The 53,199-nt window shown below is 39.2% G+C and carries 44 protein-coding genes (1 of these 44 cut by a window edge); 29 read left to right on the forward strand and 15 right to left on the reverse strand.

Translation table 11 applies throughout. The features are described 5' to 3' along the window. Positions 1 to 89, reverse strand: partial view of a hypothetical protein gene (locus H5126_RS16625; protein ID WP_259413466.1) — the 5' end (the start) only. The gene continues 379 nt to the left of window position 1, outside the view; only the first 89 of its 468 coding nucleotides appear in the window; it begins with the start codon at positions 87 to 89; its stop codon lies off the left edge, out of view. A gap of 181 nt (positions 90 to 270) precedes the next feature. Beyond that, positions 271 to 663 (reverse strand): hypothetical protein, encoded by a 393-nt coding sequence (locus H5126_RS16630; protein ID WP_182720721.1) that lies wholly within the window; start codon positions 661 to 663, stop codon positions 271 to 273. Between the two features lie 557 nt (positions 664 to 1,220). Here H5126_RS16630 and H5126_RS16635 point away from each other — a divergent pair. From H5126_RS16635 to H5126_RS16655, 5 genes are all read left to right on the forward strand, one after another. After that, positions 1,221 to 1,511, forward strand: a complete 291-nt coding sequence (locus H5126_RS16635) for a helix-turn-helix transcriptional regulator (protein WP_090493474.1) — start codon at positions 1,221 to 1,223, stop codon at positions 1,509 to 1,511. Further along, on the forward strand, positions 1,501 to 2,793 hold the full coding sequence (locus tag H5126_RS16640; protein WP_182720720.1) for a type II toxin-antitoxin system HipA family toxin: 1,293 nt from the start codon (positions 1,501 to 1,503) through the stop codon (positions 2,791 to 2,793). The genes H5126_RS16635 and H5126_RS16640 overlap by 11 nt, the downstream gene beginning before the upstream one ends. A gap of 1,018 nt (positions 2,794 to 3,811) precedes the next feature. Further along, positions 3,812 to 4,339 carry an RNA polymerase sigma factor gene (locus H5126_RS16645; protein ID WP_182720719.1) on the forward strand — a complete coding sequence of 176 codons (528 nt, stop codon included), beginning with the start codon at positions 3,812 to 3,814 and terminating at the stop codon, positions 4,337 to 4,339. A 63-nt stretch (positions 4,340 to 4,402) separates the two neighbouring features. Continuing rightward, complete coding sequence (locus H5126_RS16650; protein WP_182720718.1) at positions 4,403 to 5,380, forward strand: FecR family protein; 978 nt, start codon at positions 4,403 to 4,405, stop codon at positions 5,378 to 5,380. 24 nt (positions 5,381 to 5,404) lie between these two features. Beyond that, a complete protein-coding gene (locus H5126_RS16655) occupies positions 5,405 to 8,260 on the forward strand; it encodes a TonB-dependent receptor (protein WP_182720717.1) in 2,856 nt (951 codons plus the stop codon). Here the strand turns inward: H5126_RS16655 and H5126_RS16660 are convergent. After that, entirely contained in the window at positions 8,257 to 10,044 is a 1,788-nt protein-coding gene (locus H5126_RS16660; RefSeq protein WP_182720716.1) for a metallophosphoesterase, read from the reverse strand. The two genes, H5126_RS16655 and H5126_RS16660, sit on opposite strands and share 4 nt — an antisense overlap. 180 nt (positions 10,045 to 10,224) lie before the next feature. Between H5126_RS16660 and H5126_RS16665 the strand changes: the two genes are divergently transcribed. The 3 genes from H5126_RS16665 (at position 10,225) to H5126_RS16675 (ending at position 15,299) form a co-directional block, all read left to right on the forward strand. Beyond that, entirely contained in the window at positions 10,225 to 11,286 is a 1,062-nt protein-coding gene (locus H5126_RS16665; protein WP_182692789.1) for a Ca2+-dependent phosphoinositide-specific phospholipase C, read from the forward strand. Between the two features lie 21 nt (positions 11,287 to 11,307). Beyond that, positions 11,308 to 14,031, forward strand: coding sequence for a TonB-dependent receptor (locus H5126_RS16670; protein WP_182720715.1), 2,724 nt, complete (start codon positions 11,308 to 11,310; stop codon positions 14,029 to 14,031). A gap of 374 nt (positions 14,032 to 14,405) precedes the next feature. After that, positions 14,406 to 15,299, forward strand: a complete 894-nt coding sequence (locus H5126_RS16675; RefSeq protein WP_182720714.1) for a LysR family transcriptional regulator — start codon at positions 14,406 to 14,408, stop codon at positions 15,297 to 15,299. A gap of 34 nt (positions 15,300 to 15,333) precedes the next feature. Here the strand turns inward: H5126_RS16675 and H5126_RS16680 are convergent, their stop codons facing one another. Further along, a complete protein-coding gene (locus tag H5126_RS16680; RefSeq protein WP_182720713.1) occupies positions 15,334 to 16,206 on the reverse strand; it encodes an EamA family transporter in 873 nt (290 codons plus the stop codon). Between the two features lie 224 nt (positions 16,207 to 16,430). Then, the gene (gene yegQ / locus H5126_RS16685; protein ID WP_182695233.1) at positions 16,431 to 17,816 is read right to left on the reverse strand and encodes a tRNA 5-hydroxyuridine modification protein YegQ; all 1,386 of its coding nucleotides are present in this window, start codon (positions 17,814 to 17,816) and stop codon (positions 16,431 to 16,433) included. A gap of 400 nt (positions 17,817 to 18,216) precedes the next feature. On the opposite strand from yegQ, the gene H5126_RS16690 reads away from it, so the two are divergent. The 10 genes from H5126_RS16690 to der all read left to right on the forward strand — a co-directional run bounded on the left by H5126_RS16690 (position 18,217) and on the right by der (position 29,571). Continuing rightward, positions 18,217 to 18,891 (forward strand): DUF4760 domain-containing protein, encoded by a 675-nt coding sequence (locus H5126_RS16690; protein ID WP_101216260.1) that lies wholly within the window; start codon positions 18,217 to 18,219, stop codon positions 18,889 to 18,891. A 189-nt stretch (positions 18,892 to 19,080) separates the two neighbouring features. Then, positions 19,081 to 19,512 carry a nucleoside-diphosphate kinase gene (gene ndk / locus H5126_RS16695; RefSeq protein WP_007377442.1) on the forward strand — a complete coding sequence of 144 codons (432 nt, stop codon included), beginning with the start codon at positions 19,081 to 19,083 and terminating at the stop codon, positions 19,510 to 19,512. Positions 19,513 to 19,682: 170 nt separating this feature from the next. Next, a complete protein-coding gene (locus tag H5126_RS16700) occupies positions 19,683 to 20,813 on the forward strand; it encodes a bifunctional tRNA (adenosine(37)-C2)-methyltransferase TrmG/ribosomal RNA large subunit methyltransferase RlmN (protein ID WP_002961289.1) in 1,131 nt (376 codons plus the stop codon). Between the two features lie 126 nt (positions 20,814 to 20,939). Beyond that, on the forward strand, positions 20,940 to 22,778 hold the full coding sequence (pilW, locus tag H5126_RS16705; RefSeq protein ID WP_182720712.1) for a type IV pilus biogenesis/stability protein PilW: 1,839 nt from the start codon (positions 20,940 to 20,942) through the stop codon (positions 22,776 to 22,778). Further along, a complete protein-coding gene (locus H5126_RS16710) occupies positions 22,775 to 23,641 on the forward strand; it encodes a RodZ domain-containing protein (RefSeq protein WP_002961292.1) in 867 nt (288 codons plus the stop codon). The genes pilW and H5126_RS16710 overlap by 4 nt, the downstream gene beginning before the upstream one ends. A 5-nt stretch (positions 23,642 to 23,646) precedes the next feature. Continuing rightward, positions 23,647 to 24,765, forward strand: a complete 1,119-nt coding sequence (gene ispG / locus H5126_RS16715) for a flavodoxin-dependent (E)-4-hydroxy-3-methylbut-2-enyl-diphosphate synthase (protein WP_002961295.1) — start codon at positions 23,647 to 23,649, stop codon at positions 24,763 to 24,765. A 136-nt stretch (positions 24,766 to 24,901) separates the two neighbouring features. Beyond that, complete coding sequence (hisS, locus tag H5126_RS16720) at positions 24,902 to 26,182, forward strand: histidine--tRNA ligase (RefSeq protein WP_008168943.1); 1,281 nt, start codon at positions 24,902 to 24,904, stop codon at positions 26,180 to 26,182. A 19-nt stretch (positions 26,183 to 26,201) separates the two neighbouring features. Next, positions 26,202 to 26,822 carry a tetratricopeptide repeat protein gene (locus H5126_RS16725; RefSeq protein WP_002961300.1) on the forward strand — a complete coding sequence of 207 codons (621 nt, stop codon included), beginning with the start codon at positions 26,202 to 26,204 and terminating at the stop codon, positions 26,820 to 26,822. Between the two features lie 10 nt (positions 26,823 to 26,832). Continuing rightward, positions 26,833 to 28,011 carry an outer membrane protein assembly factor BamB gene (bamB, locus tag H5126_RS16730; RefSeq protein WP_002961301.1) on the forward strand — a complete coding sequence of 393 codons (1,179 nt, stop codon included), beginning with the start codon at positions 26,833 to 26,835 and terminating at the stop codon, positions 28,009 to 28,011. 93 nt (positions 28,012 to 28,104) lie between these two features. Beyond that, positions 28,105 to 29,571, forward strand: coding sequence for a ribosome biogenesis GTPase Der (gene der / locus H5126_RS16735; RefSeq protein WP_024597862.1), 1,467 nt, complete (start codon positions 28,105 to 28,107; stop codon positions 29,569 to 29,571). 230 nt (positions 29,572 to 29,801) lie between these two features. Here der and H5126_RS16740 read toward each other — a convergent pair whose 3' ends face one another. From H5126_RS16740 to H5126_RS16750, 3 genes are all read right to left on the reverse strand, one after another. Further along, positions 29,802 to 30,560 (reverse strand): hypothetical protein, encoded by a 759-nt coding sequence (locus H5126_RS16740; protein ID WP_182720711.1) that lies wholly within the window; start codon positions 30,558 to 30,560, stop codon positions 29,802 to 29,804. Positions 30,561 to 30,659: 99 nt separating this feature from the next. Further along, positions 30,660 to 31,163 carry a zf-TFIIB domain-containing protein gene (locus tag H5126_RS16745; RefSeq protein ID WP_182720710.1) on the reverse strand — a complete coding sequence of 168 codons (504 nt, stop codon included), beginning with the start codon at positions 31,161 to 31,163 and terminating at the stop codon, positions 30,660 to 30,662. 27 nt (positions 31,164 to 31,190) lie between these two features. Further along, complete coding sequence (locus H5126_RS16750; RefSeq protein WP_182720709.1) at positions 31,191 to 31,778, reverse strand: DUF4202 domain-containing protein; 588 nt, start codon at positions 31,776 to 31,778, stop codon at positions 31,191 to 31,193. 228 nt (positions 31,779 to 32,006) lie between these two features. On the opposite strand from H5126_RS16750, the gene H5126_RS16755 reads away from it, so the two are divergent. Next, on the forward strand, positions 32,007 to 33,734 hold the full coding sequence (locus tag H5126_RS16755) for a DUF885 family protein (RefSeq protein ID WP_182720708.1): 1,728 nt from the start codon (positions 32,007 to 32,009) through the stop codon (positions 33,732 to 33,734). Positions 33,735 to 33,853: 119 nt separating this feature from the next. Continuing rightward, entirely contained in the window at positions 33,854 to 35,161 is a 1,308-nt protein-coding gene (locus tag H5126_RS16760) for a DASH family cryptochrome (protein WP_182720707.1), read from the forward strand. Positions 35,162 to 35,190: 29 nt separating this feature from the next. Here the strand turns inward: H5126_RS16760 and H5126_RS16765 are convergent, their stop codons facing one another. Then, entirely contained in the window at positions 35,191 to 36,267 is a 1,077-nt protein-coding gene (locus H5126_RS16765) for a YeiH family protein (protein ID WP_182720706.1), read from the reverse strand. Positions 36,268 to 36,388: 121 nt separating this feature from the next. Here H5126_RS16765 and H5126_RS16770 point away from each other — a divergent pair, with 121 nt between their 5' ends. Beyond that, a complete protein-coding gene (locus H5126_RS16770; protein ID WP_182720705.1) occupies positions 36,389 to 37,267 on the forward strand; it encodes a LysR family transcriptional regulator in 879 nt (292 codons plus the stop codon). Between the two features lie 65 nt (positions 37,268 to 37,332). Here the strand turns inward: H5126_RS16770 and H5126_RS16775 are convergent, their stop codons facing one another. The 4 genes from H5126_RS16775 to H5126_RS16790 all read right to left on the reverse strand — a co-directional run bounded on the left by H5126_RS16775 (position 37,333) and on the right by H5126_RS16790 (position 41,612). Beyond that, a complete protein-coding gene (locus H5126_RS16775; protein ID WP_182720704.1) occupies positions 37,333 to 37,719 on the reverse strand; it encodes a hypothetical protein in 387 nt (128 codons plus the stop codon). 213 nt (positions 37,720 to 37,932) lie between these two features. Next, a complete protein-coding gene (locus H5126_RS16780; RefSeq protein ID WP_182720703.1) occupies positions 37,933 to 38,391 on the reverse strand; it encodes a thioredoxin family protein in 459 nt (152 codons plus the stop codon). Positions 38,392 to 38,474: 83 nt separating this feature from the next. After that, positions 38,475 to 40,442 (reverse strand): hypothetical protein, encoded by a 1,968-nt coding sequence (locus H5126_RS16785; protein ID WP_182720702.1) that lies wholly within the window; start codon positions 40,440 to 40,442, stop codon positions 38,475 to 38,477. Positions 40,443 to 40,700: 258 nt separating this feature from the next. Then, complete coding sequence (locus H5126_RS16790) at positions 40,701 to 41,612, reverse strand: LysR family transcriptional regulator (protein ID WP_182720701.1); 912 nt, start codon at positions 41,610 to 41,612, stop codon at positions 40,701 to 40,703. Positions 41,613 to 41,786: 174 nt separating this feature from the next. On the opposite strand from H5126_RS16790, the gene H5126_RS16795 reads away from it, so the two are divergent. The 8 genes from H5126_RS16795 to H5126_RS16830 all read left to right on the forward strand — a co-directional run bounded on the left by H5126_RS16795 (position 41,787) and on the right by H5126_RS16830 (position 51,325). Continuing rightward, positions 41,787 to 42,464 (forward strand): glutathione S-transferase family protein, encoded by a 678-nt coding sequence (locus H5126_RS16795; RefSeq protein ID WP_182716778.1) that lies wholly within the window; start codon positions 41,787 to 41,789, stop codon positions 42,462 to 42,464. Between the two features lie 105 nt (positions 42,465 to 42,569). Next, positions 42,570 to 43,697 carry a zinc-binding dehydrogenase gene (locus tag H5126_RS16800; RefSeq protein ID WP_182720700.1) on the forward strand — a complete coding sequence of 376 codons (1,128 nt, stop codon included), beginning with the start codon at positions 42,570 to 42,572 and terminating at the stop codon, positions 43,695 to 43,697. A 223-nt stretch (positions 43,698 to 43,920) separates the two neighbouring features. Then, complete coding sequence (locus H5126_RS16805) at positions 43,921 to 46,479, forward strand: CotH kinase family protein (protein WP_182720699.1); 2,559 nt, start codon at positions 43,921 to 43,923, stop codon at positions 46,477 to 46,479. 77 nt (positions 46,480 to 46,556) lie between these two features. Next, a complete protein-coding gene (locus H5126_RS16810) occupies positions 46,557 to 47,471 on the forward strand; it encodes a polyphosphate polymerase domain-containing protein (protein WP_182695248.1) in 915 nt (304 codons plus the stop codon). Position 47,472: 1 nt separating this feature from the next. Beyond that, entirely contained in the window at positions 47,473 to 48,060 is a 588-nt protein-coding gene (locus tag H5126_RS16815; RefSeq protein WP_182695249.1) for a DUF4956 domain-containing protein, read from the forward strand. Between the two features lies 1 nt (position 48,061). Further along, positions 48,062 to 49,156: an OprO/OprP family phosphate-selective porin gene (locus H5126_RS16820; protein ID WP_182720698.1), complete on the forward strand. Its 1,095-nt coding sequence runs from the start codon at positions 48,062 to 48,064 to the stop codon at positions 49,154 to 49,156. A 296-nt stretch (positions 49,157 to 49,452) separates the two neighbouring features. Beyond that, complete coding sequence (locus H5126_RS16825; protein WP_182720697.1) at positions 49,453 to 50,487, forward strand: type IV toxin-antitoxin system AbiEi family antitoxin; 1,035 nt, start codon at positions 49,453 to 49,455, stop codon at positions 50,485 to 50,487. Next, positions 50,468 to 51,325 carry a nucleotidyl transferase AbiEii/AbiGii toxin family protein gene (locus tag H5126_RS16830; RefSeq protein ID WP_182711907.1) on the forward strand — a complete coding sequence of 286 codons (858 nt, stop codon included), beginning with the start codon at positions 50,468 to 50,470 and terminating at the stop codon, positions 51,323 to 51,325. The genes H5126_RS16825 and H5126_RS16830 overlap by 20 nt, the downstream gene beginning before the upstream one ends. A 438-nt stretch (positions 51,326 to 51,763) precedes the next feature. On the opposite strand, the gene H5126_RS16835 is transcribed toward H5126_RS16830, so the two are convergent. Then, on the reverse strand, positions 51,764 to 52,210 hold the full coding sequence (locus H5126_RS16835; RefSeq protein ID WP_138685222.1) for a hypothetical protein: 447 nt from the start codon (positions 52,208 to 52,210) through the stop codon (positions 51,764 to 51,766). Between the two features lie 170 nt (positions 52,211 to 52,380). After that, positions 52,381 to 52,914, reverse strand: coding sequence for a hypothetical protein (locus H5126_RS16840; RefSeq protein ID WP_182692310.1), 534 nt, complete (start codon positions 52,912 to 52,914; stop codon positions 52,381 to 52,383). Positions 52,915 to 53,199: the final 285 nt, after the last annotated feature.

Raw genomic sequence — 53,199 nt, forward strand, 5'->3', positions numbered from 1 at the left:
TTTATTTTATGATCGTTATCCCTAACAACCGTTTTTACATCTTCTAACAGGGTGATAATGTCTAGAGTAGAGGTATATCTGCAAGTCATATAATTTCCTTATTTTAAATTAACTTAATAATTATTTACTTCTCTTATTTTGAGGCTATTTATAAATAGGCACTCTCAGGGAGAAATAATGACTTTTTTTGTGAGTTTAAATTATTTATTTAAAACACAATTGGATCAGAATCTTTAAAACTAAAAAGCGAGCCTAAAGGCTCGCCAGAGTTTATGAGCTTTCTATTAACCGTAACCAACTGTCTTCTGCAGCTGCAAAATATACGTTGGGTTTTAGCATAAATAGCTGCTCAAATTCTGCACTAAACAAGCTGCAAAAGTTTGTTATGTCTTCAATATGTATGAGTAAAAAAGCATACATCTCAATACCTTCCAAATACCTCTCCGAGAACTCAGGATTAGCAGCTAGTAACTGTTGAGAAATACTAATACCCAGCACACACCCCACGCTATCTCGGTGTAAATAAACGTAATTGGTGAAGCCCAGTTCAAGTTCTTGCTTATCAACAACATCAGCTAATAGTAAAATGGTGGAAGCATCCTCCCAGGGGGATTTACTAGCGCGTACATATTGGCGTATAAACGGTGACTTTTGATCTTTCATGATTTTTCCTAATTATTTGTCCTAAAACTAACTAGGCATAAGTGAGGAGAAAAATTGAAAGGTAATATACAAACGACGTAAATTTGCAAAACACCTCAAAAACATTAAGGTTAAGATATTGTTTCAAATATTGAGAATTTAAAATGAGTGATTTTATATGGCTATTACCAGCTGCTGTGTTGACGATAATTCTAATTAAGCTTGTTAAACAAGCTAAGAAAGTAGATTAAGTAAAAAACTTAACTTTTTTGATATAGCCGACGGTAGTTAAAGTGACCAACAAGTCACTTTAAGGCCTTAAATGCGGCTTAATGTTCCCTAAAAGGCACTTTATTGTGAAAAGTGAAAAACACAAAAATGCGTTTTAATTTTTTACGCTTCTAATTTGATTTACACTCTATTGTATAAGGAACCTGAACAAAATTAGCCAGTATCTACTTTGCTTGGCATTAACACGTATCAAACGCTTTACTCGCAACAAAATAGACACTATAGTATCCATTAACCCTATTTAAAATCCACTTTAGATACACACATGTCTTTTTTGAGGTTCTATTATTAATTATTTATTATTAAGCGAAGGTGATGTGCAGCTAGCTTTTGCTGAGCATCTAAAAGAACGCCGCAAAAAAGCAAAGATGTCACGTGAGGCGTTAGCTAAAAAAAGTACGGTACCTGCTTCTACAATAAAAAAGTTTGAGGTTACAGGACTTATTTCATTCAGGCAGCTATTACTTTTGTGGCAATCTCTCGACGATTTGACTCGTTTATATGAATTAACAAAAGCGCCAACTCAAGGTAAGAATGCGCCAACGTCAATTGCTCAGGTATTAAACAATGGCCTTTAAACCCATAGAAAAGCTAGAAGTAAAACGTACACTGTCAGACTCAACAGAGTTAATGGTTGGTGTACTTGCTCAAAATAGACAAGGTGTTTACTTTCAATTCGATCAAGGCTATATAGACACATATGGTAATCTTTCGCCATTTTCACTCGCCTTCAATAGAGATGTTCAGTTAGCACCCAAAAGCCCACATAATGGATTGCATGGGGTCTTTTCTGATTGTTTACCTGATGGGTGGGGGCTATTACTACAGGACCGTGTATTCAGACAAAATAATATAATGCCTAACTTTGTTACAGCAATGGACCGCTTATCTTTTGTTGGCCATTCGGCTATGGGAGCATTATCGTTTACACCTGAAACTCATTATGATGGCACAAATGACGATGAAGCTGGTCTTGCTACATTAGGCCAACAAGCCCAAGCAATATTTGACGGACAAACAGAAGAAGTACTTTCTGCGTTAGTGGCTGCTGGTAGCTCCGGCGGTGCACGCCCAAAAGCCCAAATTTATTTTTCTGACAATAATATACAAGAATGTAGAACAAAACCTAAAACAGGTGATGATGCTTGGTTAATAAAATTCACATCCAAAAACCTCGCTTTAGGACATGAGGAAGGGTTATGTGAAGCTGTGTATTTGGATTTAGCTGAACAAGCGGGATTAAACCCTCCTCAGAGATTACTGGTACCCGCCCCAGAAGGGACCGGTGCAAAGCAATGGCTTGCCCTAAAACGATTCGATAGGTTTAAATTAATGGGTAATAAAATGGGCTGCAAACATATGCATAGTGCATGTGGCTTGCTTGATGCTGATTTTCGCACACCTACATTAGATTATGAAGATTTAATTAAAGCGAGCCGTGTTTTATGCAAATCACCTGCTGCAGGGCAATTACAATTTCGTCGGGCTATGTTTAATTTATTTAGCTGTAACCAAGACGACCACAGTAAAAACTGGGCTTTTTTACAAGAAGATTCTGGTGAGTGGGATTTAGCGCCTTTTTATGATGTCACTTTTAGTCCTCACCCTTTTAATGAGCATGCTACTTCGTTTGCTGGATTTGGAAAAAAACCGCCACTAAAAGCGATTCAAAAGCTAGCTTCTGCTGCTGGTTACGCAAATTGGAAGCAGGTACAAGTTATCATATCTGAAATAGCAGAGATTATTTTAAACTTTAAAAACACAGCAAAAGCGCTCGACGTAAATAAGCAAACGATTAGTTTAATAGAGCAACAGCTTGATAATACGTACGCCATAAATAAGCATTTAATAGGCAGTTAATTGTATTAAGCTAATAGTATTGATTTATTTATAACTCTAAAAAGGCAGCGGCAACTTTATTTCTAATTGACATTTCTAATGCCTATTTCAATGACCCTAGCAAACATGACTTCAAACTACGTTTAATTCATTTAGCTGATCAGATTGAGTTACGTTATCTACCAGTACTCTTACTTACTTGGAATCTTATTTAAGCGTTATTAGATTTAAATAATATCGATTCAAAAATTATGGTAGTTTGTGTTTTTAATTTTTTAGTTAATACAATTTGCCTTTTAAGGCTGTTTTTAAGATACTAACTAAGTGCTAACGAGTTACGTAAAATCGTAGCACAATCCATAGCACGACAAAGTAACAAGTTGTTTTTAAAGACTTTAATTGAAAACCTTATAACTATCGCAGTTAATGCATTTGTTATTTATGAGTAAAGCCATTTCCTAGCCCTTTCAATTAAAATCATTATAAAACAAAAAGATAAGTAAAAATAAAGGTGTATAAAGGCTGATTTTTGTGCAGCTCTAGTTTAATAAAAAACCGCTATTTTTCAATAAATCGTAACTCACCATTTTATTTTTAGGTGTAAATTTCAGCCATAAATTATGCCTATTTTTCTCTGTTGCTTTGTTGATCCTAATCAATAAAAATAGCTGCACTTTTACTAAGTTTGATACTATAATTTTAACTTTTCTATGTCATTTTTTAAGCTAATATAAAACTAGCTGATCTGCCGAAAAGCGCTTAAGCCCTCTAGTCATACGCTAATCTCGCCAAAAGAACATTCAAATAAGTGATAACAAGGGAATATAGTACCTCCAAAAATTTAGTCTTTCTCAAAGCGTTATTTGCTCAAATACTCTATGCCTAAAATTAAACCCTATTTAAAGCGTTAAGATGCTCTAAATGATAATTTATTCTTCGTATCATTACTTTAATTTACTTAATCGCCCAACCGTACCTGTAATCAATTGGTCATATTATTCACTTAGTATTTATTTAAAATAAAATTCTAGACTGAGTAATGAAGACTTTTAAAAGCCCCCTGCCATCGAATTTAAATATTTCTTCTGAACAAAGCGATGTAAAAAACGTTATCAGCCATATTCGTAAGTTTGTTAGTCGTCGAACAAATAATACCGATGACGTAGACGACCTAGTCCAAGAAGCTTTGCTGAGAACTTTAAATAGAAATGACACATTAGAAATTGAAAACTTTCAGGCGTACATAAATCAAGTCGCAAAGTCTGTTATGTATAGTGATTGGCAAAAAAATAAAAGCCAACCAAATAATGCAGAAGATATTGAGCTTTTTACAGATGATAATAGCGATCCAGAGGCGCAGTCTATTACAGAGCAAAAGCTCGAGCTTGTTAAAAGTGCGTTGGAAGAGTTGCCACCTTTAAGAAGAAAAGTATTTAAGCTTCGACGTATTAACGGATTAAGTCGCGAAGAAATTAGTCTGCAGTTAAATATGAGCCAAGAATCTGTAAAAAAACATATTACGCGCGCAATGATACAAATAACGCTTCACATAGAAAAAAATCAATAAAAATGTCCCCTTTATTACACTTTTACGCTCTTTATATTTAATCAACGCAGGTTAGGTTTTTTAATGAACGAACAACGCTTAGAACAGGCAGCAGATTGGGTAGATCGGATTAATGATTTAAATGATCATGACCGTAAAGAACTATCGCTTTGGTTAAAATGCACAGAAAATAAGGCTGCATTTGAGAAAATAGCCAATGTATTTGGCGATCCTGCTGTTAAACAGGCTCTACACATTTACACTAAACAATATAGTTTACCGACTCCAATAATTACGCCTAATGCTAAACGTTCTAGGGCTTTCCCTATGCTCGCCTTAGCAGCTAGTTTTAGCGCTATTGCTTTTGCAGTGTACTGGCTTTCTATATCTCAACAAGCGTTTACACCAACACCTATTGCAAAAACAGCAGTTGAAACTAACCTACCTCAGCTTTTAGAAGCACGTTTAGGCAAACGTGTATCTAAGTTATTAGATGACGGTTCATATTTACACTTAAATGCAGATAGTGAGTTGACTGCGCACTTACTACCACACTCTAGGCAAATCGAATTAAAAAAAGGACAGGTTTTTTTTGATGTAGCCAAAGATAAAACACGGCCATTTATAATAAATTCCGGACAAGCAAGCATTAAAGTACTAGGTACTTCTTTTGATGTAGAGCGCAATAAGGATGAAGTAGTGGTAACAGTGTACGAAGGCAGGGTAGAAGTCTCGGCCTTAGATAAAGTGATATTAACTCCCTCTCAACAAGCTGTTATAAAAAATGGACATATAGCTGTAGATTATAGCCAGCAGTTGGCACAACTCCCTGCTTGGCGAATGGGTTGGATTGATGCAAAAAAAGAACCTCTAACCACTGTTATCAAGCAATTGCAGCGTTATAGCCCTATGGTAATTAAAGTAGATAACGCACTCAATAATACTTTAATTAGCGGACGATTTAATCTCGAAACGCCGCAACAAAGCCTTATGCTGATAGCATCTACTTACAACTGGAATGTAGAAAAAAAGAGCAACGAACTTCATTTAACGCGACCTTAAATGAAGTATGTTGATTAAACTCTTATGCTAAAACAGGTGTGTACATTAAATAAACGTATTTTAGTGTACTTTTTTATTGCTGTTAGTTGCTTAACAGCAATGCCAAGTGCCGCAAAAAACATACATACGTTTGTTTATATACCTGCCGGTTCTCTCAGTGACAGCTTAAGAGAAGTAGCAAATGCGTATGCAGTCTCTTTTAGTAGTAACCCTTCACTTATCGACGACAAAACTACATCCACCTTAATTGGCGATCGTACACTTGCTCAAGCATTGGATTATTTGTTAGAAGACAGTGAATTAACATATAAAATTCAAAACGATGGTTTTGTTATTTTTCCAAAAAAAGTAGTAAACGATAACGAAACACTTGAAGAAATAACAGTAAAGGGTATCCGCTATTCGTTGGCTCGCTCACGAAACTTAAAACACAATAATAAAACGATTAGCGAAGCAATTTCAGCACAAGATATTACCGATATACCAAATACTAACTTGGCTGAAGCCTTACAGTATATTCCGGGTGTAGCCATTACTCGCGAAGCTGGCGAAGGACGCCAAGTATCAATACGTGGCAGTTATCCTGATTTTAGTTTGGTAACACTCAACGGTATGCCTGTATTGGCAAATAATGATTCACCAATGGATAGTCGAGTGCAAAAACAGCGCGATCGTTCTTTCGACTTCAATATTTTACCTGCCGAACTATTTAAACAAATTCATGTAATTAAAGCCTATTCTGCCGACAAAATAGCAGGTGGAATATCTGGCACTATGGCACTGCAAACTATAAACCCCTTAGATAATGAAGGATTTAAATTTATTATTACACCAGAAGTCGGCTACAACGACTATGTGGGTACAGGCGCAAAACGCTATTCAAGCTTAATTTCTAACACGTGGAATAATTGGGGGATACTTGCAAGCGTTGCATACACAACCAGAAAGTCGTTAGAGCAAGGCGCTAATACATTTCGTTGGCGTAATATCGCAATAAAAGGCGCTGATCTCTCGGCGTTAACTCAATTACAAGCTCAGCATTTAACTCAAGGCGATTATATAATCCCTCGCGGTAATCGCTACTCGGTATGGCAAGCAACCCAGCAGCGATTTGGGGCAAACCTATCTGTGGAATATAAAAACGAAACCACGCATTTTGATTTTGATATGCTCTCAGGTTTTTTAAAAGGAGAGCGGCATGAATATCATTTATACCCAAGGGGGGATCAGTCTACGCCTATAATTAAAGGGCTAACAACAGTGACAGACATTCAAGCTAATGAAAATAATGAGCTTGTGTATGCACGTTATGAAAATGCACGAGTGGCAACCGAAAGCCGAACTCAAAAAATAAAAACGGCATATCAGCAAGGCGTGCTCTCGCTTACACAACAAGTAGATCAAAATTGGAAAATAAACGCCATATTAGGAAACGAGCGCTCAAAGTATGACATTCCTTACAGCAATAAAATTTATACCCAAGGTATAAGTGATGTTACAATTGATTATCGTAAAACGCCATTTTATGCAGATATTAAGTACAGCGAAAACTTGAAAAATCCGACTATGTGGCAAATGCATCATGGTGATATAGAGCAATACAATTCAAATAGTGAGTACACCTTCGCAAAATTAGATTTTCAATATGACGTTAATAGTTTAATAACTCTTCAATTTGGGGCTGACTGGACTCTGTTTGAAAATAAAATGAATAACGCACAGCAAAACGATATTTTTTTTAATGAAATATCCGATACACCACAACAATTAATTGACCTTCCTGCATCGTATGTTTCATCGCAAAATGCACATAAAAAACAGCAGTGGTTAAAAATAAACACTAATGAGGCACTTAAGCTTTATGGCATTGACCCATTTAATGTACAAGCCAATAATTTTTTAATCACGACTAAAGCTGAACATATAAAGGAATATAGCAGAGGTGCTTATACTCTATTAAGTACAGAGCAAGAAAAATGGGAGGCTCATATAGGTGTACGTTACCAATCAGAATCTATAACATCTTACACTCAAGCGCCTTACTCTCCGATTTTGTATAGTCTATGGCTTCCAACTTTTAATGGGTCATATTTTATTAACGATAATTGGCGATTTCGTGCAGGACTTTCTAAAAACTATTCAAAACCATTACTAAATTCACTCAATTTTGATGGCTCAAACGATACCCCCAATAGTACAAAATACATATTTAACTCAAATCTAAAACCTTACTTATCTTATAATAGCGATATTTCCTTAGAGGCTGATTTTAGTAGTCGAAGTTCGTTTAACATATCACTTTTTTATAAAGATCTAGAGGATTACATAGTCACAACACAAGCGCCTTTATTTGAAGATTCGCCGCCTACAACCTCCGATAGTCAATTACTTTGGTTAAGTAATGCAGAAACGGCCTATCAGTGGGGAGCCGAGGTAAGTTTAAACTACTTAATACATAATTCTGATTGGGGCATTAATATACAAGCGGCTTATAATAAAGGTAAAGTCACCTATTATGACTCAAATAGTGGCACTGCTTTATTTAAAAAAAACCTGCCTTTTTTATCTAAAATTACCGCATCAAGTATGATTTTTTACGACCACCCTAAATTCAATTTTAAACTCGGCGCTATTTTTAGAGATAAATATTTAGTGCGTGCTGGCAGCCTTTTACTCGATGAAAACGAAACCGGATTTATGCCGACCACATATTGGGATGCAAGTGTAAATTATTATTTTTCTAGTTATTGGAAACTTAAATTTAGCGCATTTAATCTCAGTAATGAACAAGAGCGACAATACAGTAATTCAACCCTCAGAGCTTACAACTCAACCACAAGTGGACGTACCTTTTACTTAGGGTTGAGTTATCAGTATTAAATGATTTTTCCTGTTTTTAAATCAACGCGGAAATTCTCCCCCTGGGTATGTTGACTAAATTTTGCCATTACTTTTATTAACAGGGCTAAGTATTGCTGTATTTGCGTATCTGTTTTACATGTCGATTGTGCTAAAAAAGTATTTAGTTGTTGATAAGTAATACGTTTTTTAGCTGTTATATCTGCTGTTACATCACCATTTCTTAATAAATAAAAATCTTGAAGCCATTCTTTTGTCGATACAGCTTCAAGCTGAGAGAGTAAATTAGGCGGTGCTTCATTTAAACATTGCATATTTGTAAACCAATCGGCTAAATGATGATTGTCATTTAACCATGCCACTAAATTTTTAGGCCAATCGCGTTTTAAAAAACGCTGTTTAATCAGCCCAAATAAATGTTGCTTGGTAAAATCACCATAACTCTTTGAGTTCAAAATAGTGCGGTCAAAATTACTAAGATTATGCAGGTTACGGTATTGCCATTCCTTTTCATATAAACTAAATAAATCATTAAAACCCGGTACATCGTCTAATGTATGAGTACTAATAAGCGCGGTTTGCTTAGCTAAATTTAGCTCTACAACTTTATAGGCCGCTTTGTAAGCCGCTAAACTTGGCACTTGCACATTAACTAACTGGGAGTGCTGATTACTGGTTATCAGCGCCGTATCATTTAAATGCATATGCCCTGCAAAATGGAGCGTTAACCCTGTATCTGCCAGTATTTTTGCTGTACGTGGTGTTGGCACTCTTGGTAGAGAAAAATGACCACGGCTAAACACTTTATGTAATTCGTCATTTGCATTGTCGTAAAACTCCCCCATTGGAAAGTGACTAAATGCAACCAGTGTTTTATTTTGCGTTTTGGCTCTTTTTACAACCGTTTTTATCCACTTTAACAATAGAGGCTTTGCATCAATTAAAGCATTATAGCCAGCACCAGACGACCCTTTAAAAGTGAGCGGTGAGTTTTGCCATTGCGGTGCATAAACATTGGCATCAATTGCCATTAACCAAACCCCTTTTATAGGCTCAACTAAATAACTCGCATCGGGCATGGTGATACAGTGTTTTTTGTTATTGGGGTTACACCATATAAACTCTCGGTTTTTATAAGGTGTTTCATATAGCACGTCACTTTTATGTTTGCTAAATCCAAAGTCATTGAGTGTGCTTAGTATTTCAGCGTATCCCCAGTTTTTTAAACCATCATCACATACAGACTGCTTAGCCATACACTTTTCATGTTGATAACTATAAACACCAAACTCTTTACCTTGCGCCATTAAAAAGTCAGCTTTACCTGCCGGTGTTGTATATGGTTTTACGGGATCGTGATTACCCGGTATGGCAAAGAAACGCATTCCATATTTCTTTTCATAATGACCTAAAATACGCGCCAGTGCCCGCACATTAATAGGTTGACCATCATCAGTAAAATCGCCAGGTAAGGCGACTAGTTTTATTTTTTTTTCGGCTAATTCATCTAATACATGTAAAAAAACAAAATAATTTTCATTAAAAAGACGTGTTGAATGAAGCTGGGCAAGCATACTACGCACTAGTAATGGTTGCTTTGAGGTAACATCCTTTGGTAGTTCTATATTATCTACGTCATGTAAATTAGCAAAAATATCATGTAGATGAATATCAGCTAAAAATGCCACTTTAACCGTCTCCATCTGCGACGCACTTTTAACCTCAAAGTACTCAATAGCACTTACTTTGCATGTAATACATAACCCAATCCATAGTGCTAACCATAGTACTTTGACTCTAATCATGATGGCTTTATCCCGTTTTTATTTCACTCATTATTTAGAGCGAGGTAATGGATAAAAGGGGACATAAAATTTTATAAACATGCTTTTCTATTATGAAACTTTTATTAAATGCATATTTTTGTGTCCCCTAATTTATAAATGCTCGCTCTTAGATAGCAAACTCAACAATTGAGACGTGCTATGCCATTTTTTATTTTTATTTTTTTTGCAGGTTATGTAAGCAGTGTTAGCGCTAAGCCATTAAACACCCTGCAAATGATTGGCTCACATAACAGCTATAAAAAAACATTAAACGTAAGCGTTAAACATAAATTAAATGATTTAAGCCCCAAGCTAATGGCCCGTATTGATTACGGTCATTCATCTATTATTAAACAGTTAAATAGCGGTGTTCGCCATTTAGAAATTGACGTTTTAAAAGACCCTAATGGGGGTTTATACATAAAACCTTGGGCTAATACTTTTGCAACAACGCCTTTGTTTAATGAGTTAGAAAAAAAGCAATTAGCTACTCCTGGATTTAAAGTAATGCACATTCCCGACATTGATGTGCAAAGCCATTGTGTGTTGTTTAGTGGCTGTTTGAATACATTGAAAGCATGGTCAGAGGCAAATCCGCAGCACTTTCCAATTGTTGTAATGCTCAATGTAAAAGAAACACGATCTGATTTAGTTCTGGGGAATAATCCACTTAAATTTACACCGAAAGATTATTATTTACTCGATGAAGTAATTCAAAAATCGTTACCTAACTTATTATTCACGCCAGATGATTTACGCAAAACGCCATTATCTTTAAACCAAACAGTCGTTAAGTTTGGGTGGCCAAGTACACGTGCCTTAGCAGGTAAGTTCATATTCTTATTTGATGGCAATACACAACAATCCGCACTTTATAAACAAAATAGGCCTTCGTTAAAAGGGGCTAGCATGTTTGCCCATTATGATGAAAACCACCCCGAAGCTGCTTTTATGATTGTGAACAACCCTATACGCGACTTTTATAAAATTCAGCAACTTGTATTAAAAGGCTTCATGGTGCGTACCCGCGCAGATGCAAATTTAAGTGCCACTAATTCGCAACGAACAATGCAGTTTAATGCTGCAAAAAATAGCGGCGCACAAGTAATTTCAACCGATTTTATACCCGGCTCGCCACAGCAGGCGCGCTTTAACTATGTGGTGCAATTTGACGGAGGTCATTTAGTGCGCACAAACCCTTTTATTAATAATCAACTTTAAATTAAAAACCAAGGAAGCATCATGTTGAACAAACCATCTCGTACGCTTTTAGCAACGGCTATAATGAGTTCATTAGGCGCGTCTAATTATGTGTATGCAGAACAATCTGCGCAAACAGAAGTGGAAGAAATTGTTGTACAGGGTTATCGCAACAGTTTGTTAAAAGCAAAAGATTTAAAACGAAATGCTGTGGGCGCACAAGATTCTATTGTGGCTGAAGATATTGCAGATTTTCCCGATCTAAATCTAGCAGACTCACTACAACGTGTACCTGGCATTGCCATAACTCGAGAGGGCGGCGAAGGCCGACAAATTTCGTTACGAGGCTTGGGTCCAAACTTTACACAAGTACAACTCAACGGTATGGAAGCTTTAGGTACATCGTCTTCAGCAATGGATAGCCGAGGTTCCGTAAGTCGCTCTCGCGCTTTTGATTTTAATATATTTGCGTCTGAGTTATTTCAGCGCGTTGATGTGAAAAAATCCTTCTCAGCCGAAATGGATGAAGGTGGTATAGGTGGAACTGTTGGACTTCATACAGCAAAACCATTTGATTTTGATGGTTTTAATACTGCAATATCAGGTCAACTTGGCGACAACTCACAAACCGATGATGTTAGTCCACGTTTTGCAGCTCTGATCTCAGATACTTGGGATGATAAATTTGGCGCATTATTTTCAATTGCATACAGCAAACGTGATGTAAATGAGCAAGGTTACAATACGTATCGCTGGCGCAAAAAAAATGCTTCAGGCTCTGATATCTCAAATCTTTCAGGTGAACTACAAGACAAAATAAATAACGAAGAAGTGAGCTTTTCACGCGGTAGTCGCTATTCGTTATTTGAGAATGATCAAGAACGCTTAGGGACAACACTTGCCCTGCAGTATCGCCCGAGTAATAACCTTGAATTCGGTTTTGACGCTCTATATGGTGAACTGAATAATGACCGCAGTGAATACCACTTACAAAACAGAGGTTCTAGCTCAACAGCTATTGGTTGTACTGGACCAGCTTATAACAACGAGCAAATATGCTCAAAGCTCACAACTCTTGAAATAAATGAAAATAACGACGCTATTTATTCAGTATACGAAGATGCCGCAATACACTCAGAAAGCCGCAGCCAATATGCAGACACTAAAATAAGTCAGTTTGTATTAAATAGCGATTGGCAAATTACAGAAGATTTAAATATGACCGCCTTAGTAGGGCGTTCAGAAACCAAGTTCAATACAGGCAGTGTTAAAGTTTACCTAGAAACATTTGGCGATGAAACTATTGATTATCGCAAGGATGCTTATTATGGGGAAAATACATACGGGTTTGATCCTACTGACAGTAGTTTATTCCGCTATCACGAAATTGATATATCTAAAGAAGAAATCACCAATACATTTGACTCTATAAAATTAGATTTTAATTACACGCTTAACAATACTTCAAATATAAAATTCGGTGTATCTAATAAAAAGTTTGAAAGTGAAAACGGTGAAACTAAATCTGATAACGTTAACCGCAGCGATTGGGAAAATGGCGTACTGGATGACACGGTAGATCCAAGCCTGACATTTACAAATACCGCGCACAATAAACAGCAATGGGTAAGTGTCGATGTACTAGGCACCCTAGCAAGTATGAATATCGATCCTAATTTAGATAATCCTGATTTTACCGATAACGTACAAGAAAAAACCTTTGGGGCTTATTTGCAATACGAAGCTGAATGGGAATTGGGCTCAGGTTATTTAATGGGTAATGCGGGCGTGCGTCATTACGATACGACTACCAATGCTATAGGGTTAATAAATGGAGAAGTAGTTGACGTTGAAAATACCTATTCAGGGTTACTACCCGCTATAAATTTAGTGTGGGATAGTAATAGCAGTTTAGTGCTACGTGCAAGCTATGGCGAAAATCTCACCCGCCCTTCGCTCGGTGCATTAGTGCCAACAGGTGTTGTACAAAATGATGCCACATCAACCAATGGCCTTAGTATCAGTTCAGGAAACCCAAACCTTAAACCTTACGAATCTGTTAACTTCGACTTTTCAGTCGAGTACTATTTTGAAAACATTGGGTATGCGGCCGTAAGTTACTTCCATAAGTCTATCGATAACTTCATTATCACCGAAACATATGATATCCCGTACAGTCAAACCGGATATCCTCTTAGCTTTTTAGGCGACGTAGACGAAAACGGTAATCCGCAAACAGCAAATACTGTTTTCACCGTTATTCAACCACAAAACTTAGATGAAAGTGATATTAGTGGCTGGGAGCTCGCCTTTCAACGAGATCTCGACTTTTTGCCAGCTCCGTTTAATAACTTAGGTGTTATTGCTAATTATACATTTGCTGATGGTGAAGCGCTGTACCGTAACGTAGGTAATTCGGGTATTGATCAATATAAATCATTCCCAGGACTTTCAGAACACTCTGGTAACTTTACAGTATATTACGATTCTGATTCATGGGGCGCACGCGTTGCAGCAGCTTATAGAAGTGACTATATTGCATCGGTACAAGCCGGTAACGGCGACGAAGACGAAAATGGTTTTCATGCCAGTACATACATAGATGCATCAGCATTTTATCAGGTTAATGAAAAGCTAAAGCTCACTATAGAAGCCAGTAATTTAACTAATGAACGAGAAGAGCAGTATTCAGACTCCAATGATCGTTTATACAATACGACGGTTAATGGCCGTACTGTTTATTTAGGTGCCAGTTATCGTTTCTAAATTATAAAAATGAGGCTCTACTTTTGTGTAGAGCCTTTTATTATTCTTTAGGTATTCACCTAAAAAGACGACTTATTAATTCACTTAATTAAGCGAATTTATATAAAGCACTCGATGTAAATCACTATTTTAAGTCTATTTTCAATCGCTTTAGCAAATATGACTTAAAACTACTTTTAATTAATTTGCTGAACAGATTAAGTTACGTTATTTACCAGTGCTTTTATTTTAAGGTCATGAAATCAAAGTTATATAAAATTTGATTGCCTAATTTCAGTTCTCCCCCCTTTAATCTCTAATGAAATATTAAGGCGCCGCTGTTAGTATTAAACAACATAATCAATAATTAAGTCTTAATATGATAAGTGGTTTTGATGGCAGCTAATTATTCTCTCGATGATTTACGTTACTTTTGCACCATAGTAAAACTAGGTAGCTTTAAAAAAGCATCCATAAACCTTGGTATGTCACTATCAACTTTAAGCCGTAGAATACGTTTATTAGAGCAAGCCCTTCAATTAACGTTACTAAATCGAGATGCTCATCGGGTAACACTTACGCATACTGGCGAATTATATTACGACCGCTACCGCAAGTTATTTGACGAAGTAGAGTGTATTGAGCAAGCACTTTGTGATGAGAAAGACCAACCTAAAGGGAAAATTAGGGTCTCAGCACCCATTTACATGGGTAAACACTTTTTAAGTGCTATTTTTTGTGAATTTTTACTGCAATATCCCGATATTCAATTAGATTTACGCTTTTCAAATAATCTTATTGATATTGAAAAAGAAGGGATTGATATCGCGTTTAGAGTAAGAAACCCAGCCATCGATAATTGGGTTATTAGAGAACTTAAGCTTACTCATAACCTGCTTTGTGCTCACCAAAATTATGCTCATCATCCCATCACTCATCCGGAGCAATTAGAAGAACACCCAAAAGTTACGTGCCTTGGGCTAGTCCCGTGGCAGTTAAAAAATCTGCAAACGAGCGAAGAATACAGCTTTAATCCAAACTCGCATGTCCGATTAGAAGTTGATGAAATTCAAATGATGAAACAAGCCGTTGAGTCTGGTGTAGGCATTAGCTACATTCCTGATTATATAGCATTGCCTCTTATTGAAGCCGGAAAGCTTAAACGTATTCTTCCTGACTGGCAAAGTGAAGGGCAGCCATTTTCTATGCTTTATCGCGACAGAAAACAAGTACCTTATCGGGTACGACTATTAATAGAGCATACATTGCAACACTTCAACGAAAAGTAGCAATGTATGCTTTTAAAAAGAAAGCTTTAAACGTTTAAAAACTAAGCCTAAGTACAATTACACCTAAAAATGCTGTTGCTAATCCTATCACTTCTTGGCGTGTAAAAGACTCTTTTAGGATGATGCGTGAGTACAATAAAATTATTAAAATGTTCATCCCTGAAATTGCCGAAACGAGCCCTGTATTACCAATTGCAAAAGCCGATATTATTGCCACCATACCTGCCACGTTTGTTAATCCAATCAGTAACCCGCATGAAAATGTTTTACTCGCAGACCAATACCCTTGAGAAGTGCCTTGCTCTGCTAGCATTTTTTTACGCTTTACTAACCAACTAACAGCAAAAAGAAAACTACCAAAACCAAACATAGACGTTAGCGTTGCAAACGTATCGGCCTCAAGAAGTGTTGATTGCTTACCCATTAAATCATTAAATGCAAAGGCAAGTGCAGCGAGTAATCCCCATTGCGCACCTTGTAGGTTGTTCAACGAAATATCGCTTGAATAACGAATGATATAAAGGCCACCAAAAATAATGAAAAAGCCAATTAATTGAATTGTTGTTAAGGTCTCCTGCCACAATAAAAAAGCAAATAAAAGGACAAACAAAGGCGTCAATCCTGATAAAACACTAATTAAAGACGCTTTACCAACCGAAAACCCCTTATGCAACAAACCATTAGCAGCAAAAGAGCCAAAACCTAACGCTAGCCCAACCGTAATGTCTGCCCAGCCATACCATGTATGTTCAAATACCACAGTACCTAGCGCACTAATAACAAATCCTACAAAAAATACACCGAATAATAATAAGTTACGGTTAATCTTTTTCTGCGACGTCCATTGATACAACACTCCTCGGGCACCAAAAAAAACGGTTGCGAGTAATGCAAAAATTATCCACATACAAAAATGATTCCTTTAAAAAGTAATGGGGTAACAGTGAGGAGCGATTTAACAACACGTGTTAAGTACGAATATCCATTATATTCGCTTTTAAAATTTTATAAATAAGCATTAATGATAAGATAAATTCCATAAATGGTATTTAAAAAATAGCAGATGAAGATATAACTGCTCAGCGTCACTCTATTTAATAAAATAGCTTTGAGCAGTTATTAGAGTGGATCCTAACTGACCTTTTTGAACGGATTACGGGTATCTTGGTGCGCGTCTAGATTACGCATTAAAATAGCGTGATCTAAGTTAATGCCCTCATCTAGCTGGATTTTTACAATATGACCAGAGCCTTTAGCATCGCTAATACTTTTGCCTCTTTTGTTTTCCATATATTCAAGCGTAAAAGTAATGTTACCTTGTGGTGTCATAAGCTCTAAAGAGTGACCAGTACAAAATTTATTTTTAACGTCTATTTCAACTAATCCACTTTCGCAGCGCCCAAGTACTTCACCCACAAATCGCTGCTTAGTTGATACAGAGTGACCGTATTCATAGTTTTGATAATCTTGGTGGGCATGGCGTTTTAAAAAGCCTTCGGTATAACCACGATGCGCCAAGTTTTCTAATGTTTTAAATAAGCTAGTATCAAATGGTTTACCCGAAGCCGCATCGTCTATTGCTTTACGATAAACTTGTGCAGTGCGCGCCACATAATAAAATGACTTAGTACGCCCTTCTATTTTTAAACTATGTACACCCATTTTTGTTAACTGCTCTACGTATTGCACAGCGCGTAAATCTTTGGAATTCATAATATACGTGCCGTGTTCATCCTCAAACGCAGGCATATACTCACCAGGGCGACCTTGTTCCTCTAGAATAAATACATCGTTGCTTGGCGCGCCTTCCCCCAGAGTAGGAATCACCTGTTTGGGGTCAATTTTATGCACCATTTCGCCAGTTTCGTTCTCAACACCAGGCTTTACATCGTAATCCCAGCGACATGCATTAGTACATGTGCCTTGATTTGGATCGCGCTTGTTTATATAACCAGAGAGTAAACAACGCCCCGAATACGCCATACACAGTGCGCCATGTACAAACACTTCAAGTTGGGTGTCTGGGCAGAGTGTGCGTATTTCAGTTATTTCTTCGAGCGACAGCTCCCGCGATAAAATAACGCGTTCAATTCCCTGCTTTGCCCAAAATTGTACACTCGCGTAATTTACCGCATTTGCTTGTACCGATAAGTGAATTGGCATGGCAGGCCACTTTTCACGAACAAGCATAATCAAACCAGGGTCTGACATAATCAGCGCATCGGGCTGCATCGCAATAACAGGTTCTATATCACGTAAATACGATTTAACTTTGGCATTATGCGGCGCAATATTAGACACCACATAAAACTTTTTATTTTGCGCATGGGCTTCACTAATGCCGACTTGCAGAGTGTCTAGGTCAAACTCATTATTACGCACACGCAAACTATAACGAGGCTGCCCCGCATAAACCGCATCTGCGCCATAAGCAAACGCGTAGCGCATGTTTTTTAAACTGCCTGCGGGGCATAACAGTTCAGGTATAAAAGAAGTTAAAGAAGAAACAGTTGGCATGTGCGCTCCATACATCGAACCGAGTATAAGTCGGTTGCATGATTAATTAATTTACAAGCGCGGCATTATAAGAGGCTTTTTATTAACTATTTTGATCAAAGTCAATATTGTCCATTTTTTCAAGATAGAAAAAAGGATAGGTTGCCTACTGAACTAATCGTTAGACCTTCTTAAAAATACCTGCCGGTCTTTTCTAGTAATGGTTGATTTCAACTAATTTATTAGCCATACTTGCGCTTATTACCAACTGTAGACAACAGTATTCGGTAACTATAGGAGAGTTAAAATGTTAATTTCAAAACATAACCCTGAAGAAGAGAAGTGGACTTAAATCCCACATAGCGATTAAAAATAAGAGGCTTAGCCTCTTATTTTGCCTTAAACGGATCAACTGTAGCTGATGGTCAGGCCTTTTTATATATTTTCATTTGCCCTAGCTTCCTTAATTCTACTAACATATATATTCACAATACCCGCTCCGATTATAGCTTCTATAATCGCCTCAATAGTTGCTATATTAGGCTTCACGCTTCAAAAACATATCTCAAGAGAGAAGAACTCTTTGGATTTTGAGGCATCTTATAAGCACAATAAAAAAATAGTCAAAGCTTTCCGTGCCACCAAGGAGCTGAGAACAGCAAAAAAGCTACCTATAAGCAAATACATTCAACTTTCAGACAATCTAGACTTATTACTAAACGAGTGGGAAAGTGTAGCAAATGGTATTTTAGCCAAAACTTTTGATGAAAAACTCTTATACCGAGCATACGGTTCAACCATCATAAACATGTATGACTCATTTCAACCTTACATAATATATTCGCAACAAGAAAATCCAAAATACTTTATTATGTTTACTAGATTGGCCATAAAATGGAAAGTTAGGAGGTTAAAAGAAAAGGCAATTCAATCAAACTTATTGCACTCAAGTTTAAAAGAACTACACACTGCAGCTACAAACTTGAACCTGACATTAAATAAAAACTATCCTTACAATCCCTGTAAGAAACAAGCCATAAAAGAGCTACAAAAAAGAGAACAAGAACTAATTAAAACAATTAAGACTTTGAATTAAAGTTCTAAATGCCCGCTTTAGGATTCTTAATTGGTGTCTTACAAAGCTTTATTTAAAACCGGCATGTACCTACATCACAAAACGGCAACCAAACTGGTTTTTAATAAAATTAGGATTTTTCACTTAAAACGCGTATAATTCGCGCCCGTTAATATTCACACTTTTACTTAAAATTATTGGAGCATAAAGATGGCTTTAGAACGTACTTTTTCAATCGTAAAACCTGATGCAGTTGCTAAAAACCACATTGGCGCTATCTACAACCGTTTCGAATCTGCTGGCCTTAAAATCGTTGCAGCTAAAATGGTTCACCTTTCACAAGAGAAAGCTGAAGGTTTCTACGCAGAACATAGCGAACGTCCTTTCTTTGGCGCTTTAGTATCTTTCATGACATCTGGTCCAGTAATGGTTACAGTTCTTGAAGGCGAAAACGCTGTTCTTAAAAACCGTGAAATCATGGGTGCTACTAACCCTGCTGAAGCACTAGCTGGCACTTTACGTGCAGACTACGCTGATAGCATCGACGAAAACGCTGTTCACGGTTCTGATGCTGTTGAATCTGCTGCTCGCGAAATCGCGTACTTCTTCGCTGACGAAGAGCTTTGTTCACGTACTCGTTAATTCGAATTCGTTAACAAAATGAAAAGGGCTTTCGGGCCCTTTTTTAGTCATTACGCAAAGTATTCATAAGTGCATTTTTTGATATTTTACTTAATGATTAAAGTGAGTGAATTGTGTACAATTCGTCCTCGTAAATTTTTATCTCCACCGTCACCGATTGAGGTTGTTTCATGACCGAGCAAAAAAAGATTAACTTATTAGATTTAAACCGAGATGCAATGCGCGAGCTATTTGCATCGTTCGGTGAAAAGCCGTTTCGTAGTGACCAGGTGATGAAATGGATTTATCATTTTGGCGTAGATAACTTCGACGAAATGACTAACGTAAATAAAAAGCTTAAAGAAAAGCTTAAAGCTGAGTGCGAAATTGTAGCGCCAGAAATAACAGTTCGCCAACAAGCAAGCGACGGTACTATTAAGTACGCGCTTATTCTTGAAGGCGGCCAAGAAGTAGAAGCCGTTTGGATCCCTGAAAAAGAGCGCGCTACGTTATGTGTATCATCACAAGTGGGTTGTGCGCTTGAATGTACTTTTTGTTCTACTGCTCAACAAGGCTTTAACCGTAACTTAAAAGTATCTGAAATTATTGGCCAAGTTTGGCGTGTAGCTAAAGATATAGGCCTTGATGGTCATAGCGAAAAGCGCCCAGTGACTAATGTTGTGATGATGGGTATGGGCGAGCCTTTACTTAATCTTAAAAACGTAGTGCCAGCAATGGAACTAATGATGGACGATTGGGGCTTTGGTTTATCTAAGCGCCGCGTAACATTAAGTACTTCAGGCGTTGTACCTGCTCTTGATTTACTAAAAGAAAAAATTGACGTAGCACTGGCTATATCACTTCACGCACCAGATAACGCACTGCGTGATATTTTAGTGCCTGTTAATAAAAAGTACCCTATTGAAGAGTTTTTAGCGGCGTGTCGTCGTTATATCGACGGTTCAAAAGCTAATAAAGACGTAACTGTTGAATACGTTATGCTTAATGGCATTAACGACAGCACTGATCAAGCGCATGCATTAGTACAAACGTTAAAAGGCACACCGTCTAAGGTAAACCTTATTCCGTTTAACCCGTTCCCGGGTAACGAGTACACACGCTCAAGTAATAGCCGTATCGACCGCTTTTCAAAAGTACTACAAGCTGCAGGTGTAACCTGTATTGTGCGCCGTACTCGCGGTGATGATATTGACGCAGCTTGCGGTCAGTTAGTCGGTGACGTAGTTGACCGTACTAAACGTTTAGCTAAAAAGAAAATCCGCGACGATAACGCGATTGCCGTTAATATCCACCAAGCATAATCTGTAACAGCCTTATATGAATAAACCATATAAGGCTGTTAAGTTGTTTATTTTTAAATAAATGATGCAAGAGTAAAGCTTTTAGGTAAGATAGGCGACATGGACTAAAAATAAAGAGATAAGGTAATGCGATCTATACTTGCTATAACACTATCAACACTTGCCCTAAGTGGCTGTGTGAGCGAAAGTAGTTATAACGGCAGTAATAAACCCGTCGTCGAAAATAAAGTTAATAATACTGGCGCAGCACGAACACGAATTGCTTTAGCCCTACAGTATTTAAAAACGGGTAATAATTCTCAAGCCAAATACAATTTAGAACGTGCAGCAGCATTTGCTCCTGACCTACCTGAAGTACATTACTCTCTTGCTTATTACTACCAACAAGTGGGCGAAAACCCGCTAGCTGATAAAGCCTACCAAAAAGCACTTGAAATCAAGCCAGACGATCCTAACACCCTCAATAACTACGGTGTGTTTTTATGTGGTATTGATGAATACGATCGTGCAACTGATCAATTTTTAAAAGCCATTGAAGTACCAAGTTATATTCGTGTTGCCGAAAGCTACGAAAATTTAGCCCTGTGTGCTATTGAATTTGATGACTTTGAAAATGCAGAAAGCTACTTTCAGCAGGCACTTAATCACAGCTCTCAGCGTACATCTACATTAATTAGCTTAGCCGCACTGTATTACGCTAAAAGTGACTTGTACAAAGCCAGTGAACTTTTAAAACGCTATGAAAGTACGGGTCAAGTATCTTCTCGCGCATTAATGCTTAGCTATCTTGTAAAAAACCGAATGGGCAGAATTGAAGAAGCTGAAAAAATTTCCAACACTATTTTGCAAACTTACTCTACCAGTAACGAAGCCTATGCGTTAAAAGAGAAAAGAACACGTTTTAATGAGTTTGAAATACTGCGAGAAAAATACCGTAAAGCGCAGTTAAAAGAACTAAAAAATGACGCAAGCGGCGCACACGTTAGTTCAAAACCAAAAATAAAAGTTATTAGAAAGAAACGTTCGCCAGAGGACGGTTCAACAAGCTTGGTAACAAACAACGAGCAAAAGACAGATAAAAATCTCGCAACAGCAAATAACCAAGATGTAAATCCAGTTATAGCAAGAGAAAAGCAAGCTCAAGCATTGCCAAATACGCTCATTACGCAAGCCGACGAAGCAACCGTAATAGCAAAACAAGTAACAACCCAAAAAGAAGAAGCTCCTAAAGTCGTCGCGCCAAGCAACCCTACCGATACATCGGCTGTTATGCTTGCACTTACTACTGAGCACGACTCTGCAGATTCTATAGTAGCAGCGCCTGAAAAAGCGCAACCTGTTTTAGAACCTCAAAAAGAAGTTATAGCAACAAAACAACCGGCTAAAGCCGATGACGAGGTAACAATAATCTCGTTTGGCGCACCTAAAACAGGCCAGTTTAATTCGCAGCAAACTAGTAACTACAGTAATTCTGCACCTGCAGTTACGAATCAAAAAAACAGTAGTGACGTGGTATTCTACGAAGCGACTAAAAATACAACCGTTTTTGAAAACAGCAACTATCAAAATAATGCTGATATTGAATTTAAAAGCTACGAAGCAGTGCAAAAAACTGAGCTTCCAATGCTTAATCCTAAAGTATCGCCTTTACGCGTGCCATTTCATGTAATTGCTGTTGGCGAAAACCTATTTAGCATTTCGGTGCGATACAATGTTAAACTACAAAAACTCCTGCAATGGAATGGTTTAAAAGAGTCGGATCGGGTAATGAATGGAAGTAAAATATACCTAAACGATCCTAATATTTATTACGAAATTAAAGCTGGTGATTCCCTTTACGATATAGCTACCCAGCGGCATGTATTAATTGATGAATTAATGCGATGGAATAAATTAAGTCCTGATATAGCATTAAAACCAGGGCACAGACTTTTACTAGTGGATCCAGACTCATACACATTATGAATGAAGAAAATACGCAAACACAGAGCGAACAGCCAACTGTAGGCCAAATACTAAAAAATCATAGAGAGCAAGCAAACGTTAGCATCGCAACTATCGCTGCACCGTTAAAGCTGTCTGAACTTCAAATTAAACGCCTTGAAAATGATGAATTTGCGTTACTAGGCCCTATCACTTTTGTTAAAGGCTATATAAAAAATTATTGCCGTGAATTAAAAGTCGATAGCGCACCTATATTAGCAATGATGCCGGCCCCACCAGAGCCGACCAAGCCCGCTAATATGCAAAGCTTTTCGCGCCGAACAGAAAAAGAAGCAAGCGACAGCCGTTTAATGTTTTTTAGTTATTTAATTTTAGCGATTGTTATTGGCTCATCTGCTTTATGGTTTTGGCAAAACGCCACCCCCATTGAAGAGCAAACCAGTAAAATAAACGTTGCCAACTCAATAATGAGTGAACGACAAGCAGCTCAACCCAGTATTTTACAGCAACAGCAACAAGCCGAAATTAACGACGAATCACTATTAGAATCAAAAGATACGCTTGAAACATCAACAAGCTCAGAAGCCGTTACAGAAACGGCTCCTATTACATCTAACAACGAAAGTCAAGAAGATGCTAGCAGTACAATTGTTATGAACTTTAACGGCGAAAGTTGGGTTGAAATTTACGATGGCGAAGGCGAAAAAATAGCATTCGGCGTTAAAAAAGCAGGCTACATTATGACCGTAAGCGGAACGCCTCCTTTTTCAGTTGTGCTTGGTAAGCATGACGCTGTAGACATTACTTTAAACGGCGAACCTGTAGATGTTTCTGCATTTCCTAAAAACCGTTTAGCCAAATTTACATTACCACTAGCAGAGTAGTCGCTATGTTTTCAGAATCCCCAATTAAACGCAGAAAATCCACCCGTATCAATGTAGGTAACGTCCCTATTGGTGACGGCGCCCCTATTGCTGTGCAATCAATGACCAATACCGACACCATGGATGTTGATGCAACCGTTGCACAAATTCAGGCAATACAAGATGCAGGTGCCGACATAGTGCGTGTATCAGTACCGACTATGGACGCAGCTGAAGCGTTTAAAAGTATTAAAGAACAAGTGACTATTCCGCTAGTAGCCGATATTCACTTTGATTACCGTATAGCCTTAAAAGTGGCAAAGTACGGCGTAGATTGTCTGCGCATAAACCCAGGTAATATAGGTAGCGAAGAGCGTATAAGAGCTGTGGTCGATTCTGCTCGCGAGCATAACATTCCTATTCGTATTGGTGTAAATGGTGGCTCACTTGAGCGCGACTTACAAGAAAAATATGGCGAGCCTACACCTGAAGCCTTATTAGAATCAGCAATGCGCCATGTAGATATATTACGCCGCCTTGATTTTGACCAATTTAAAATATCGGTAAAAGCATCAGACGTATTTTTAGCGGTAGGCGCCTATCGCTTACTCGCTAAAGAAATAGACCAACCACTGCATTTAGGTATTACCGAAGCGGGCGGCATGCGATCTGGCTCGGTTAAATCAGCCGTAGGTTTAGGTATGCTACTTGCTGAAGGTATTGGCGATACACTGCGAGTGTCGCTTGCAGCTGACCCTGTTCAAGAAATTAAAGTAGGTTTTGATATTTTAAAATCGCTGCGCATACGTTCGCGCGGTATTAACTTTATTGCATGCCCTAGCTGTTCTCGTCAAGAATTTGATGTAGTAAGCACCATGAACCAGCTAGAAGAGCGCCTTGAAGATATTATTGAGCCTGTATCGGTTTCGGTAATTGGCTGTGTTGTAAACGGCCCAGGTGAAGCACTCGTTAGTGATATAGGCCTTGCCGGTGCAAACCGTCGCTCAGGTTTATACATTAATGGTGAGCGCCAAAAAGCACGTATTGACAACAACAATATTGTTGACCAACTCGAAGGCTACGTGCGCGACTTTATTGCTCAAAAAGAGCAGCAAACACCTATCGATATTAAAATAGTCGAATAAATACCGTATAAAGCGCCAAACAGCGGTGTTTGGCGTTTACCTTTATGACCAGAACGCTATAATAGCGGGTCAATTTTTAGCATTCTTGTTGTGTAAGCATTTTTTATTACACATAAACAGCATTTAGGATTTATCAGTGGCAAAACAAATTCAGGCAGTTCGCGGTATGAACGATTGTCTGCCGGGCGATACACAAGTTTGGCAGAAAGTAGAAAGCATTTTACGCGAGACAGTAGCATCGTTCGGTTATCAAGAAATTCGTTTTCCTATTGTAGAATCAACCGACTTATTCAAACGCTCTATTGGTGAAGTTACCGATATAGTAGAAAAAGAAATGTACACCTTTGCCGATCGCAATGGCGACTTATTAACACTTCGCCCAGAAGGCACCGCAGTATGCGTACGTGCTGGCAACCAAAATGGCTTACTATATAACCAAGAACAACGCCTTTGGTACATGGGTCCAATGTTTCGTCACGAACGTCCGCAAAAAGGTCGTTACCGTCAGTTTCACCAATTTGGTTTAGAAACATTTGGTATTGCCACAGCCGACATAGACGCAGAAGTTATTTTATTAACAGCGCAACTATGGGAAGCCTTTGGTATTACTGACCACGTTCGTTTAGAGCTAAATTCTTTAGGCTCTAACGAAGCGCGTGCAGATTACCGTGATGCGTTAGTAGCCTACCTTGAGCAACATATTGACGTGCTTGATGAAGACTCAAAACGTCGTATGTATTCAAACCCATTACGCGTACTTGATAGCAAAAACCCAGACGTACAAGCAATTTTAACTGATGCGCCTAAATTGTCTGAAAACTTAGACGCTGAATCAAAAGAACATTTTGAAAATTTATGTGAACGTTTAGACGCTGCTGGCGTCTCATATACGGTTAATGAAAAGTTAGTACGTGGTTTAGACTACTACAACCGCACCGTATTTGAATGGGTAACCGACAGCTTAGGCGCACAAGGCACTGTATGTGCTGGCGGTCGTTACGACGGCTTAGTTGAACAGCTTGGCGGCAAAGCAACCCCAGCAGTTGGTTTTGCAATGGGTCTAGAGCGCTTAGTGTTATTACTACAAGCGCTTGAGTGTGTAGGTGACATTCGTCGTAATGCTGATGTATATTTAGCAGCAATGGGCGACAAAGCAAGCATTCAAGCTCCTGCAATTGCAGCGCAACTACGTAAAGACGTACCAGGTTTACGCGTTATGGTGCATGCGGGCGGCGGCAACTTTAAAAAACAATTAAAACGTGCTGATAAAAGCGATGCACTTGTTGCAGTGATTATTGGTGAAGATGAATTAGAAAAAGGCGTTGTGACCATCAAGTATTTACGCGAGCGTAAAGAACAAGTCACATTAGAATTAGAACAAGCTAAAGCGCTATTAGCTGAGCTTATTAACGGCTAAGCGAACATTAGAGGTAAGAATGGATATTTATTCAACAGAAGAACAACAAGCAGAAGCCATTAAACGCTTTTTCCGTGAAAACGGCATTTCACTTGCACTAGGCATACTTGTTGGCCTTGGTGGCTTATATGGCTGGAAAGCATATAACCAAAACCAAATTACTACCGCTGAAAAAGCATCAGATTCATATACAGCGCTTGTTGAAAGCGACGATGTATTATCTTCAGCTGATGCGTTTATTAGCGAAAATAAAGATACAAACTACGCAACACTTGCTGCATTTGTTGCTGCAAAAGACGCTGTAGAAGCAAAAAAATTAGACGTAGCAAGCGAAAAGCTAAGCTGGATAGTGTCTAATACTGAAAATACAGAATTAAAAGCAATTGCGATTACACGTTTAGCGCGAATTCAAATTGCACAAACTAACTATGACGATGCATTAACTACATTAAATGCACCATTACCTGAAGCATTCAATGCAAACGTTGCCGAGCTTAAAGGCGACATTTACACACAGCAAGGTAACAAAGATCAAGCACGTACTGCATACCAAGCAGCAATAGATGCGGGTGGATTAACAAGTAACCCACTATTACAAATTAAGTTAGATGACCTAGCAGTAACTAGCCCAGCGGCATAAGGTTTTAGGCATGAAAAAATTTACAACAGCAGCCCTTGCCCTATGTATGGCAACACTGATGGGTTGTTCATCAAGTGATGATGAAGATGAACTAGTACTTCCTGAAATTGTAAACCAATTTGAAACTGACGTTGTTTGGCAAGAATCTGTCGGTGATGGCGTAGAGCATTACTTTTCTCGTTTAACACCAGCTGTTTACAAAGATACTGTATATGTTGCTAGCCGCGAAGGCCAAGTAGAAGCGCTTTCGCTTACTAACGGCGATACCAAGTGGGAAACCGATGTACGCCAAGATTTATCGTTTTGGCCATGGGCTGACAACGGTAATGCAAAATTATCAGGTGGTATTTTGCAAGCCTATGGTAAAATTTATATAGGTTCTGAACACGGCTTTATTATTGCTCTTGATCGCGAAACCGGTGAAGAAGTTTGGCGTAAGAATGTACCAGGCGAATCACTGTCTAAACCGACAGCAGGCGATGGCTTAATATTTGTAAATTTAGGCTCTGGTAAATTGTTAGCCCTTCACCCAGATACGGGCGAAGAGCGTTGGAGTTTTGAACAAGAAGTTCCACCACTAACATTACGCGGACAAAGCTCGCCAACTGTTGCTAATGGTGGTGTATTAGTAGGCCTTGAAACAGGCAAGCTAAGCGTTTTAATTTCAGACAGTGGTTACTCAGCATGGAGCGCAGAAATTGCGGTTGCTAAAGGCGCATCAGAATTTGAACGCCTAGTTGACGTAGACACTCAACCGCTTATTAGCGGTCCATACGCTTACGCTATAGCTTACAACGGCAACTTAGCTGCTGTAGATATTCGCTCTGGCAACGTAGTTTGGAAACGTGAGTACAGCAGCTACCGCGAAATTGCGATGGATGCACAAACAATTTATTTAGTAGATAGCGATGGTGTTATTTACGCATTAGATAAAAATTCAGGTATTGAACGTTGGAGCCAACCCGCTCTACGTGGTTGGTACCTAACAGGCCCTGCAGTTGCAGGTAGCCACTTAGCTTTAGGCGACCAAGAAGGTAACCTACATTGGCTAAATAAAGAAACTGGCGAGCTAGTATCTCGAGAAGACTTTGACAGCTCAGGCTTTTTTGTTGAGCCAGTTGTTGCCGACGATAAGCTAATTTTATACACCCGTGATGGTGAAGTTAGTATGGTAAAAATACCAAACTAACTGACTGCTATTAGTATAACCTGCTAATAGTTAATTGTTTTTTGTAAGGCTTCGCACTGCGAAGCCTTTTGTTGTTTTTTAAAGAGGTAGTTTATGCTTCCCGTGATCGCTCTAGTTGGGCGACCCAATGTGGGCAAGTCCACATTATTTAACCGTTTAACACGTACTCGTGATGCACTCGTAGCCGATTTTCCAGGTTTAACACGAGATAGAAAATATGGCCAAGCTAGTTACGATGGCTATGAATTTATCGTGGTAGACACGGGCGGTATTGATGGCTCAGAAGAAGGCATCGAAATCGAAATGGCAGATCAATCTCTGCTAGCCATTGAAGAAGCCGACATTGTTCTGTTTTTAGTAGATGCTCGTGTAGGTATGACCGTAGCTGACCAAGCCATTGCTAATCACTTGCGTAAACAAGAGAAAAAGTGCTTTGTTGTTGCCAATAAAACCGATGGCATTGATGCAGATTCAAACTGTGCTGAATTTTACCAATTATCATTAGGTGAAATACATCACATTGCAGCTGCACATGGCCGTGGTATTACCCTATTACTTGAACAAACACTTCAGCCGCTTATTGCTGAACTAGCTGCTCAAGATGAAGAAGTAACAGGTGATGACGAAGAATTAATCGATCTTTACGAAGAAGGCGAAGGTGATGATACCGATCATCAAGCGTTTGCAGACAAACCTGTAAAGCTTGCTATTATTGGTCGCCCTAACGTTGGTAAGTCAACACTTACAAACCGTATATTGGGTGAAGATCGTGTAATTGTATATGATATGCCAGGTACAACGCGCGATTCTATTTATATTCCAATGACGCGTAACGACAAAGAGTATGTGTTAATTGACACAGCCGGTGTTCGTAAGCGTAAAAAAGTAAGTGACGTAGTTGAAAAGTTCTCAGTAATTAAAACATTACAAGCAATCGAAGATTGTAACGTGGTTTTACTTGTTGTGGATGCGCGCGATGGTATTTCTGATCAAGACTTAAGCTTATTAGGTTTTGCGCTTAACTCAGGTCGTTCGCTGGTTATTGCCGTTAATAAATGGGATGGGCTTGACGACTACGTTAAAGATCGTATTAAAACAGAGCTTGATCGCCGTTTAGGCTTTATTGACTTTGCACGCTTACACTTTATATCTGCACTTCACGGTACAGGTGTTGGTCATTTATTTGAATCGGTTGATGAAGCGTACGAGTCAGCAACTAAGCGTATTAGCACCGCAATGCTTCGCCGTATTATGGATATGGCACAGGCCGATCACCAGCCGCCACTTGTTCGTGGTCGTCGTGTTAAGCTTAAATATGCGCATGCCGGTGGTTATAACCCGCCACGTATTGTAATTCATGGTAACCAAGTTCACGATTTACCAGATAGCTACAAACGCTACCTGATGAACTACTACCGTAAAGCACTTAAAATTATGGGCACCCCAATCAAAATTGAATTTAGAGAAGGTGATAACCCATTTGCAGGGCGTACTAATAAAGTAACGCTTTCGCAAAAACGTAAAATACGTGCGTTTGCAAAAGAAAACCGTAATAAATAAACTGCATAAGCGTTAATTTATTACAAAAAAAACGGCGTACTATTTAGTACGCCGTTTTTTATGCTTTATACCAATTAGCTTAATTAAGTGATCTATTTTGAGATTTGAAAAACATGTTGCTAGCTAGGCAAAAAATTCGCTATTTAGTGGTTCAAAATGAGAATTTTTAACGCAGGGAGCGACATATTTAGCTCCGCAAAATGATTAAGTATTATTGCAGATAAGTACGCTTATAATCCTTCATATTCAGCTTCCCTTGGCTTTAAAATATGTTCTTGGCAAGTCATTTTGTTCCAACAATCCGTTTCAGGTACGCCGTAATACCAGGCTCTAAAAATCGGTTGATATTTTTCAATAACCCGTTGTTGCATACGTTTTGAAAAATGAGGTAAGTACATAGTTTTGATCACCGTAATGTGCCTTTTAATCGTCTTTCCTAAATTAAAGCGCGCTTGGCGATACCGAATGTCTGCTTTTTTATATTCCCTGCTATCAGGTGTAAAGTTTTGCATGTCTTGTTTAGGGCCAGTCGCCCAGCCAGCTACTTTATTCATTTGTTCAGCAAACGGCTTAACGGTAAACGTAATATGAATAGGGTCATCAGCATCGGTGGGCCCAAAACCTCGCGGAAATCCGCCTTGGTGATAATTAGGATGGGTAACCGTAAACTCAATCGATGCATAGGCGTTGGGCTGTAATAAATCCAAACGCTCCCGTGGGAAGGTAATTGGCTCATTAGCATAGGCAGCTTTAAAATACTTATAACCAAAATCAATACCACAGCTACTATGACCACACGACTCTGAATAGGCCGACTTTATCAAAAAAGGCAATTCTGGCACTGAGCCATCTTCTGTTTCAATCGTCACAACAATAGGCCCACGATAACCATGTGCCTTATCAAATACCGTAGTGCAACTTGTTGTCAAAAAACACGCCAGTAGCACACAGTAAAATTGCAGTGCTACTTTACGCTTATAATCCTTCATACTCAGCCTTCCTTGGTTTTAAAATTTGTTCTTGCAAGTAATGCTTTTATTAGCAGCACCTGCATGCTTAAAATTAATGTAGCATTCAAGACTACTTTATTACTCAAAATTAAGTAATGCCAATTGCACCAGCCGTTCAACTGTGGAGCCTTGAACGTTTTTAGGCGCTTTAGGGTAATACTTTGATTTTGGTGGCTTAATAGTTATAAAGCCATGATTGGTTGCCATTTCATGTGCTAACAGCTTTCGCTCTCGGGGTGTTAAGTGGTTTTCGTGTATTTTTGCCAGCTCACCACTATCAAGCCATATTCCTGCACAACCCGGGCACTCGTCTATCTCAACTACTTTGAGCGGTGAAAAATACCGGCGCATCATCACTATGCTTGCGCACTTTGGGCAATTTACTCGCGATGATACATCGCCCTCACCTTCAATGTAATTACTCAAATACTTAAGTAATACCTGACCATGCTTTAACTCTGGAGAGCTAAACTTAAAAATTTGGCTGTTATCAAAAAATACGCCGCCTTGCGCTGACGTAAAAACAGTAATGCCGCCAACAAGTAAAGGTTCAAGTGGCGTATTACTACGAGGACAATACATTTAAAATTCCTTTTTATTTATGTTCTTTTACTCAAGCGCTTTATGAATAAGCCCAACAAGCGGCGCTGGCAATGTAATATTACCTGCAAGTACAAACTCATGCGCGTCATCTGACATTTTTTGCCATGTACGGCGAATAATCCCTATCCATTTCTCTTCATTGTAATCTGGTTTTGCATTGGCAAACCCAAGCATGTAATGCTCAATAAATACCAGGCTTGCTACATCTTCTACTAATTGGCTATCTGGGTTACGTTTAATATTTTTTTTAGCGACTGCATCGTACACTCTGTTTTGCTCAGCCTCGCTGTACCCTGCTTGCTGCATAAGCGCTACAACACTACTTGCATGAAATATATAAAGAGCACTACGCCATTGATGATAACCCTGTTTGTTCATTTCAAAGTCGCTACGTGGCGACTTCCAACGCTGAATATGTTGCGCACGCACTGCAATTTGCATGAGTTCATCGGCATCAGGCTTAAAGCGAGTTAGCATGTCGCTCATACGCTGTGAGTATAAATACTCTTTTGGAAAACTTTCTCCATTGTGCTGCTCAGTATTCGGGTCTTGGTTATTAGCTTCATCAATCAGCGTTATTACTTTATTAAACATGACGGTCATTTATTGTAATTAGTTTTAATCATTCTAAACGCTGGTAAAACAATAAACTAGTGCCCCACTCACTTCAGCGGTGAAATTTGTTCAATCAAAAAGTAAAGCCAATTAATACAGGTTATAAAATTAAGCGCATTAATAAAGTTAACTTGGTACTATATTAAGTACAAATTAAAAACAAAAAAGCGCGACAAATAACAATTAACTCGCCAATAACGGATGACTATGTTTAAAAAAAGTATTTTAGCTATTTGTTTAGCTGTTGCACCACTACCAAGCCTAGCCGACAGTAACACTGATTTAAAAACGATTATTGATAACCATTGGCAAAATGCAAAAGCCGAAAAAATATTCTTTCGTACCGATCCAGACGGCTGGAAACCCAGTGGTACATTGCCACATTGGACCGAGCAAGCCATTGCGAAGCGCCAAGCTTACAACAACAGTGTGTTAAAAAACTTAGCTAGTATTGACCCTAAAACGCTCAATAGCGAGCAGCTAATGAACTATCGTTTATTTAAATATGAGCGAGAAACAGAGCAGCAAAGCTACCTTTTTCAAGATAAGTATTTTCAAGTTAACTTTTTAAGTGGCTGGCATACTTATTTTGCCGAAGCACCGGCTAACATGGCATTTTTAACACCCGACGATTACAACGCATTTTTAATCAGCCTTGCCGACTACCCTCGATTTAATCAGCAAAATATTGATTTAATGAAAGAAGGTATAAAAACAGGCTTTACTCATTACTGCAAAACCTTTGAAAATTACAGCCAAAGCATTAGCGCGCATATTGTTAAGCAACCTGAAAAAAGTGCCCTTTACGAGCCCTTTACACGTATACCAAATACGTTTACAGCAGAGCAAAAGGCCACATACCAAAACAAAGCAAAAGCCTTAATTAGCTCAAAAGTAGTCCCTGCTTATCAGCACTTTTACGACTTTTTTGAAAACGATTACATGCCTAACTGTAGAGCGCAGCCGGGTATTTCAAGCGTTAAAGGCGGGCTTGAGTATTACAAATATGCAGTTAATTACTACACCACAACAGACGCCACGCCAAAGCAAATACACGAACTAGGCTTAAAAGAAGTCGCGCGTATAAAAACGCAAATGCAAAACATTATTGATGAAGTAGGTTTTGATGGCACATACAGCGATTTTTTAGAATTTTTAGCAACCGATGAGCAATTTTACGCAACAGACGCACAAGACCTGCTTGAAAAAACAGCCTTTATTACGCAAAAAATGTATGGCAAATTACCAACCTACTTTAATCATTTACCGCGTAACACCTTTACAATAAAAGGCTCAGCGAGTCGTGGCGCGTTTTATATGCCACCGGCTGATAATCGCTCACCGGGTACTTACTTTTTAGCCTCAACACCTAAGCTACAGCCTTTGTATAATTTAGAAGCACTAAGCCTACACGAAGCAATACCAGGGCATCATTTACAAAACGCTATTGCTATGGAGTTAAATGTACCCGAATTTAGACGCACACTTAGCCACTCTGCATTTGGCGAAGGTTGGGCACTATACACAGAGCGCTTAGGTAAAGAAGCCGGCTTTTATCAAAACCCATACAGCGACTTTGGTCGTTTAGGTTACGAAATGTGGCGCGCAGTAAGACTTGTTGTTGATACCGGTATTCATGCATTTGGCTGGAGCCGCCAAAAGGCTATTGACTACTTGGCAGATCACACTGCATTGCCACAAAGCGCGGTGGAGGATCAAATAGATCGTTATATTTCATGGCCTGGCCAAGCGCTTTCGTACAAAATGGGCGAGCTAAAAATACGCGAACTGCGTGCAAAAGCCGAAAAAGAGCTAGGTGCTAAGTTTGATATTCGCAGCTTTCACGACACCGTAATCGGCCAAGGCTCGCTGCCTATGGAAGTATTAGAAGACGTAATAAACGATTGGATAGAAAAACAAAAATCGGCTATTTAACATTCAAGGAGGCGGTATTATTTGCCGCCTCTTTTTAAAACCCTCTTAAACACCTCAAAACTAATCCCTACCCGCTTTTGCTTCGTAAAGTTAATGATTACAAAAACCTGAGTAAACCTATGAGCAAACGCATTTTATATTGGCTACAAAACGATTTACGAATAGACGACAACCCTATTTTAAGCGAACTTGCTACTGAGCAATGCGCGCTCGATATTGTATTTGTTATAAACCCGCACTGGTTTAAAAATAATAACTATCAACAAAAGCCGTATGGCGTGCATAAACAGCAGTTTTTAATGCAAAGCTTGTATGAACTCCAACAAGCACTTATTGAGCGCGGGCAAACACTGCATGTACTTGAAGGCGAACCTGTATCGCTTTTGAAAGCGCGTATTAATGAGCAAAATATTGATGAAGTTGTATACGGCGAGCAATTTGGCCTGTACGAGCAACGCCAAATAAACTTACTCAAAGCACATTTCCCTAATACTAAATTTGCAGGGTCGCAGCAAGACACGCTCTTTAAACAAAGTGACCTACCGTTTGATTTAAGCGAATTACCTAAACACTTTACCCCGTTTCGTAAAAAGGTAGAGGCCGCCACTAGCCCCATTTCACTTTCAACATTACCAAACGGTTTGCTCCCTCAGCCAATAACCTTGTGCGCTAAAAAACCTTTAGAGCGTATAGCAAATAATGGCGTAATGCATGGCGGGTTTAAAAGTGCGCAAACACATTTAAAGCAATACTTTTCAGGTTTACTACCAAGTACTTATAAAATAACTCGAAACGAGCTTGATGGCTTTAATAACACCACAAAATTTAGTACCTGGCTTGCTTTAGGTTGTGTAAGTGCGCGGCAAGTTTATAAAGCAGTTGAGGCGTACGAACATAGTCAAATAACAAACGAGTCTACTTACTGGATTAAATTTGAATTGCTATGGCGAGAGTATTTTAAATGGCATGCACTTAAGGCAGGTAAAAGCCTGTTTAGCTTTAAAGGCCAAAAGCAAACAAAACCCCTTACTACATTTATGCCAAACCGCTTTGCTACGTGGTGTAATGGCTCAACACCCTACCCATTAGTCAATGCCATTATGAATGAGCTTAATGCTACGGGTTATATATCAAATAGAGCAAGGCAAATTGCAGCAAGCTGCTTAGTAAACGAGCTTGGCCTTGATTGGCGATACGGCGCAGCTTATTTTGAACAGCAACTGATTGATTACGATGTAGCCGCTAATTGGGGTAATTGGCAATATATAGCAGGTGTAGGCGTAGATCCGCGTGGTGGTAGGCACTTTAATATTGAAAAACAAACGTTACAGTTTGACCCGCACGCTGTTTACATTAATAAATGGCAAGGCAATGAAAATACCAGCACGCAGCTGGATACCTTAAACGAAGTTGATTGGCCAATTTAAGCCGCCAATCAACTTTTACCAAGTAACGTTTAAAACAACTCAGCAATACCCACATTAATAGCGTAACCACCCAAGGTTAAAAACAAAAATAAACAGCCTGCTAATAACAGCGGTTTTATACCCGCTTGGCGAATAGCGCCAACATGTGTGCGTAAACCTAAAGCCACCATCGCAATGGTGAGTAATATATTATCAAACCAAACAACTGCGCTTGTAGCCACTTGAGGAATAATAGAGAGTGAATGCACACCACTTGCCACAATAAATAACACAGCAAACCAAGGGATTGTAATACCCGCTTTTTGCTCGCCGCCAGGCGCGTTTATATTTGCATGCTTTTTACTTTGCCAAAACGATAAGCCCACTAAAAATGGCGCAAGCATCATCACCCTTAGCATTTTTTCTATAACGGCGGTATCTGCAGCATTGGCGCTTACAGCTGTACCCGCTGCAACCACTTGCGCTACTTCATGAATGGTTGAGCCTACAAAAATACCGTAAGCGTGTTCACTCAGGCCCATGTAATCAAACATAATTGGGTAGGCAAACATGCTTAACGTGCCAAACACCACAACCGTTGCCACCGCTACCGATACTTTATGCGCCTGCGCTTTTATAACCGGCTCAGTTGCCATAACCGCAGCGGCACCACAAATAGAACTACCCGCGCCAATTAATATGGTTGTTTGTTCATCAAGCTTAAATACGCGCTTACCTAGCTGCACTGCCAAAATAAATGTGCCTAACAGCATTACAACATCGGTTAATAAGCCTTCCCAGCCTACGCCCGCTACTTGCGCAAAGGTAATTCTAAACCCAAACAACACAACCCCCGCTTTAAGCAATATACTTTTAGCGTAATCAACACCTATATCGGTTTGCGTAGCAATACGCGAAAACACACTGTTACCCACAATAATGCCAAGCACTATACCAATAGTTAAAGAGCTAAATTGCGCACTTTGCATTATGGGTAACTTACTTAATGCAACAGATGCCCCCGCCAAAACCACCACCAGCAGCATACCTAACCACCAGCGCGTATCGCCATATTGCTTAGTATTAATACCCAAAGGCTGAAACCCATTTTTAATAGCGCTAAGCATAATATTCCCTCAATTGAACAACGTTAAACTGTTGACTTCATTTTAAGAAAGCGCAAAATATAACTCCAATACATTAAAATCATGATTCGATAACTTAAAGTTATGTAATTTGAGAGGCACAATGAACTTGCATGCACTTCGGGTGTTTTATACGGTAGCAAAGCTTGGTAGTTTTTCAGGCGCAGCTGAAGCGCTTTTTATAAGCCAACCGGCTGTATCTAAAGCACTAAAAGAGCTTGAGCACCAATTAAATATTCAACTTATAGAGCGTGCATCTAAAGGCAAAAAACTTACCTTAAGCGAGGGCGGCCAAGCCTTGTATGATCATGCACGTAGCATTTTTGCCATTGAAAAAGCCGCCATAGAAGATATTAAATCACGCACAGGGCTTAAGCGTGGCACGCTCGTTATAGGCACTAGTACAACCATTGCCAGCTATTGGCTACCGCCCTACTTAGCTAAATTTTGCGCGCAGTACCCTGATATAAAAGTAGAAGTACAAGTGGCTAATACAGCGCAAATTGAGCACGCCCTACTTGAATGCACTATCGATTTAGCACTGGTTGAAGGCACACCTACCGAGCCGCATATAATAAGTAAGCACTGGCAAAACGATTTAATGAGTGTCGTTATACCCAGTAACTTTAAGCCCGCTAAAAACTTAAAAGCCTGGTTAAACAAACAGTTTTGGCTACTGCGCGAGCCGGGCTCGGGCACTTTAGAAATGTCGGTAAAGCTATTAGCACAACATGACGTACAAGCAGAGCAAAGTATGCAATTAGGCAGCAACGAAGCCATAGCAAGGGCCGTCGCTCAAGGTATGGGGGTCGCTTTATTGCCAAATGTAGTCACTGAAGATTTAGTGCAGTTAGGCAAATTAACACGCCTGAGCCAAAAAAATAACGAGCAACTTTCTCGGCCTCTTTATCAACTGCATTATAAAGACAGACCGTCTTCACATGCTGCGCAAGCGTTCGAAAAAAGCTTGTTTAGTGAATAATGTTTGATCTGAGCTGTAAGCCGAGTAAGAAAACGGTTGTGTAACATTAATCGCTTATTGTGGTGTTACCTTAATTTATTATATATAAGCCAACTAGTTGAACCCATTGAAAGTACTAATAAATGAAGAACCAATGTTTCACGATTAAATTCACTAAATAAACTGAGTAAAAAACCTGGAAGTATGCTTAAGATTAAAACTACAGGTAATTTAAATAAATTTAACTTTTGGAGTAATAAGCTAATAGGTAATCCGTAAATGAACATTAAAGGATAAAAATAAAATAAACTTCCCACCCCTATTGATACACCAAAACCAACACCTGAAATTAATGAACTCACAGAAGTATAGTTTTCGATACCCGCATAAAAATAACAAAAACCAAGTACTGGTAATGCAATTAAAGGACTAAGAATCGCAGCAATCAAATTTTTACGTAGATCCTTAGACATATTAAGACATACCACAACGAGCTTGTAGATTAATTCGTTTTTTATTTGTTTTAATTGAAATACAAACCATAGCTGAATTCCTATTTTGGCTCAGCCAAAGAGGTAAATTTTGGCCTTACACATTAAAGTACCAAGAGACTAGTTATATGAGTCCAGCAGCTACCTCATAAACCTATTTGCTAAATCGGTAAACCAAATACGAGCAAGCTGAATTTACAAACCCTGAGTTAAGTCTTGCGCTAACGTACCCGTTGGCTTTTCAATTACGCGTACCAACTCTTCGCCATTTTGTTTAACAATAAACGTTGGCGTGTATTGTAAGTCGTGAGCCTTTGCAATGCCTGCATCGTCTTGCTTGTTGTAACCCACGGCCACATAGTCAATGCTTGCAAGTTGTACTTTCGATGCATCAAGTAACTTAATGAGTTTTGGCACTTCGCGCTCACTGTCGTGGCACCAGGTGCCAAATAATACAATAAGCTCTTTGCCTTTTAGCTTTTGCATTAGGGCTATATCTTGTGCTGTTGGTGTATACGCCTTGTATTGCTCGTTAAACTTGTCGTAGTCGCTTAGCAGTGCTTGCGTACTTATCTCGCCCGAAAATGGCGCTGTAGCAGCGCAGCTTACAAGCGGCATGCTTAAAGCGCACAGTAAAATTAATTGTTTAAACATAAGGTTGCTCTTAATTTAGGTATTAATTTAGGTATTAAACGACTATACCCAATATTGAGTGTGGAGTGAACAACTCAAAACCGTTACTTTTTATCCATAAAAAAGTTAACTTGCGATAAGTTAGTTAAATATTCTCGCCTTACGTTTTTATTCTCAGCTAGCTTATCTAAATCACCAATTAGGGTAACTAGTTTATTATGAGAATGGCTGCTTGTTTTTTTAAACTCGTCTTGCTTTTCGTCACTCTCAACACGCTCTTTTTTATTCATGTTGTAGCTGTTTTCGTTTTCTTCAAGCCAAATATCGTCAATTAAACGAATGTCACTTTTGCTAATGGTTTGTTCTTGCATCGCCATTTGCAGCTCGTATTGATTGGTTTGCGGATTAAACTCAAACATTTTTGTATCAACATCAACCTCGTGAGACTGAACAAGCCCCACAAGTTCTTTATTTTTAACCGCAGTACCTACGTTATAACTCTCTTCTTTGTTGTAGTAATCAGGGCGACTGTATTGATAATCAAAGTGGCTACTTACATTTTTACTTTGCGTTACACCGCTAAGCTCCCCTAATTGGCTTTGTTCAGTCGCTTGGCTTAGCTCAATTGTACTTTTAGGTTGATAGTCGCCGTTATCCAGCGCATAAGAAAACGTGGCATCAAAATCAGCGAGCTTAGAAATCCCCGCACCCAATGTATTTGGCGCTTTATTACTAAGCCCTTGGTAACGGGTATCGTTTGTAATCATGTTATCAACCAAATCCGCAACCATAGCGCGCCCGTCATTAAATTGCTGTTCTGCAAGTGACTCCAAATTGCTATAACGCTCAGCAGCCGACGACATACTCGCAAAAGCGCCTTTAAATAATGCAAAGCCCTGCAGCATTGCTTCGTCGCCTTTGCGCCCAAATGCCGACTCTTTATCGTCTTTGGTACTGTTTACTCGGCTATCTTCTAAGCTTTGATCGAGCGACGCTAAATACTGCTGCATTTGCTGCGTGTCTTTAGCGCCAATGGTTGACATATCAAGTGCAAAATCAATGTCGTTTTGCCCACCTGCGGCTTTAAACACAAGTGCTTGCTGGTTTGATGCTTCATCAATGGAGTAACTTAAATCAAGCGTGTTCTGGGCAGTATCAAGCGCATCATTTTGCGTTGTTGAAAACGACACATTAAAACCGGCTAGCTGCTCACTACTAAAGCCCGCTAAAAAATCTAAGCTCATGTCTGTTTGATTTGGCACTATAAGAGGATTGAATGAATTTTCACTCACTTTAAAAAACTCATCGGCCATTTCACCAACACCCGCCATAACCTGCGTTAAAGCCGTATGTTCAGCCTCAGATAAATTGCCATTAACTTCGTAACTTATGCCAAAGCCATCTATCGCTTCACCTGTTTTTTCGTCATAACCTTGCGATGAGTTAAAGGTAATGTTTATAACATCGCCTTCTTTAGTTTTTACCGAGAGCTCAAACAGGTAGTTATCGTCATCCTCGTATTTTGCGCGATTAAGGCTTTCCATGTATGGATTAAGTGAGCGCTCTACACGTTGCTGGCTTGAGGCTAAAAACGTTTTTTGCTCATGCCCAAGCTGACCTAAATTCGATAAAATATCGCTGGTATTAGCATAAGCACCCCGAATATTTTTAACCGACGTATTTAATCGCTTAATTAATTGGGTACTGTTTTCGTTTTTTAATAACCCCTCATGCTGAGAGCTTATTACGGTGCGCAGGGCGAGTTCTTCATCGGAGAGTTTATAGTTAAGCATGCTGGGCGTGCTTGAAATAGTAAATAACGAGGTAAGTTGCTGCTTTAAAACGTCCTCTACCTTTTGATTACTGGCTAGTGCTTCATCAAGAGTTTCATTATTTAACTGGCTTAATAACCCATCGGTTATTTTTGGCGCGTTAGTTTGTAAATCATTAATAGCTTGAAGGTCGCTGCTGGTGTGTAGCGAAGGACTCACAGAGCTTTGGTTAGCGTTATTAACTGATTGGGCAAGTAAAGTGCTTAAATTAGCCTGGCTGCCAAGAGTACTGTTGACCATGATTATCCTTAATCGCTAAACCCTATTAAGTAATTTATCGGACGCAGCATTAAAAGCTTTAGCTTAAGGAGACGTTTTTTACCTATTATTTATACAAACAACCCATTAATAAATTAAATAAGCATAAATCTAAATCGAATAAGCGTAGGTCGGATAAGCGCAGCGCCATCCGACAATTCACCAATTCACCAATTCACCAATTCACCACTCTATTTATCTACTACCCACCTGACTATTAAGGGCTATTCTGTTCGCTCATTACTCTTCATTTGTTTCTTTTATTCTTTGTACTAAAAAGTCGACCGCCGCTTTTACCTTTGGTACTAAATAGCGCTGCTTTTGATACAACAAATAAACCGCCATAGTCGCATTTTGGCTTATCGCTAATTCATGCTCAAACTTAAGCTCTTGCAACTGGCCAGACCCAAGGTATGAGTCGAGCGCCCACCGAGTTGACATTAAAATGCCCTCGCCATTACACGCTTTTTTAGCCAGCCACGATCCGTTATTTGAAATAGCGACCGCAGGCCCAGAAACGTCGTGCCATTGCTCATCCACTTTACATAACCAAGGCGTTGGCCCCGCTGGCGTTTTAAAATAAAGACCACTGTGGCCCTTTAATTCCATAACATTAGTAGGTACACCGTATTTTTGTAAATAGCAGGGTGACGCAACAGGAATAAAGCCGTTATCCATTAGTTTTATTGCCAACACGCGTTCATTTGGCGCATAGCCACCGCGAATAGCAATATCAACATCGTCACGCCCAAGTGTCGACAGTTCATCACTTAAGCTAACATCTAATATAATTTCGGGGTATAGCGCGCTAAATTCATCAAGCAGAGGCAGTAATATTTTGTCACCAAAACTTACCATTGAGCTTATACATAATCGCCCCATTGGTGTTGTTTGATAACTGCGTACAGTTTCGTGGCTTTGCTCTAGCTGATTTAATATTTGCTGAACATCGTTATAGTAAATTTGCCCAACTTCGGTCAATTTAACTATGCGGGTCGAACGCTTTAAAAGCGTAGCCCCTAGGCTTTTTTCTAAATCAGCAACTCGCCTCGACAACGACGAAGGCGGCACATCAAAAGCTTTGGCGGCTTTGGTAAAACTGCCCGTTTCAACCACCTTAATAAAATACCGTATGGCTTTTAGTTGATCCAAGTTGCCTCTCCATTAAATAAAATGCTTTATTGTCTTAAAAACAAAAGTGATTCGCATTTTCCCCTATATATAAGCAAATTAAAACAAGTAATAATGTACTCAACCTAAAGACAGGGACTTAAATTGCATTTTTTGGCAATGAGTATCTTCACGTTAATGATGGAAAGCTGACTTATGATTACTTTGCACGGTTTTGCTGCTAGCAACTATTACAACCTAGTTAAACATGTACTTTTACACAAACAACTGCCATTTAAAGAACACCTTGTTTACGGCGGTAGCGAAGAGTTATTAGCAACCAGCCCTGCAGGCAAAGTGCCTGCAATCACAACAGCTAGCGGCCTTAATATTTCTGAGTCGAGTGTTATTTGCGACTTTATAGAAGAGTCGTACCCACAAACCCCGCTATACCCTGAAGATGCAGGTGAGCGCGCAGTTGTACGTCAAATTATGAAAATGGCAGAGCTTTATTTTGAACTGCCGAGCAGACGGTTCATCCCTTATGTATTTTCAGGCGCTGAAGTAACCGACACAACTAAAGGCGAAGTACGCCAAGTATTAACGCGTGGCGTAACCGCTTTGAGTAGCGTGTGTAAGTTTTCACCTTGGATTGCAGGCGAGCAATTTACAATGGCAGACATTTACGTTTATTACGTAAACACCATTGTTAGCGCCTTTGGCTCAAGCCAGCTTGATTGGGATGTACTTGCACAAGTACCCGGCATGAAAGAGTGGAACGAATCAATGAGCCAATTAGCTATTACCCAAAGCATAGAGGCCGATCGGCAATCAAATATGGCTGAATTTATGCAAAAAGTGAAAGCGCAAATTCAAGCAGCCAACGCTAAATAACGCGTAGCTACAAAAGTATCTATTCTAATTTTTAATTACTAAGACAGATCGCCAATACAATAATGCTATTGGCTTAACAAATTTAATTCTTTGCAGGAGACACCTATGACAGATAAAAATATCCAACTTACTTCAACTATCAGCGAAGACAATAAACTTACACTTGCCTTAAAAAACATCGAGATGCCAAAGCCAAATGCCGATGAAGTGGTTATTCGTATTGAAGCTGCACCATTAAACCCATCAGACTTAGGCGTTTTATTCAGCGCAGCTGATATGTCTACTGCAAAGCAATCGGGTACTGATGAAAATCCAGTAATTACTGCCGATGTTCCAGCTCAATTTATGCCATCACTTAAAACTCGTGTTGGAAAAGCAACCCCTGTAGGTAATGAAGGCGCAGGCACCGTAGTGGCAGCAGGCTCATCACCAGCCGCACAAGCATTAATGGGTAAAACCGTTGCAGTAATTGGCGGCGGTACGTATCGTCAATTTATATGTGCCAATGTACAAAGTTGCCTAGAGCTAAAAGAAGGGACTACTGCTAAAGAAGGTGCATCATCTTTTGTTAACCCACTTACCGCACTAGCAATGGTAGAAACCATGCGCGCTGAAGGCCATAAAGCTATTATTCACGCCGCAGCGGCCTCTAACCTTGGCCAAATGCTAAACCGTATTTGTATTGCCGATGGCGTTGATTTAATTAATATTGTTCGCAAACCAGAACAAGAAAAATTACTGCGCGATATGGGTGCAAAATATATTGTTAACTCAAGCAGCGACACTTTTCTTGCTGACCTAACAGCTGCAATAATCGAAACCGGTGCAACTATAGCGTTCGACCCTATTGGTGGCGGCCAACTAACAAGTGACATTCTTAACTGTATGGAAGTTGCAGCTGCGCGCGATATGAAAGAGCACACAATTTATGGCTCTGATACATTTAAACAAGTGTACATTTATGGCGCACTAGACCGCGGCCCTATTACATTAAACCGTAACTTTGGCTTTGCTTGGGCTGTAAACGGGTTCTTGTTATTTAATGCTTTAGGTAAATTAGGCACAGATACAGTAATGAAAATGCGCAAACGCGTTGCTGATGAAATCACCACTACATTTGCGAGTAACTACACGCACGAAGTGTCATTAGCTGAGGTATTACATTTACAGTCAATCGCGGCTTATTCTAAACAAGCCACCGGCGAAAAGTACTTAATTAAACCTCAAGCTTAATTAAATATTCTTCGTTAAAAATTAAAAAGCAGATGCTAATTAGATATCTGCTTTTTTACGTTTAAATATAAGCACTCTACTATTGCTAGGTTTGCAGTTAACGCGTCCTTAAAAGCCTGTCATAAAACCATCACAAAAACGTAATTTACTGAATGTTTACACATTGTTTGCACCTTTTATTCTTATAGTTTATCCACTTTAATAAAATAATAAGCGTGCCTACATGAATATAAAACCTTTTATATTTTATTCAGTTATTGCCTCTACTACATTATTGTATGGCTGCGGCGGTGCTGAGCAAACTACCGACACTAGCACAGAGCAAAGTACTGATTCATCATCAACAATCACGTCAACTGGCTTAGTTATAAATGAAATTGTCGCAAGCCCAAGTGATACCTCCTACGATTGGATTGAGCTATATGCCACTGAGGATATAGCCGATTTGTCGGTATTTTCACTTGTTGATGATAACGCCAACAGAGACCCTCAAGCATTACCCGCAGTAGCGCTTTCGCAAGGAGAGTTTATTGTTATTCAAGCCATAGATGAAACCGACACACCGCCCGATAATGGTTATTACGTTACCTTTAAACTAGGTAGCGACGACGCTGTTACGCTTTATGAAAATAGCACTGCGGTGTCTGTACTTGATTGGGAAGAAGGCGAAGCCGCTGAAGGTTTTAGCTACGGCTTATACACCGACGGCACCGGCACCGCGCAAACATTAACACCAACACAGGGCGCAGCTAACCAAACAGCCGACACCTCAACACTTGTTACCACGCTAATTGCTGAAGATGCCCCACTGCGTATAAACGAAGTAGTAGCAAAAGACAGCAGCGGCTCCGAGGACTGGATAGAGCTTTATGTAACAAGCAGTAGCGATGTTTATTTAGCTGACTACACACTAAGTGATGACAATAACGAGCAATTTGCCCTACCCGACATTACTTTAGCGCCCGGTGAGTTTTATCGTATTTACGCCAGCACCGATGATTTAGGCGACCTCCCAAGCGTAGCGTTTAAATTAGGCTCAAGCGATACCGTAAGCCTTTACAGTAACAATGTAATTATAGAGCAGTTATCGTGGAAAAAAGGCCAAGCCTTGAGTGGTTACAGCTATGGCCGCTACCCAGATGGCAGCGATGCAACAGCGGTATTAACTCCAACAGAGCTTAGTCAAAATAGCAAAGCAACTCACGGACCACTCGTTATTAACGAAGTGGTGGCAAGCGCTGCAGACGATGGCAACGACTGGTTTGAGCTATACAATAACAGCGAAAATACTATTAACTTAGCCAACTACCAAGTTATTGATGAAAGCGACGACATAGACCCAGTAACCCTGCCCGACATAGATTTATACGCAGGCCAATACATTACTATTTATGCCACCGATGAAGATCCAGGTACTTACTACGTACCCTTTAAACTAGGTAAAGAAGACGAGTTAAGCTTAATACTCAACGATGAAGTAATTGACTACATTGATTGGGACGAAAGCGATGTAGCCACAGGCTTTAGTTACGGCCTAAGTAACAGCACCGACTTTACTCATGCGTTTTTAACCCCTACTCCAGGTAGCGAGAATACCGTTGCAACCGCATTTACACCCACAGCTGTTAATACGCTTTCTATTACAATTACCGACGAAAACTGGCAAGACATTCTAGATAACCCACTTGATGAGGAATATCACGAAACTGCTATTACTTTTAACGGTGTAACACTCGATAGCGTGGCTATTCGCACTAAAGGCGGCTCAAGCTTAAGCAGTGTTGCCAACTCTAGCAGTGACCGATACAGCTTTAAGGTCGACATTAACGAATACGTGTCGGGCCAAAAGTTTTTTGGGCTAAAAAAATTCACACTGCAAAACTCGTTTAACGACCCGTCGTACATGCGTGAAGTAATTGCCTACGACCTAATGGATGAAATAGGCGTACCAACGCCTGAGCATGCTTACGTTAACTTTTATGTAAACGGCGAACTATTTGGTTTGTACTTAATGGTAGAAGCCATAGATGGAGAATTTGTAGAAAAACACTTTGCCAACAGTAACGGCGATTTATACAAGCCTGATGGCACAGGCAGCGATTTATTATGGCTAGGTGACGACATACAAAGCTACACCGACATAAACTTACAAACCAACGAAGACACCACCGATAACGGCGCATTTATTAACTTTGTAGAATCGCTCGATGACGGCGAAACCAGCGCCATAGAGGTAGATACACTTTTACGATATATGTCGGTTAGCACTTCGCTTTCTAATTTAGATAGCTACCACGGTACGCTTGCTCATAACTATTATATTTACGATGACGATGGCGTATTTAGCATTTTGCCATGGGATTTTAACGAGTCATTTGGCACCTTTAACATGAATTGTAATGGTGTAGATGTAAGAGAGCTCTACATTGATGAGCCAGTAAGCGGCGCATTAAATGAGCGCCCGTTAATTGCTAATGTATTTGCCGAGCAAAGCAACCTTGATGTGTACCACAGTTACTTAACGCAACTTATTAATGGTTCACTTTCAAGCGACACATTTAGTGCCCGCGTAAATGAAATAGCCGACTTAATCCGTGAGCACGTACAAAACGACCCCACTAGTTTTTACGGCTCAGATTACTTTGAGCAAAACCTAACCTCTACTACGGGGCAGTTTTACGGTTTAACGTCGTTTATGCAGTACCGCGTAGCAAATATGACCGCGCAGCTTGATGGCACATTGCCTTCAGCCGGCGACGGCAGCGGCTTTTGCTCTAGATAAACAACCCATCCTTCATGCAGTGCCAGCACGCTGGCACTGCACTCTGTAACTTTGCAATTTAATAATCTGAGAAAATTATGACAATTCAAGCACGTTTAAAGGATGAATTTTTTGAAAAGGACGCTTCAATTGCACCTGTAGCAATTACTGCAATAAACACTAAAAATAAGCAGGCCCAACCTGAAAAGCCAACCGCTGATAGCCCATTATCAACATTAATTAACGAGCTACTCACCCCGTTTGAAGGCTACGGATTAAAAGATCTTAATAACGCCAACTTAATGAACCGTGTAGACAGCAAGTTTATGCTGCCACTGTCTTTTTTACCTGAGCTACTAACTCACTTACATGGCCAATACCGTGTGCTTGATATACAAGGTAAGCGTTTATTTTCTTACTATAATCAGTACTTTGATACGCCCGAGCTTGATTTATACAAAGCCCACCATAACGGTAAGCTTAATCGATACAAAGTGCGCCAAAGACGCTACGTTGATACCGCCACCGAATACCTAGAAGTAAAACTAAAAAACAATCAAAGCCGTACGGTTAAAACACGTATCAAGCTCGAAAAAAACAACGAGCAAGCTCATTGTACTGCGTTTATGAAAGAACAAATGAAAAACAGCTTTGCACATTTAAACGTAACCCAACAAAGCGGCTATAACCGAATAGCCTTAGCCAACGAAGAAAAAGCCGAACGCTTAACGCTTGATTTTAACCTGTGGTACAACACCCCAAAAGGCGATAACAAAATAACCCTACCGGGCTTTTTTATTGCCGAACTTAAGCAACGCAAAAAAACAAAACACTCGCCATTTTATAAGCTGATGAGCAAACACCACATATTCCCTGCCTCGTTTAGTAAATACTGCATTGGCTGTGCTTTGCTCTACCCCGAGCGCTTAAAAGTAAACCGCTTTAAACCCGTTTTAGCCCGTTTAAAACACCTTAACCGCACTAACCCGCTTTTACCTTTAGAGAATAATTAAAATGACAAAATTAGATCTTATTTTTCTTTCCCGTTTTTTAGTAAACATCCTATCGCTGGCTGTACTTTGCTATGGCTGTTACTTTCGCATAAGTAAAAATGCAGTGGTGGCAGGCTCGTTTATTTTATTTGGCGTAGGCGTTTTTATTATTACCTTTTTGCTGCATGGCGTTGATATGTCAATGGAATTTGCATTTGGTCTATTTGCCGTATTTACCATGCTAAGGTACCGCACTGAGTCTATTTCGATTAAAGAAATGACTTACTTATTCCTTGTTACTGCTATTGCTTTACTTACCTCTGTAGGGCAAATGAGCTTAATTGAGCTAAGTATTCTTAACGGCATAATTTGCTTAATTGCCTTTGTAATTGACTCAAGCATATTTGTAAAACGCTACGAAGTACAAAGCGTTTGCTACGAGCGCATAGAAAACATAACCCCGCAAAACCAAGCCACACTCATCAACGATTTAAAACTGCGCACAGGCCTAAACGTAGTTGCTGTAGACATAGAGCACATCGACTTTTTAAAAGATGTAGCCCAACTAAAAGTGAGCTACTTAGCCGAAAAAAAAACAAAGGTAGCCTAACATGACCTCTAAACTAACTATTTCTACCGTGGCGCTTTCAACACTTTGTTGTTTTGTTAGTAACGCAAGCTTTGCCAAAATTAACGATGATATAGACCTAAGCGGCTATATCATGCTCGACTACAACAAGTTTGATACCTCATTATTAGAGGAGCAATACGACAGCAGCAGCTCAGAAAGTACCTCAGAAATACGCCGCGCTCGCCTAAGTTTTAAATCAGACATAAGCAAAGACTGGAAAAGTAAATTTCAGCTTGGCTTTGCCGATGGCGAAACCGAAATAAAAGACGCCTACCTAGAATACTCAGGCTGGAAATATGCTGATTTAACCATAGGCCAGCAAAAAGAAGGTTTTGGCCTAGAAAAACTAACCAGCTCTCGTAATTTATTAATGCTTGAACGCAGCATGATAAGCGAAGCGTTTTCGCCAGGGCGAAGTTTAGGTATTAGCCTTTCAGGAGAGATAGCCTCAGTAAATTGGCAACTTGGTTATTATCAGCCCGACGAAGACGAAGCAACATCAGCTATTACAGGGCGGGTAGCCTGGGTGCCATGGCAGCAAGATACCAACCTATTACACTTAGGCGTCGCATTTAGTGAGAGGCAGTACGACGGTAACGAATTTAGAGTAAATGAGCCACTTGAAGTTTATACCTCCGACTCATTAATAGAAGGCGATAAAATTAATGCCGATAACCTCTCGCAGCAAGGTATAGAGCTGTTATGGCTTAAAGACAGATTGACCATGATGGCCGAGTGGCAACAAGCACAAGTAACCAGTATTGAAGAGTCAACCAATGATTACGAAGGCGGCTATTTGCAATTTGGTTATCAGCTGTCGGGCGGATACCGCAAGTATAAAAATGCAAAACTAGGCGCAAGCTCAGAGCCAGGCTGGGAGCTCACTGGCCGCTATAGCTTACTTAAGCTCAAGCAAGAAAACCAAGACGCAAAAACCTACGCACTTGGTGTTAACTACACCGTAAACAAAAACATAAAGTTTATGGCCGACTACATTAAAGCCGACTACTTTGAAGCGGGTGGTACTATCACATCGGGCAATGCAATCTCATTAAGGCTGCAATATTCGTTTTAATGCGCTTGGTGTTTAGTCGTTTAGCCTAAAACTATAAAGCCCCTGTGTTAAACGTTACGTTTAACACAGGGCTATTTTAATAGAGCTGTTATAAACTCTCTAAAGGTAACTTATCAGGCTGGTACTTATCCCACTAATTACAGTAAGGCAATTTAAGCTTGTGAGCTTGCCACCCCTCGTTCATTAATGGTGACCGTTCAATAAAAATGAACAACTTAAATTAGTGAACAAAACTTGACTGGCGTTCAATTTATATTTATGTTCATAAACAATGAACAGTTAAATTTAGTGAACAAATGATGGACCACGAGATAATACAGGCAGCTATTGAGAAATTAAACTTGCAGACGAGTTTAGGCGCAGAGTATAAAGCTTTTAAAAAAGAGTGTACTGAAGGCGAACTCGCTTTGCCTAATGTTAAAAGCAATTTAATTATTAAATGCAAAAAGCACCTAAATATAACCACCTTACAAAAGTATATTGCTGAATTAAAAATAAAAAATCAGATAACCAATGCCCTATTAATTACTGAGTACATCAACCCTAATCAAGCAGCTCTATTAAAGGAGCAAAATACATCCTTTATAGACCGAGTTGGTAACACGTATATTAATTGCTCCCCAATTTATATTGATATTCAGGGAAATAAGCCCGAAAAAGCCCACAATGAAATAGCCTTAGCCAAACAATTAGGTAAGGCATTTCAACCCAAGGGTATGAAAGTAGTATTTATGTTTTTAGTGCAACCGGAGCTGGTAAATAAACCCATGCGCACAATTGCAAAGATGGCCGAGGTTGCACTGGGAACGGTTAAACAAGTAATTGACGATTTAATATATCAAGAGTTTATAGTTCAAAAAGACCCACACACTAAAACAATCAACAATTCAAAAGCTTTACTAGAGAAGTGGTTAAACGCTTATCCTGTAACTGTTGAAGCTAAATTAAAACAAGAAATCTTCACTACTGATAACACGGAGCTACTACAAAAACTTGAACTAAATAATGTAAATGCCATATGGGGAGGCGAATATGCTGTTCAACAATATGATGATTATTTAAATACAAAAAATTATCTAATTTACGTAAGCCCTGAACATAAAAAAGTCATTTTAAAAACTGCACGATTACGAAAAGTAAAAGCAGAAGATAATATAAACGATGCAGTAACAAAAGTAGTTTTAGTGGAGCCATTTTTAGCTATAGAAAAACTTGTTGGGCCAAAGACTCATTTAGCACACCCGTATTTAATTTATGCTAATTTATTAGCTAGTAGAGACACAAGAAACATAGATGCTGCAACGAGGTTTTATGAAAAGCACATCGCTTAATGTTGTTGGTAAATTACCACGAGGGTTAGTTGGCCTTTATCAAAAAATAAACGCCCATACTGAAGCATTAGGGATCCCTTACCTAGTCATAGGTGCTACCGCCAGAGACATTATACTCCACCATGGCTACGGTGCTGCAATTGAGCGAGGTACAAGAGATATTGATTTTGGTATACAAGTCCAAAACTGGGACCAGTTTGAACAGTTAAAGGAGCATCTGCTAAAAAATGGTTTTACCCCTGATCAAACAAAAGTACACCAGCTAGTAACTACCGTTCCTAACGGTGAGCGCTGGGAGATTGATATTATTCCATTTGGAAATATTGCTGGTGATGGTAACTCTATTACTTGGCCGCCACAGCACGATATTGGAATGTCAGTAACAGGCTTTAACGAAGCATTTAAACATGCCCTAGACGTAGAAATTGCCAATAACCCCAATCTTAATATTAAAGTTGCATCGCCTGCTGGGATGCTATTGTTGAAGTTAATTTCATGGCTAGAAAGGGAGCATAGCGTTAGACGTAAAGACGCAATGGATATTTTTTATCTCACTAGGCACTACTCAAAAATACCTGATATCGCAGATTCACTTTATGAGGATGACTTTATGGACGCTCAAAACTATGATGAACATAAAGCGAGCACAATGAAACTAGCCACTGATGCTTGCAGCATCGCTAACGAAGAAGTTCTTTCATTCATTAATGAAAAATTGTTCAATATTGAGTCCAAAGTAGACAATTTAGTACTAGATATAAGCAGAGCAGTTCAAATTGAATATAGTGATGCTGAAGAGCTTTTAAGTATTATTTCTGAGCAGCTAAATACTGCTTAACTGTTTCAATAGCTCCTTTGTTTTATATATAAAGTAATCGCTATTGAAACCGCCGGATGCAATTTTCTTATTCCCATAAGTTACTAAAACAGCTTTGCTTATATGTTCTTTCTCATTCAAGCTTGGAACAGGGCTTTATATAAGGCGAGGCTTTAATAAGTGAATTTCCAATATAAATTTGGAATATTCCCCATTCAATGCTGGAATTAAGCTAATTTCTCAATTAACGCTGGCATGGATCACCCATGTGTTGCTCAGCATTCAAGTAAATTTAAGGTTTAGGGATATAGTTAATTTGATAGGCGTACTCTGGCAAACTTCGCTAGTGCGACATCAGCAGGCACTGGCAAACCTTGATGTATGAAGTCAAAATTTGACTCTTTTGACCCAAAAATTGTTGGCTAAAATAGGCGACGCAGGAGCAAAAGCCCACTGTTTTTAGTCCTTATTGATTTTCTTGTTAGTTGAGCTTTTTAACAAATCGAATTTCGTAATGATATAAATAGGTTCTTTTTTATATTCGACTTTATAAAGATATTGATTTTTAAGAAAATTAGTTTTCTCTTTTATTAAGCTAATTTGCTCCCATGGTATAAAAAAACTCTTGGGAAATAGTAGAATCAGCATCCGTTTTTGGCTTATAAATACCCCTTGCTCAAATGATTTGATATTTAGCCAAGTCCTATATTCACTGTTTTTCTCACGAGAAATATCTGCAATATTTGTCAGGTACATACTGCGTGATTTAAAAATAGATGAATCCGAAATGCTTAAATCCGTTTTATATTCTCTAGCTAGTTTAGGATAATACCCAATAGTGCTTTGGATATAATTCACTAAAACATAGAACAATAAAAATGGAATTAAGCCTATAACAAAGTCCACTTTTAAATACTCCGAAAACTTGTTCCGTGCTGCTGACTAGGTTGAAGCCAACTAACACCCCGCTTAGGGGCAATAACACGTGGGCTAAAATTTGGAGCGAAGCGACTGAGTCCACGTATTACTGTCCCAGGGAGCTTGCGACCGACTTAATGTGATTTTTCAACGTTTAATTACCAATCAGCTGCATACTGTTTATTTGCTTTAAAAGCCTCGACTTCTAAAGGTGCTTTGTCATAACCAAATTCAGCTATGTCAGAGAAGTGCTGAGTTATCACTTGGTCAAGACTAGATCTTTCGATTTGTAGCACATGAACCAATTCATGAGCCAATTTTGGCCTATTGAGCTCATATCCATTACGAACATAAATAGAATACCCGAAAGCCTGAGCGTTATTGGTAATACCTTCACCAATAAAACCTAGTGCTTCACCTAGTGTTTTTAGAGCGAAGTTTTCGAATGGAAAGGGTACTTCTTCAACATGTACAATCCTGACTTTCTCTGGTTTTTGAATTCCTATATCAGCTGCCAAAGCTAATTCTCGTGAATTTAGCGGAATTCCTGACTCCGAGCCTTTTCTTTCAGTTTCATAAGCCCAGTCAACATACTGTGGTATCAATATGTCTGAGATGATTTTCTGGTATGACAGTGCTGCACCAATAATTAAAGCAAATAATATTATCACTGTAAGTTTGAAAAATTTCATTCAATTCAAATCCCTTTAAAAATTCCTACTAACTTGCAAAACAACATAACGCCGCGTTAAGTAGTGAGCGACGCCTACGTCTAACCTAAACCATTACACCGTAAACACAAAACTCATTTGAACCAAGAATGCCATGCGTTGCGAATCTGCCTTAAACGCTTTGTATGGATAATAAACCCATAAATTAATTAATATTTATACCAGGTTCGGGTAATGTGAGACCCAGGCTTTAGCAGCAACTAAAGCTTTCCTTGTCGTAGTTCGATTAAGCGATGGCTCCTCTAT

The sequence above is a fragment of the Pseudoalteromonas sp. SG45-3 genome, from assembly GCF_014164075.1.
GTDB classification, from domain to species: domain Bacteria; phylum Pseudomonadota; class Gammaproteobacteria; order Enterobacterales; family Alteromonadaceae; genus Pseudoalteromonas; species Pseudoalteromonas distincta.

Coding starts and splice junctions, on each gene's coding strand:
- H5126_RS16760 (WP_182720707.1), top strand. CDS start 33,854: ATGAGCAAACGCATTTTATATTGGCTACAAAACGATTTACGAATAGAC.
- H5126_RS16660 (WP_182720716.1), bottom strand. CDS start 10,044: ATGATTAGAGTCAAAGTACTATGGTTAGCACTATGGATTGGGTTATGT.
- H5126_RS16680 (WP_182720713.1), bottom strand. CDS start 16,206: ATGTGGATAATTTTTGCATTACTCGCAACCGTTTTTTTTGGTGCCCGA.
- H5126_RS16725 (WP_002961300.1), top strand. CDS start 26,202: ATGGATATTTATTCAACAGAAGAACAACAAGCAGAAGCCATTAAACGC.
- H5126_RS16740 (WP_182720711.1), bottom strand. CDS start 30,560: ATGAAGGATTATAAGCGTAAAGTAGCACTGCAATTTTACTGTGTGCTA.
- H5126_RS16805 (WP_182720699.1), top strand. CDS start 43,921: ATGAATATAAAACCTTTTATATTTTATTCAGTTATTGCCTCTACTACA.
- H5126_RS16785 (WP_182720702.1), bottom strand. CDS start 40,442: ATGGTCAACAGTACTCTTGGCAGCCAGGCTAATTTAAGCACTTTACTT.
- H5126_RS16810 (WP_182695248.1), top strand. CDS start 46,557: ATGACAATTCAAGCACGTTTAAAGGATGAATTTTTTGAAAAGGACGCT.
- H5126_RS16745 (WP_182720710.1), bottom strand. CDS start 31,163: ATGTATTGTCCTCGTAGTAATACGCCACTTGAACCTTTACTTGTTGGC.
- H5126_RS16690 (WP_101216260.1), top strand. CDS start 18,217: ATGGTCAGGCCTTTTTATATATTTTCATTTGCCCTAGCTTCCTTAATT.
- H5126_RS16770 (WP_182720705.1), top strand. CDS start 36,389: ATGAACTTGCATGCACTTCGGGTGTTTTATACGGTAGCAAAGCTTGGT.
- H5126_RS16780 (WP_182720703.1), bottom strand. CDS start 38,391: ATGTTTAAACAATTAATTTTACTGTGCGCTTTAAGCATGCCGCTTGTA.
- H5126_RS16675 (WP_182720714.1), top strand. CDS start 14,406: ATGGCAGCTAATTATTCTCTCGATGATTTACGTTACTTTTGCACCATA.
- pilW (WP_182720712.1), top strand. CDS start 20,940: ATGCGATCTATACTTGCTATAACACTATCAACACTTGCCCTAAGTGGC.
- H5126_RS16700 (WP_002961289.1), top strand. CDS start 19,683: ATGACCGAGCAAAAAAAGATTAACTTATTAGATTTAAACCGAGATGCA.
- H5126_RS16665 (WP_182692789.1), top strand. CDS start 10,225: ATGCCATTTTTTATTTTTATTTTTTTTGCAGGTTATGTAAGCAGTGTT.
- H5126_RS16800 (WP_182720700.1), top strand. CDS start 42,570: ATGACAGATAAAAATATCCAACTTACTTCAACTATCAGCGAAGACAAT.
- yegQ (WP_182695233.1), bottom strand. CDS start 17,816: ATGCCAACTGTTTCTTCTTTAACTTCTTTTATACCTGAACTGTTATGC.
- H5126_RS16840 (WP_182692310.1), bottom strand. CDS start 52,914: ATGAAATTTTTCAAACTTACAGTGATAATATTATTTGCTTTAATTATT.
- H5126_RS16795 (WP_182716778.1), top strand. CDS start 41,787: ATGATTACTTTGCACGGTTTTGCTGCTAGCAACTATTACAACCTAGTT.
- H5126_RS16630 (WP_182720721.1), bottom strand. CDS start 663: ATGAAAGATCAAAAGTCACCGTTTATACGCCAATATGTACGCGCTAGT.
- H5126_RS16820 (WP_182720698.1), top strand. CDS start 48,062: ATGACCTCTAAACTAACTATTTCTACCGTGGCGCTTTCAACACTTTGT.
- H5126_RS16640 (WP_182720720.1), top strand. CDS start 1,501: ATGGCCTTTAAACCCATAGAAAAGCTAGAAGTAAAACGTACACTGTCA.
- der (WP_024597862.1), top strand. CDS start 28,105: ATGCTTCCCGTGATCGCTCTAGTTGGGCGACCCAATGTGGGCAAGTCC.
- H5126_RS16775 (WP_182720704.1), bottom strand. CDS start 37,719: ATGTCTAAGGATCTACGTAAAAATTTGATTGCTGCGATTCTTAGTCCT.
- ispG (WP_002961295.1), top strand. CDS start 23,647: ATGTTTTCAGAATCCCCAATTAAACGCAGAAAATCCACCCGTATCAAT.
- H5126_RS16670 (WP_182720715.1), top strand. CDS start 11,308: ATGTTGAACAAACCATCTCGTACGCTTTTAGCAACGGCTATAATGAGT.
- ndk (WP_007377442.1), top strand. CDS start 19,081: ATGGCTTTAGAACGTACTTTTTCAATCGTAAAACCTGATGCAGTTGCT.
- H5126_RS16830 (WP_182711907.1), top strand. CDS start 50,468: ATGAAAAGCACATCGCTTAATGTTGTTGGTAAATTACCACGAGGGTTA.
- H5126_RS16650 (WP_182720718.1), top strand. CDS start 4,403: ATGAACGAACAACGCTTAGAACAGGCAGCAGATTGGGTAGATCGGATT.
- H5126_RS16710 (WP_002961292.1), top strand. CDS start 22,775: ATGAATGAAGAAAATACGCAAACACAGAGCGAACAGCCAACTGTAGGC.
- H5126_RS16655 (WP_182720717.1), top strand. CDS start 5,405: ATGCTAAAACAGGTGTGTACATTAAATAAACGTATTTTAGTGTACTTT.
- H5126_RS16750 (WP_182720709.1), bottom strand. CDS start 31,778: ATGTTTAATAAAGTAATAACGCTGATTGATGAAGCTAATAACCAAGAC.
- H5126_RS16755 (WP_182720708.1), top strand. CDS start 32,007: ATGTTTAAAAAAAGTATTTTAGCTATTTGTTTAGCTGTTGCACCACTA.
- H5126_RS16815 (WP_182695249.1), top strand. CDS start 47,473: ATGACAAAATTAGATCTTATTTTTCTTTCCCGTTTTTTAGTAAACATC.
- H5126_RS16765 (WP_182720706.1), bottom strand. CDS start 36,267: ATGCTTAGCGCTATTAAAAATGGGTTTCAGCCTTTGGGTATTAATACT.
- H5126_RS16645 (WP_182720719.1), top strand. CDS start 3,812: ATGAAGACTTTTAAAAGCCCCCTGCCATCGAATTTAAATATTTCTTCT.
- H5126_RS16825 (WP_182720697.1), top strand. CDS start 49,453: ATGATGGACCACGAGATAATACAGGCAGCTATTGAGAAATTAAACTTG.
- bamB (WP_002961301.1), top strand. CDS start 26,833: ATGAAAAAATTTACAACAGCAGCCCTTGCCCTATGTATGGCAACACTG.